Source organism: Bartonella sp. AP72JLCBS (genome assembly GCF_042195705.1).
In the GTDB taxonomy this organism is placed as follows: domain Bacteria; phylum Pseudomonadota; class Alphaproteobacteria; order Rhizobiales; family Rhizobiaceae; genus Bartonella.
Map to the genome: position 1 here is coordinate 1 of NZ_JBHIOU010000004.1, position 57671 is coordinate 57671.

General features: G+C 38.8%; 35 protein-coding genes and 2 pseudogenes (1 of these 37 running past the window's edge). 23 read left to right on the forward strand and 14 right to left on the reverse strand.

Annotated features, from left to right (window positions below):
• Together ACFILO_RS03185 and ACFILO_RS03190 are read left to right on the forward strand one after the other, a co-directional pair.
• The coding region (locus ACFILO_RS03185; protein ID WP_375677813.1) for a hypothetical protein at positions 1-672 on the forward strand (672 nt) is incomplete at its 5' end.
• Positions 673-766: 94 nt separating this feature from the next.
• Positions 767-1546, forward strand: a complete 780-nt coding sequence (locus ACFILO_RS03190; protein WP_375677814.1) for a hypothetical protein — start codon at positions 767-769, stop codon at positions 1544-1546.
• Positions 1547-4205: 2659 nt separating this feature from the next.
• Here the strand turns inward: ACFILO_RS03190 and ACFILO_RS03195 are convergent.
• Positions 4206-4390, reverse strand: a pseudogene (locus ACFILO_RS03195) (integrase); the annotation flags it as partial.
• Between the two features lie 731 nt (positions 4391-5121).
• Here ACFILO_RS03195 and ACFILO_RS03200 point away from each other — a divergent pair.
• Positions 5122-10074: a DEAD/DEAH box helicase gene (locus ACFILO_RS03200; protein ID WP_375677815.1), complete on the forward strand. Its 4953-nt coding sequence runs from the start codon at positions 5122-5124 to the stop codon at positions 10072-10074.
• Between the two features lie 1339 nt (positions 10075-11413).
• On the opposite strand, the gene ACFILO_RS03205 is transcribed toward ACFILO_RS03200, so the two are convergent.
• The 6 genes from ACFILO_RS03205 to ACFILO_RS03230 all read right to left on the reverse strand — a co-directional run bounded on the left by ACFILO_RS03205 (position 11414) and on the right by ACFILO_RS03230 (position 19092).
• Positions 11414-12082: a YdcF family protein gene (locus ACFILO_RS03205; RefSeq protein WP_375677816.1), complete on the reverse strand. Its 669-nt coding sequence runs from the start codon at positions 12080-12082 to the stop codon at positions 11414-11416.
• A 4-nt stretch (positions 12083-12086) separates the two neighbouring features.
• A complete protein-coding gene (locus ACFILO_RS03210) occupies positions 12087-13040 on the reverse strand; it encodes a cell division protein FtsX (protein ID WP_375613168.1) in 954 nt (317 codons plus the stop codon).
• A complete protein-coding gene (gene ftsE, locus ACFILO_RS03215; protein ID WP_273723097.1) occupies positions 13033-13692 on the reverse strand; it encodes a cell division ATP-binding protein FtsE in 660 nt (219 codons plus the stop codon). The genes ACFILO_RS03210 and ftsE overlap by 8 nt, the downstream gene beginning before the upstream one ends.
• Positions 13693-14225: 533 nt before the next feature.
• On the reverse strand, positions 14226-16169 hold the full coding sequence (gene acs / locus ACFILO_RS03220; RefSeq protein WP_375677817.1) for an acetate--CoA ligase: 1944 nt from the start codon (positions 16167-16169) through the stop codon (positions 14226-14228).
• 850 nt (positions 16170-17019) lie between these two features.
• On the reverse strand, positions 17020-17202 hold the full coding sequence (locus ACFILO_RS03225) for a hypothetical protein (protein ID WP_375652464.1): 183 nt from the start codon (positions 17200-17202) through the stop codon (positions 17020-17022).
• Between the two features lie 1200 nt (positions 17203-18402).
• Positions 18403-19092 (reverse strand): YggS family pyridoxal phosphate-dependent enzyme, encoded by a 690-nt coding sequence (locus ACFILO_RS03230; RefSeq protein ID WP_375677818.1) that lies wholly within the window; start codon positions 19090-19092, stop codon positions 18403-18405.
• Between the two features lie 165 nt (positions 19093-19257).
• On the opposite strand from ACFILO_RS03230, the gene leuS reads away from it, so the two are divergent.
• On the forward strand, positions 19258-21900 hold the full coding sequence (gene leuS / locus ACFILO_RS03235; RefSeq protein WP_375677857.1) for a leucine--tRNA ligase: 2643 nt from the start codon (positions 19258-19260) through the stop codon (positions 21898-21900).
• Positions 21887-22495 (forward strand): LPS assembly lipoprotein LptE, encoded by a 609-nt coding sequence (gene lptE / locus ACFILO_RS03240; RefSeq protein WP_375677819.1) that lies wholly within the window; start codon positions 21887-21889, stop codon positions 22493-22495. Before leuS ends, lptE begins: the two co-directional genes overlap by 14 nt.
• Here the strand turns inward: lptE and fsa are convergent.
• The gene (gene fsa, locus ACFILO_RS03245; RefSeq protein ID WP_375613172.1) at positions 22492-23145 is read right to left on the reverse strand and encodes a fructose-6-phosphate aldolase; all 654 of its coding nucleotides are present in this window, start codon (positions 23143-23145) and stop codon (positions 22492-22494) included. The genes lptE and fsa overlap by 4 nt on opposite strands.
• A gap of 1149 nt (positions 23146-24294) precedes the next feature.
• On the opposite strand from fsa, the gene ACFILO_RS03250 reads away from it, so the two are divergent.
• The 8 genes from ACFILO_RS03250 to ACFILO_RS03285 all read left to right on the forward strand — a co-directional run bounded on the left by ACFILO_RS03250 (position 24295) and on the right by ACFILO_RS03285 (position 35428).
• A complete protein-coding gene (locus ACFILO_RS03250; protein ID WP_375677820.1) occupies positions 24295-26490 on the forward strand; it encodes a primosomal protein N' in 2196 nt (731 codons plus the stop codon).
• Between the two features lie 1028 nt (positions 26491-27518).
• Positions 27519-28100 carry an ATP synthase F1 subunit delta gene (atpH, locus tag ACFILO_RS03255; RefSeq protein WP_375613174.1) on the forward strand — a complete coding sequence of 194 codons (582 nt, stop codon included), beginning with the start codon at positions 27519-27521 and terminating at the stop codon, positions 28098-28100.
• The gene (gene atpA / locus ACFILO_RS03260) at positions 28100-29635 is read left to right on the forward strand and encodes a F0F1 ATP synthase subunit alpha (RefSeq protein WP_273790513.1); all 1536 of its coding nucleotides are present in this window, start codon (positions 28100-28102) and stop codon (positions 29633-29635) included. Before atpH ends, atpA begins: the two co-directional genes overlap by 1 nt.
• 20 nt (positions 29636-29655) lie before the next feature.
• The gene (locus ACFILO_RS03265) at positions 29656-30567 is read left to right on the forward strand and encodes a F0F1 ATP synthase subunit gamma (RefSeq protein ID WP_375677821.1); all 912 of its coding nucleotides are present in this window, start codon (positions 29656-29658) and stop codon (positions 30565-30567) included.
• 19 nt (positions 30568-30586) lie between these two features.
• Entirely contained in the window at positions 30587-32212 is a 1626-nt protein-coding gene (atpD, locus tag ACFILO_RS03270; RefSeq protein ID WP_375632070.1) for a F0F1 ATP synthase subunit beta, read from the forward strand.
• Between the two features lie 108 nt (positions 32213-32320).
• Positions 32321-32737, forward strand: a complete 417-nt coding sequence (gene atpC, locus ACFILO_RS03275; RefSeq protein ID WP_375611725.1) for an ATP synthase F1 subunit epsilon — start codon at positions 32321-32323, stop codon at positions 32735-32737.
• Positions 32738-32759: 22 nt separating this feature from the next.
• Positions 32760-34388: an MFS transporter gene (locus ACFILO_RS03280; RefSeq protein ID WP_375632069.1), complete on the forward strand. Its 1629-nt coding sequence runs from the start codon at positions 32760-32762 to the stop codon at positions 34386-34388.
• A 32-nt stretch (positions 34389-34420) separates the two neighbouring features.
• The gene (locus tag ACFILO_RS03285) at positions 34421-35428 is read left to right on the forward strand and encodes an HlyD family secretion protein (protein WP_375611727.1); all 1008 of its coding nucleotides are present in this window, start codon (positions 34421-34423) and stop codon (positions 35426-35428) included.
• A gap of 469 nt (positions 35429-35897) precedes the next feature.
• Here ACFILO_RS03285 and ACFILO_RS03290 read toward each other — a convergent pair whose 3' ends face one another.
• Entirely contained in the window at positions 35898-36182 is a 285-nt protein-coding gene (locus ACFILO_RS03290; protein WP_375611728.1) for a hypothetical protein, read from the reverse strand.
• A gap of 851 nt (positions 36183-37033) precedes the next feature.
• Here ACFILO_RS03290 and ispG point away from each other — a divergent pair.
• The 3 genes from ispG (at position 37034) to ACFILO_RS03305 (ending at position 41023) form a co-directional block, all read left to right on the forward strand.
• Positions 37034-38275, forward strand: a complete 1242-nt coding sequence (ispG, locus tag ACFILO_RS03295) for a flavodoxin-dependent (E)-4-hydroxy-3-methylbut-2-enyl-diphosphate synthase (protein ID WP_375632068.1) — start codon at positions 37034-37036, stop codon at positions 38273-38275.
• 499 nt (positions 38276-38774) lie between these two features.
• On the forward strand, positions 38775-39926 hold the full coding sequence (locus ACFILO_RS03300; protein ID WP_375677822.1) for an MFS transporter: 1152 nt from the start codon (positions 38775-38777) through the stop codon (positions 39924-39926).
• 773 nt (positions 39927-40699) lie between these two features.
• A complete protein-coding gene (locus tag ACFILO_RS03305; RefSeq protein WP_375677823.1) occupies positions 40700-41023 on the forward strand; it encodes a hypothetical protein in 324 nt (107 codons plus the stop codon).
• Positions 41024-42756: 1733 nt separating this feature from the next.
• Here the strand turns inward: ACFILO_RS03305 and ACFILO_RS03310 are convergent.
• Entirely contained in the window at positions 42757-43659 is a 903-nt protein-coding gene (locus tag ACFILO_RS03310; RefSeq protein ID WP_375632065.1) for a polyprenyl synthetase family protein, read from the reverse strand.
• 424 nt (positions 43660-44083) lie between these two features.
• Between ACFILO_RS03310 and rpmF the strand changes: the two genes are divergently transcribed.
• Both rpmF and ACFILO_RS03320 read left to right on the forward strand, forming a co-directional pair.
• Entirely contained in the window at positions 44084-44263 is a 180-nt protein-coding gene (rpmF, locus tag ACFILO_RS03315; protein ID WP_005774555.1) for a 50S ribosomal protein L32, read from the forward strand.
• A 1757-nt stretch (positions 44264-46020) separates the two neighbouring features.
• A pseudogene (locus ACFILO_RS03320) lies at positions 46021-46740 on the forward strand (tyrosine-type recombinase/integrase); the annotation flags it as partial.
• 906 nt (positions 46741-47646) lie between these two features.
• Here ACFILO_RS03320 and ACFILO_RS03325 read toward each other — a convergent pair.
• The 3 genes from ACFILO_RS03325 to ACFILO_RS03335 all read right to left on the reverse strand — a co-directional run bounded on the left by ACFILO_RS03325 (position 47647) and on the right by ACFILO_RS03335 (position 50478).
• Entirely contained in the window at positions 47647-48231 is a 585-nt protein-coding gene (locus ACFILO_RS03325) for a CarD family transcriptional regulator (RefSeq protein WP_273790499.1), read from the reverse strand.
• A 303-nt stretch (positions 48232-48534) separates the two neighbouring features.
• Positions 48535-48876, reverse strand: a complete 342-nt coding sequence (fdxA, locus tag ACFILO_RS03330) for a ferredoxin FdxA (protein ID WP_015856977.1) — start codon at positions 48874-48876, stop codon at positions 48535-48537.
• Between the two features lie 21 nt (positions 48877-48897).
• Positions 48898-50478, reverse strand: a complete 1581-nt coding sequence (locus ACFILO_RS03335) for a hypothetical protein (RefSeq protein ID WP_375677824.1) — start codon at positions 50476-50478, stop codon at positions 48898-48900.
• Between the two features lie 576 nt (positions 50479-51054).
• Here ACFILO_RS03335 and ACFILO_RS03340 point away from each other — a divergent pair.
• On the forward strand, positions 51055-51966 hold the full coding sequence (locus ACFILO_RS03340) for an RNA polymerase factor sigma-32 (RefSeq protein WP_015856975.1): 912 nt from the start codon (positions 51055-51057) through the stop codon (positions 51964-51966).
• 309 nt (positions 51967-52275) lie between these two features.
• Here ACFILO_RS03340 and ACFILO_RS03345 read toward each other — a convergent pair whose 3' ends face one another.
• The gene (locus ACFILO_RS03345) at positions 52276-53853 is read right to left on the reverse strand and encodes a M48 family metalloprotease (RefSeq protein WP_375677825.1); all 1578 of its coding nucleotides are present in this window, start codon (positions 53851-53853) and stop codon (positions 52276-52278) included.
• 147 nt (positions 53854-54000) lie between these two features.
• Between ACFILO_RS03345 and ACFILO_RS03350 the strand changes: the two genes are divergently transcribed.
• The 4 genes from ACFILO_RS03350 to rimJ form a co-directional block, all read left to right on the forward strand.
• Positions 54001-54636: a thiamine diphosphokinase gene (locus ACFILO_RS03350; RefSeq protein WP_375677826.1), complete on the forward strand. Its 636-nt coding sequence runs from the start codon at positions 54001-54003 to the stop codon at positions 54634-54636.
• A gap of 100 nt (positions 54637-54736) precedes the next feature.
• A complete protein-coding gene (locus tag ACFILO_RS03355) occupies positions 54737-55123 on the forward strand; it encodes a hypothetical protein (RefSeq protein ID WP_375613186.1) in 387 nt (128 codons plus the stop codon).
• On the forward strand, positions 55123-56985 hold the full coding sequence (locus ACFILO_RS03360) for an ABC-F family ATP-binding cassette domain-containing protein (RefSeq protein WP_375677858.1): 1863 nt from the start codon (positions 55123-55125) through the stop codon (positions 56983-56985). The genes ACFILO_RS03355 and ACFILO_RS03360 overlap by 1 nt, the downstream gene beginning before the upstream one ends.
• Positions 56986-57557: 572 nt before the next feature.
• Positions 57558-57671: the start of a ribosomal protein S5-alanine N-acetyltransferase gene (rimJ, locus tag ACFILO_RS03370; protein ID WP_375677827.1), read on the forward strand. 450 nt of this gene lie beyond the right edge of the window; only the first 114 of its 564 coding nucleotides appear in the window; the start codon lies at positions 57558-57560; the stop codon falls past the right edge of the window.

Consider the following 57671-nt stretch of genomic DNA (forward strand, 5'->3'; position numbering starts at 1 on the left):
CTCACAAATGAAACGCGTGTAATTAATAATCATACCCTTTATCGCATTAAAGCATTAAAAGACTTTGCTGATGTTAAAGCAGGTACTTTAGGGGGCTTTATTGAAAAGGAAGATAACCTTTCTCATGATGGCAATTGCTGGGTTTATGATAATGCTTGTGTTGTAAAATCTGGTCGTGTTTATGAAAATGCAAGGGTATATGGCAATGCTGCCATTGGTGGTTTTGTTTATAGCAATGCGCATGTATATGATAAAACCCGCGTGTATTTTGGAGCTCATGTTTATGATAATGCGCATCTTTCTGATAAGGTGTGGGTTTATCAATATGCAAGGGTTTATGGGAATGCAAAATTAACAGGAAGTGCACGCATTTATAGCAAAGCTGAGGTTTATGATCATGCTGTTGTAAGTAGCTCTTCAAAAATTTATGGCAAGGTTTATGGCAATGCTAGCGTGGATGGGTATGTTAAGGTCTATGGTTCTGTTTATGGGAATGCAAAAGTGACTGGTTATCACACCATTAGAGGTTTGGTACATGGCAATGCAAGGTTAAAAAGAGATGGTTATTCATATGTCAAACAAAACTTTTATTATGCATATGGAATTCCTGAAGATTGTGAAATTTATGAAAACGATACCGTTGTAAAGATTATTGAAAATAACGCTGCGTAAAGACGCGCGGGCGCGGCGGGGGCGCCCCTCTTTCAAATTTTCCCATTCCAAATTTTATCAAATGTTTATCACATTAAATTGTGAGGGTATCTCTATGTGCAAAAAATACGAATTAACCAGTGAAATCAAAAAAATCAAACATGCTCTTACTCGAAATATTATAAATCTTTATCGCATTAAAGCTTTAAAAGATTTTGATGATGTACAGGCGGGGTCTTTAGGCGGCTTTATTGAAAAGGAAGTTAACCTATCCCATGATGGTAATTGCTGGGTCTATGATGAGGCTTGTGTCTATGGTCATGCAAGAGTGTATGATGATGCAAAAATACGGCATTATTCGCAAGTCTGTGGTCAAGTTTATGGCAATGCTGAGGTCTATGGAAAAGCTTTTATCTCTCAATATGCTAAAGTTTATGACCATGCTTTTGTCTATGGCAATGCTCATGTTTATGGCAATATTTATGGTAATGCTCATGTGAATGGTAGTGCCCGCATTCTTGCTGATGCTCATATTTATGATCATGCGCATGTTTCTTATGATGCTACGGTTTTTAGTTATGCACGCGTTTATGGTCATGCCAAGGTTTCTGGCTTGGCTTGTATTTATAGCCATGCAAAAATTTATAATTATGCTGTTATTAATGGTCGTGCAAAGATTTATGGCAAGGTTTATGGGAATGCTTGTGTGAGTGGCTCTTGTGAGATTTATGGCTCTGTTTATGGCAATGCTAAAATCTCATATTGTGCAACGATCTGGGGGCGTGCTTATGGCAATGCAAAAATCAATAAAAAAAGCAAAGTAAGGTTGGTTCCAAAAAATTGTGAGGTGTATGAAAGGGATAATGTTGTCAATATAACTGATAAAACAGAATAAAAAGAGACATGGGGGTGCCTTCTTGATGGCTATAAACGCATTATAAGATAATTGCTTAATATACATATCATAAAAGAGAGCATTCATAAAAGAAAGCCGTGTCAAGTGATATGACGCGGCTTTCAAATAACGATTATAATGATAGAAAAATAATCATCCACAATGGAGTAATGAATGCATATATACAAAACGTATTATATTGCAAGCGCTCTATTGAGATATGAAAACTTATCAAAAGGAATGTAAATGATGCGTATGATCTTTAATCACTCTTTTGAATGGGAGAGCCTATAAATGCTTTTTGTCGCCATTAAATATATCAATCATAATGTCTTTATCTTAAAGAGATTTATTTAAAACAAAGCCCATGATCAAAATGCTTCTTTTAAAACGTTTCAATATACTAAGCTCAAAATCGAGCTGAGTGAATTCAAATAACGCATTCTATAAAATCAAAACGCTTGTTAGCTTTAACAAAACTCGTTTTTTACATTTACGAGTATTGGTTTTCAAAACAATCTCTCATAAGACAAATAAATAACCGCTTTTATCAAACGAAAGGCTTTAAAAACTGTTATTAAACATCAGTTTCAAACGTTTCTTATAAAAATCTCATTTTATTTTCAAACGTTTAAATGTTCATTTAGAGAGGTTCTCATAAGCATCTTTTTATTTTGTACTCAAACATAACTTCTTTGCAAATTAATTGCTCTATATTTGGCTAGCAAACTTTAAACATTATAGCTCTTATCTAAAAATTTAGAAAAATCCCATGCCTTGTGATGTTATAACAATTTTGAATTTTACCTGCTTATCTTTGTCTTAATAGCTGCCCCCAAATTTGGAAAGAGCTCATTTGGTTTCGTATTTTTAAACTATAACTTTTAAAACGTTTTTAGTACCAAATCTAAAGTAGATAGTTATTCTACTGCCATGGCATTATTTGCCTCCATTTTTTTATGGAAGCGAATAGTTCCGTTCTTCAAAACTAGCCTGCAATCTATTCATTAAAAGGCTTTTGATTTCATAAGATATAAAAGACCTCTTTACCGTTTTTTAAACTTTTAGACAGCGTTTTAAAAGCGATCTTGTCCTTAATCCTTTTATGCAATCTTTAAAATGTTCGCTGTTATGATGATGCTGTTATGACAGCTCTCTATTTTACGCTTCTAATTTTGAGAACTGTAATTTTATGTTTTTATCATGTGATTAACAATCCAATCTTTAAAACAAGATGGGATCTTTAAACGTATGCGATTTGTGCTGTGATAAAAACGTATCATAAAATTTATGAACTGTTATGAATGATAACTGCTTTTCATTTCATATGAACGTTTACATGCGTTATAATATTTACATTATGATTTGCTTTTTATGGTCTATTCATACATGGCAATCTTATATAAAAAATGGTCAAATGAATCATGCATAAAAAGATGGATTCTTGAGTGGATTCATATAAAATAATTGCACACAAACTATTGACTTTATTGTATTTTTTGATATGATACCGAATTCACTTGGATGAAGCATTTATGAAGCGAAACATGAATGGAAAAAGTTTAGCATTATTTGCTGCTCTATTTTAGAAAACGCTTTGTTCATTAAGTGGAGTGTACCACTAGAGGTGAACGTTTTATAGGGCACCCCATCATGTGAGATATGGTAGGCATATAAGCCTTCTTGAGGCATTAAATGTTTTGAGAATGCATGATGAATATTTTAAATCTTTCTTGTCGAGTCTTATGGAAGTAAATCCTATTAAGGAGAAATTAAATAGAACCCGTTAGAATGAGATTGCTTGCAGACTGAATTTTGTTAAAAATTCTCGTCTTCTGAGATGTGAAGAGGAGGACAAATGAAATATACTGCGCGACGATTCTTAAGATTTAACCTAAAAAGAGGCGGGGGAAGTGAATAGTATATCTGCTAACAAACAAAAGAACAAAAAAGAAGGTTGATGCCAAAAACAGCTTAAACCTCCGTTCTTCCAAAAAAATGAACTGGTATCGAGATAGTTGAGCAGTTTAAGAGGTTTCGTTTAGTCTTTTTAAGATTTTCGGAAAAGAGGTTATGAGGATTTCTCACTTTTAGTTTTGCAGAAGGTGGTGCAAATTATAGGTGTTTAGGTTTATGCAAATAAATTATGATCGTGCTCAAGTTTTAAAATGTGACCTAAGACACAGCCATTTTCTGTTCCTTTATGCGAGTAACTTAGCTTTCTTTAGAATATTTTGTTTAAGGCATCGCTTTTTTCTGCCTTATCTCATGATTTTGGAGCTGAAGGATAAACAAGCCATTTGAGTTTCTAGGGTAAGGATGCCGTCAGATACTCGGTAGGGGGCGTGATCTTAAGAACTAATATCATGAGATGCGGGTTTGATTTCATGAGTTTGGTGAGGAAGACAAAAAGTTTGAGAGGCGGATAGCTTTTTATTTTGAATGATGTATGAATGAAAGGGGCTTTCATTTATTGAAAAAGAATAAGCTCATATTCAGCAGATGTGAGATGAAGTAAGAGAACATCGTAATACCAAGCTGCAATTATGCTGCTAAAGAACATAATGGCCGCTAGTGATGAGCAATGGTATGTCTAGTTGGTATGGTATTCTTCCTCCTGCTACAAGTTCGATACGGAGCGCCATTGTGTTGCACATTAACACTCTTGTTTTAAAGAAACATTTCTCAAGGTATCCAAGCCTATTTTGCGACGCTGTTCATGGTAAATCTATTGAGCACCTCCATCTTTACGCTTATGAAGTAATAAGCCGGCACCATCATTATATTTGCCAGCTCGTGGGTGTTGCTGATAGACCTTGCATTAAGACGGTTCATAAGAGCCATTTTTAGTCATTTCTTGTACAGTTTTTCTCCACACACTCATCCCGCTTGTGATGTGCAAGCGGGTGGTTTTGATTGATTCAAGATAAACAGATTTGAAATGAGAAAATCTTACGTTATTCAGAGTTCTAATTTAATATGAATGACGCTATATTATCATTATAAATCAATATATTGTACATATAAAAAAGAATTCTAAAACCACCCGCTATAAAGTATAAGAAGCGAATAATTAATCTACGAAAGAACAAAAGACAAAAAAATATTCAAAAATCAATATTTTGAATATCACAACTAATATTTTGCGTATTTATAGTGAAATTATATGCATGATCGTTCGTAAAATGCGCTGTTTTGTGTGTGGAGTTTCTTCCTTGGTATCTTGTGTGTTCGCAGGTGTCCTATCCATTTCCTCCTCTCATTCTTAAGCTAAATCCTAAAATTATTGCGCACTTTATTGTGTATTCTTAACAAAAGGCAAAAAATATTTTCAAAATCATCACGCCTTACCGTTTATTTCCATAGGGATATAGACATCAATAAATGCATCATATGATTTGGGGGATACTCAAAAAGATCAAAAGATTCTCTCTTGTTGATTTAATTAAGCATAGAAGAAATATCTTAAAATCAAGCAATTTTAAGCTTTTTTTAAGTTTTTTGGGTAGAACAAGAGGCATTAATGAATAGGTCTAGATTCGATAATTGAAGATGTTTTTAATAGAGAGAAAAGCATGACGCTGCAATCGCTTTTACAGAGCTATCGTGATGAAGCGCGTACCGAACGAGATAAAGGTACATATTTTGAGCGTTTTGCTCTTGCTTATCTGACACATGATCCTCTTCAGTCTGGGTGTTATGAGAAGGTTCAAACCTTTAAAGATTGGGCTCATGAAAATGCTTGGAATGGTCATGATACTGGTATCGATCTTGTGGCAAAGATTCGTGATGGAGGGGGTTTTGCGGCAATACAATGTAAATTTTATGATGCAGCCTATCGAATTAAAAAAGCAGATATTGATAGTTTTATTTCGGCATCAGGGAAAGCTCCATTCAAGCGGCGTGTTATTATAGATAGTACTGAAAGTACTTGGAGTGATAACGCTGAAACAATGATACGGGGGCAGGATATTCCTGTTATACGGATTAATCTTTCCGATATACAACAAAGTCCGATCCGTTGGGAAACTTTTGCAGCCCAGGGCAAAGTTGTTTTGGAGGATAAAAAGAAGTTGCGTCCACATCAATTGGAAGCATTGCGTGATGTGCGTGCTGGGCTTGCTCAAGCAGATCGGGGGAAGCTTATTATGGCTTGTGGTACTGGTAAGACATTTACCAGTCTTAAAATTGCTGAGGATTTGGCGGGTGAAGGCAAGTTTGTTTTGTTTCTTGTTCCTTCCTTGGCACTGATGTCACAGACGGTGCGTGAATGGACAACGGATGCAGGAATCGGATTGACATCTTTTGCTGTTTGTTCCGATACACAAGTGGGAAAGCGTCGTAAAAATAGTGATGATGTTGCTGAAATTGATGTGTTTGATCTTGCTTTTCCGGCGACAACCGATGCTGCTAAACTTGCAGAACAGGTGGCGAAGAGTGTTGCAGATAAGATGACCGTGGTGTTTGCAACCTATCAATCTATTCAGGTGATTGCTGATGCTCAGAAAAACTATGGTTTGCCAACATTTGATCTTATCATTTGTGATGAAGCGCACCGTACAACAGGGGCAACGCTGGTGGGCGAGGATGAATCCAATTTTGTTAAGGTGCATTCTAATGATGTTATTTGCGCCAAGAAACGCCTTTATATGACAGCGACACCACGTATTTTTGGTGATAACGCAAAAAGTCGCGCGAATGAAGTTAATGCTGTTCTTGCTTCTATGGATGATGAAAAGCTTTTTGGTAAAACACTTTTTTATCGGGGTTTTTCATGGGCAGTACAAAATGATCTTTTAACAGATTATAAGGTTATTGTCTTAGCAATGGACGAAAAATTGGTCAGTTCCGCTGTTCAGAAGCGCCTTAGTGATAGCGATTCTGAGCTTATTCTTGATGATGCAACAAAGATTATTGGCTGTTATAAGGCTTTGACAAAACAAAATATGAAGGCTGATGTTGGTACGGATTTATATCCTATGCATCGTGCTTTAGCGTTTTGTAAAACTATTAAAAGTTCTGAACTTGTGCGTGATGAGTTTTCTGCGGTTGTTAGAGAATATCTTGATTATACAAAAGAGGATACAGAAAATGAGCATTTTCTGAAGTGTGAAATTGAGCATGTTGATGGCACTTTCAATGCGAAGGATCGTGGTGCATTACTTGACTGGTTGAAAGCTGATAGTGGGGATGATGTTTGTCGTATTTTGACCAATGCTCGGTGTTTGTCTGAGGGGGTGGATGTTCCGGCTCTTGATGCGATCATGTTTTTAAATCCACGCAAAAGCCAGATTGATGTTGTGCAAGCGGTTGGGCGGGTGATGCGTCGCTCTGAAGGTAAAAAGATGGGATATGTCATTTTGCCAATTGGTATTCCTCCTGATACTCCAGTGGAACAGGCTTTGAACAACAATGATAAATATCGGGTTATCTGGCAAATTTTAAATGCTTTGCGTGCGCATGATGATCGTTTTGATGCGACGATTAATAAGGCATCCCTCGGGCAAGATATCAGCAATGTGATTGAGATTATTGGTGTCACGCAGAGCACTGAGTTACAGGCTGTTACGGCTGTTGTAGACAATCTTCCGGTTCGCTCACAGCCTGCACGAGCGGGAATTGGAAGTCTGGAGCATGATTGCTTTCTTACAGAGCAGGTAAACGAGGAGTTTTCTTTCTTCGTAGATGAACTTTCTCGTGCGATTTTGGCAAAGATCGTTAAGAAATGTGGGACACGTGATTATTGGGAGGATTGGGCGAGCAATATTGCTGAAATTGCTAAGAATCATATCACGCGCTTAACAGGCATTCTGGCAGAGCCAAATACTGAGGCGCGTCAAGCCTTTGACAGGTTTGTGGCAGAACTGCGTGATGACTTAAATGATGCTGTTACAGAAGCTGATGCGATTGAGATGTTGGCACAGCATATTATCACGCGTCCTGTCTTTCAGGTGTTGTTTGAAGGCTATCAGTTCACACGTGAGAATCCTGTCTCGCGTGCTATGCAGCGTATGCTTGATGTGCTTGATGAGGCAAATCTTGATAAGGAATCCAAAGATCTGGAAAAATTTTACGCAAGTGTAAAATTACGAGCCAGTGGCATTACGGATCCAAAAGCAAAACAGAGGTTGATTGTAGAGCTTTATGATAAGTTTTTTCGTTATGCTTTTCCACGCACTGTAGAAAAACTAGGCATTGTTTATACCCCCGTCGAGGTTGTGGATTTTATTTTGCACTCTGTCAATGATGTCTTAGAGCAAGAATTTGGGCAAACGCTTGGCTCACCGGGTGTGCACATCATGGATCCTTTTACTGGAACGGGTACTTTTATCACGCGGCTTTTACAATCGGGTCTGATAAAGCCAGAAGAAGTGAAACACAAATTTTGTCGTGAAATTCATGCCAATGAAATCGTGCTTTTAGCCTATTATATTGCAGCCATTAATATTGAGACGACCTATCATGGTCTGATGGGGGGCGATTATGTTCCGTTTGAGGGAATTTGTTTAACCGATACATTCCAGCTTTATGAGCAAGAAAAAGACCTGATCAGTGATTTGCTGGTGGATAACAGTACACGTCGGGCGCACCAGAAGGAACTGGATATTCGTGTTATTGTTGGCAACCCCCCTTATTCTTCTGGACAAAAAAGTGAAAACGACAATGCGCAGAATATTGGCTATCCTAAATTGGATCGTCGCATTCGTGAAACCTATGCCGCTCAATCTAAAGCAAGCAATGTTAATGGACTTTATGACAGTTATATTCGTGCCATTCGTTGGGCAAGTGACCGTATAAAAGACTGTGGTGTTATTGGTTTTGTGACAAATGCAGGTTTTATCAGTAGTTACTCTACGGATGGTTTACGAAAATGTTTAATCGAGGAATTTAGCAACCTTTATATTTTCCATTTGCGGGGGAATCAACGAACTTCTGGAGAACTCTCTCGAAAGGAGGGGGGAAAGATTTTTGGTTCTGGGTCTCGCGCACCTATTGCGATTTCCATTTTGGTTAAAAATCCGGATGCACAACAGCATGGGAAAATATATTTTCGTGATATTGGAGATTATCTCACAGCAAAAGAAAAGCTCCGTGAACTTCAGAGGTTGGGGAGTATTGGTGGTATCACACGTGAACACAGCTGGCAGATGATTACACCTGATGAGCATGGCGATTGGCTGAATCAGCGCAATAATGATTTTGAAAAATTTCTAGCCTTAGGTGACAAGAAAGGCAGTGATAAAAGGCTCTTTGAAAATTTTTCTGGCGGTATACAAACTAGTCGTGATGCTTGGACATATAACTCAAGTCGTGAAGCTTTAGCAAAGAATATGAGCAATATGATTGCTTTTTATAACAGTGAAGTAGAGCGTTTTAATGCTGCGTATCTACATTCTGATCGCAAAGCACGTGCAAATGCTGTGAACGATTTTGTCAATACAGATTCTAGAAAGATTAGTTGGAGTAGTAGCCTTAAAGAAGAATTAATAAGGGGGAAAGCTTTTAAATTTAAAGATACGTATATTACCCAGAGCCTTTATCGTCCTTTTACACAACAGTGGCTCTATTACAATCGTGTTTTTAACCATAGAGTTTTACAAATGCCACGTATTTTTCCTCTGGAACAAGCGGCTGAAAATAAGGTGATACAAGTTACGGGAATTGGAGCAAGCAGTGGCTTTTCTGTTCTGATGACTAAGAATTTATCTAATCTTCATGCAATGGATACTGGTCAATGTTTTCCACGGTATGTTTATGAAGATGCTGTGTCCTTGAAAAATAAGGAGGGGGATCAGGTTCATTTGTTTGCAAATTTTGCAGAGGAAAGTAAAGAAACTGGTTTAGAGCGGCGTGATGCTCTTACGGATGAAGGGTTGGCTTATTTTAAGGCAGCTTATCCTGGTGAAATGATAACAAAGGATGATTTGTTTTATTATGTTTACGGGATTTTGCATTCTGAAGATTATCGTGCTCGTTATGCGCATAATTTATCTAAACAATTGCCGCGTATTCCAACAGTTAAAAAGGTAGAGGATTTTTGGGCTTTTGTTACAGCGGGGCGCAAGCTTGGTGATTTGCATATGAATTATGAAGAGATTGAACCCTATCCCGTTACCTATAAACAGGGAGATCCAAGAACTTGGGTGATTTCTGATGAGAAGAGTTTCTATCGTGTTGAAGCGATGAAATTTGCTGGTAAGCGTGGTGCTATTGATAAAAGCACAGTGATTTATAATGCGAATATCACGATGCAGAATATTCCTCTTGAAGCTTATGAGTATGTGATCAATGGCAGGCCTGCTCTTGAATGGGTTATGGAGCGGCAGGTTGTCAAAACGGATAAAGCGAGTGGGATTGTGAATGATGCCAATCGCTATGCTGTTGAAACGGTGGGTAATCCAGCTTATCCATTGGAATTGTTTCAGCGGGTTATTACTGTAAGCTTGGAAACAATGAAAATTGTGCGCAACCTGCCAAAATTGGAAGTGAGAGAAACTGAAAAGGTTAAATTATCCATTGTGCGGTAAAATAGCGCTGTGTCGTAACAAACTGGCACTATCACACACCTTGTCAGCTCGTGGGTATTGCGACAGCCCTTGGCACTTGAGACACGTCCATAAGAGGCATGTCTTTCTTGTACAGTTTTACGCTGCGCAGGCTCTCTTCCTTTGTGATGTGCAAGAAAATGGTTTTGATTGATTCAATAGAGAACAGATTTGAAATGAGAGAATCTGATGATATTGAGAGCTCTCATTCAAGTTGAAGCGTAATAAATTTCATTATAAATCAATATATTGTATGTGATAAAGCACCTTAGGCAGTGAGGTCGCTAAAATTATGACGCATGAGCTTTAGCGGTAGTGATGAATATTCTCAGGCAGGGTTTTCTTGTCGAGCTTTATGTGAGTAAACCATATAAATGGGGAAGCTGAGTGGAACCTGTCCAGAGAAAGTGGATTGTTTACAAATCGTTGCTAATAAGAATCGTCGCCTTTTGAGATGTTGAGAGGAAATGACAATTCTCATGAAATCTGTCTTTTGAGGTGTTCTGATATTGAAGTGAGCAGGTGGAACGCGTTAGACAAGAAGCTGAGTTATTATTGTTTACAGATCAATAGAGTTTAAAAGTTTTCGTTCTTTTTGGGAGAGGAAACCAGACAAAAGGTGATCTTAGAGAGCGAAATGATTTCAAAAAAGATTGCGATAAAAAACGTAGGGTATTTGTCGCGGTGTGCGTTTTGAGCTTATTTCTATCTGTGATCTAAAATGCTCTTATGAAGATGCTTTTTAGAATAAGAGATTGTTACTAATATATTGACTTATAATGATAGTTTAACATTCTCTCTGTTGAATGAGAAATCTAAGTATTATAAATTTTCTCATTTTAAATCTATTAAAATTACTTCTTTGCATGTCATACGAGGTTGGTATGTTCGTGTTTAAGAAAGGCGTAATGCATGCCTCTTACCAATCATCCCAAGAGGTTTAAGAGCTATCGTAATACTTGGGAGGTGGCAAAATATAGGGTGAGGCGGTTTGCATTTTTTATGAAGGGTAAAGAGGGTGGTGTCAATAGATCTCCTATAATAAGTCGGGAGATCTTATAGTTGTCTGGGGACTCTATTTACAAGAGCTTATAATATTGGGATGGCATGTACAGATCCGCGCTGTGAGATATGTTTGGGATGTAAGAGATGTTTTGGGTGAACGTGCAAATACAGTGACACGTGCATTGGGATGTTCTGCGTTGTATGAGGGTAAGCTCTGTCGAGTTTTTATAGAGGCAACTCGTGTGGAAGGGTATGAAAGAAAGGTATGAAGAGGTCAGAAGATGGCAAGGTTTTTAAAAAGTCAGAAGGATAAAGATTAGAATGCGGTTCTGATATAGACTTGGAGCGTTTTAATATATTGGAATATAAGAATGCGGATTTGATTGATCTGTTGTATTGCACTTTCAGCATTGTTCTTTTTAACAGGATAGGCAATGAAATGGATATCAGGCATTAAATATTTAAGTTCTCGCATTGAGCGCCACACATGGTAATCATGGGTGACGATATAAAGGGTTTTATAGTGGTGTTTTTTGATCCAATCGGCGCTTTCTTTAGCATTTCCTCTGGTGTTAATCGCTTGATGTCCGATGTCAATACAACAGGAGATAAGCCGTGGGGTAATATGCATGTTGTGCATGAGACTTTTCAGATTGGTTGTGGTGTTTACGCCACTGATGAGGAGACGTGAACCAAACCCCCTTTGTAAGAGATTAAGTCCTGTCTCTATTCGGTTTTCTCCGCCTGTAAGCACGATAATGGCATCCGCTTTGGGGAGAGGTGTTGGGGGAGAAAGTCGTTCAGTTTTTTCAGAAAAAATAATAAAACCGCCCCAGAAAATTAAAACAATGATTGAAAGAGTAAGGGTTGTCGGTGGAAAATAGCGAAATAAAAAGCAGGGAGACCAATTATTATAGTGGGTCCGTTTTGGAAGAGGACGTTCTAAATTGTTTTGCGTCAATGAGTTGAAAGTATTGTAAGTCATAAAATTAAAATAAACCGTTTTCACATTGATCAATTTTTTTCAGTTGCGCTAAAATAGTCATGCGGTTTGTAAGGGTGGTAAGAAAAGAAACGAAAATAATAAGAAAAATGATTTTTCCGTAGGGGATGGAACTTATGGAAAGATGTCCAAACAAAGCTGTTACTTGGCTAGCTTCTACTCTTCCCAAGTTATAATTCGTCCAGAGACAAAAGGCTGAAAATAGAAATATGCTTGTGAGACCACCATATAAAGCACCACGCAGCGCAGTTTTAAAAAAATGCCAGTCAAATTGGCGAGCAATGAAAAGAGTTTCAGTACCAAGGAAATATAAGACATTGATAATATGTGTATTTTCTGCCAATGCATTGCGGGTGGCAAAAATGATGGTGAGGATAAGAGAGCCTAAAACCAATGCTAAAATTGAAAAACCAATGAAAACAGTGGTGTGTGCCATGGTCGCAAAACGATGAACCCAAACACGGTGATCATCAAATTGACCTCCTGGAATTTGGGTTTTAATGGCGTGATTAATGGCTGCAAAATTGATTTTTTCATCCCCATTCAGGGTCACAATGATGAGGCGGGGAAGGGGTAGTTCATTGACATTGAAGCCTGTTCCAAGCCATGGCTCCAGTAACTTTTCTGTAGCTTTTTGGTCAACAATTTTTGCATCTTGTACACCAGAAAATGTTTTAACCAATTGTACGGCATCACGGAGTGCTTTGTTGATATCAACATTGTCAATGGGGCGTATTTGTATTGTTGCTTCATAGCTAATCTGATTACTCCAATTTTGGGCGGCACGTTGGACCAAATCAACACCGATTAAGGTGAGGCTTGAAAGAAATGTCATAATAGCAATCACGGCAACTAATGCTTTTCCAGAAATATTACCACTGGGAATAATCGCTGTTGTATTTTTTTTATTGCTTGTAAAAATGGGGAAAGATTTATTCATGAATCGTCATCCGTCCGTTATGGAGAAGCATACGCCGTGCTGCAACTTGTTCCATTAAGGCAATATCATGGGTGGCAATGATAACAGCCGTTCCAAAACGGTTTAATTCAATAAACAAACGGAGGAGGCGTTTTGCCAAGGGCGGATCGACATTTCCGGTGGGTTCATCGGCAAGTAGAATTTCAGGTTGATCAATGAGTGCGCGTGCAATGGCTACCCTTTGTTTTTCCCCACCGGAAAGAACCGGTGGTAAAACATGAATATGATCTCCAAGACCTACCCAACAGAGAAGATCTTCCACTTCACTGCGATAGGTTGCTTCTTCTTGTCCTTTAATGCGTAAAGGTAAGGAGACATTTTCATAAGTGGTCATGTGGTCGAGTAAACGAAAATCTTGAAAAACCACCCCGATACGTTGTCGCAGCGCAGGGAGCTCTTGTCGTTTGAGTAATGCTGTGTCTGTTCCAAAGAGATCAATATGACCGCGGGTGGGTTTGAGTGCCAAAAACATAAGACGCATCAGCGACGTTTTCCCTGCTCCAGAGGCACCTGTGAGAAATTGAAATGATCCAGGAGGAATATGAAAGCTAATATCACGAAGGACCTCAGGGCCCATTCCATAGCGTAGGCCGACATTTTCAAAATGAATCACTTTTTATTATTACTCCTGATTTTATATTGCATCATTTATTCTAAAAACTCTTACTTTCATTGCTTTAGATTTTTGTTGTAAGCTTGTTTATTTTAGATTTCATGGTTTTCAATATTTTTTATACACCCTCGTTATAGATAAATATTTTTGCTCAAGAATATTATCACTTATACTTTCTTTTTTTAGCCTTATTTATGATTTTAGCAGGAATTTCAAAGGGATTCTAGCATAAACATCAGAACTATTTTTCCTTCTTACTCAGAAGCTTTTTTTGCACTGAGTGGACATTGGGTGATTTTAAAAAGCTATGTTGCTCTTTTTATCTTACTTTCTTATTCTTGTTCGTATCCCAATCCTGAGGTTTTGGCTTAAATTATTTCTTACCTCTCATGAAGAAAAGCGTTTGTTGTTAGAATGATTGAGCTTTTCATGAATTGTTTTGTTTTTTATTATCCTCGGTGGTTTTCGTAATAATGCTGAGATAATTTTAGCAAAAAACAAAAACCACCGTATGTTGTATTTCGTCGTGTTTTTTAGTTTTGTCGGTTGGCAATCAGATCTTCAACAACTTGTGGTTCGGCAAGAGTTGAAATATCTCCGAGAGTATCAAAATCGTTTTCAGCGATTTTTCGTAAAATACGTCTCATAATTTTCCCTGATCGCGTTTTGGGAAGCTGCGGAGCAAACTGAATTTTATCCAATATGGCAATAGAGCCTATTTCTTGTCTCACATGCTTGATAAGGTCTTTTTGCAATTCTTCACTTGGCGCTGTTCCTTCCATGAGAGTCACAAAACTATAAATTCCTTGTCCTTTAATGGGATGCGGGTAACCCACAATAGCTGCTTCTGATACAGCGGGATGAGAAACAAGAGCTGATTCAATTTCAGCGGTTCCTAACCTGTGCCCCGAGACATTGAGAATGTCATCAACCCGTCCTGTGATCCAATAATAACCGTCGCTATCGCGCCTACAGCTATCGCCTGAAAAATATTTTCCTTTATAGGAGGAAAAATAAGTTTGAATAAAGCGTTCATGATCTTTATAAAGTGTGCGCATTTGTCCGGGCCATGAATCACTGATACAAAGATTGCCTTCTGCTTCACCTTCTAAAACATTACCTTGGGCATCAACAATTTGGGGTTGAACACCAAAGAAAGGACGTGTGGCCGATCCTGCTTTGAGGGGGGTTGCACCGGGCAAGGGTGTGATCATATGCCCTCCTGTTTCCGTTTGCCACCATGTATCGAGAATCGGACAACGGTCATTTCCAACTGTATGATAAAACCATTCCCATGCTTCTGGGTTAATAGGTTCGCCTACTGTGCCTAAAAGACGCAACGATGTTCTGTCTGAGTGTTCAACAAACGAATTTCCTGCTCCCATTAAGGCGCGGATAGCTGTTGGTGCGGTGTAGAGTGTATTGACTTGATGCTTGTCGACAATTTCCCAGAATCTGCCTTTGTCAGGAAAGGTTGGTGTGCCTTCAAACATTAAAGTGGTCGCACCATTACATAAAGGTCCATAAACCAAGTAAGAATGGCCGGTTATCCAACCAATATCAGCCGTACACCAGTAAACTTCATCGGGGTGGTAATCAAAAACATATTGGTGAGTCATCGAGGCAAAAACAAGATAGCCTGCTGTGGTATGCAAAACACCTTTAGGTTTGCCGGTGGAGCCTGAAGTATAAAGAATAAAAAGCGGATCTTCAGCATTCATGGGTTCTGCTGGACAAGCTGTTTTGGCATGAGCTATCTCTTCGTGGTACCAAAAATCACGCCCCTCTACCCATTGAATGGGTCCACAAGTCCGCCGTATAACCATGACTTGGTCCACATGCACGTTTTGGCGTGCTGCTATCTCAATAGCATGATCAACATTGTCTTTTAAGTTGATCCGTTTGCCGCCACGCAAGCCGTGATCAGCGGTAATCATAAAGGTTGATTCACAGTCAACAAGGCGTCCTGCTATTGCTTCAGCAGAAAAGCCTGCAAAAATAACCGAATGAATGGCTCCAATGCGAGCACAAGCAAGCATAGCATAGGCTGCTTCGGGAATCATAGGAAGATAAATGGTTACTTTATCGCCTTTCTTAATGCCACGACTTTTCAAAAGATTAGCAAAACGACAAACATGTTCATAAAGCTCGTTATAGGTTATTTTTTTATCATGATAAGGATTATCTCCTTCCCAAATGAGCGCGATTTTGTCTCCATGGGTTTTCAGGTGGCGATCAATGCAATTATAGGTAACATTTGTTATCCCATCTTCGTACCATTGAATGGAGACATCTCCGTTAAAAGAAGTGTTTTTTACTTTTGTAAAAGGTTTAAACCATTCAATGCGTTGACCATGTTTTGCCCAGAAGCTTTCTGGATCATCGATGCTTTCTCGATACCACTGTTGATAAGTTTCCTCGTCGAGCAAAGTATTTTTTTTGATCTCTTCTGATACTGGATAGATTTTTTCAGTCATGCTTCCCTCTTTTTATTGTTTTGAAAATCTGCCGCTGTATTTTTGTATGGTTATATTTGTAGCAGAGTTTTCCCAAAAGCTTTTCATTGTGAGGTTAGACTAAATGACAAAGATTAGAATAGTCAATTTTTAAATCTGATGTGATGATATTAAAGAAGGTATTCTATGTTTTTAGGATACTCAAATATAGCAAAACCTATTGCGGTATAGAGCTTTTTATAAACACACTAAGACATTTTAAAAATGTCTATTATAAAATATTTCTCAAAATTTGATATAAACCAACATCGTTAAATAAAAGACTCATAAGAAAGAATATACAGTTTATTAATAATGATTTTTTTAGAAAATCTTCCCAACTATAATAAATAAACTTATAATAAAAAAGATATATTAAACCAAAAAAAATGTTACTATAAGCGATTCAATAATTTTATGAGTAAAATCTGTCATTATAAATCATAACCACTCATTAATAGTATCGTCGCTACTTTATTCAGCGTGCTCGGAACTCATCCAATAAAGATTAATATAACCCAAAATATCTACATAAACTATCAGAAATAAAAAATAGAATTCCCACAAATAATCCTGTTATTATAGATAGTTTCCAACTCCAACCACCGAATGTTTTAACAAAAGTAGCATATATAGGGATAAATACAACAAGTATTAAGAACAATCTTGCAACTTTATAAAGAATATCCATTATAGAAAAATCCTGATTATAATATTTTATATAGTAGATATCTCTGAAAAATATTTTATCCATAGATATTTGGTATATTCTTTCGAATATATTTACAAAAATACTAATTTCAGAGATATCTTTGTCGCTATTCTCTATAAATTAGAACCAACACTCCCAAACTTTTTCTCCAAAAGCCCAAAGACCACCTGCTAAGAATCCACCTGCGGCACCTAAGAGTCCACCTGAAAGCGCCCCCGCTGGTCCTCCAGACATACCGCCAAATGCCCCGCCTATTCCTCCATCAAAAGCTCCATGCAACCCCCCTGCACCTATGTGATACATAAAATCATTAGTACTACATGCATTTCCATAAATGATAGGTGTTGAATCATTTATCGTATAAGTTAAACCTGAAGCAAAATTTCTTATTTTAATCCTCCTTGAATTATCTATATTAAAAGTAGTATCATAATGATACATTTCAAATGGCTATTATGTATTTTTAGAAAAATGTCAAAGATAAACTTCAAAAATGGCAATAAAAATACTGTATAAATAATATATATTATGTATATATGGAATTATTATTCTTAAAAATATAATAATATTACTTTCAATATTTTAAAATATAAGAAATTACACCATATTTTTCTTAATTAAAGTTTAAAATCAGAAAAATTGCGCATATGAAAAGTTGAAGTTTTTCTCTTTGTTTACGAGATCGACAAAGGAATAATGATAAAGAAATATTGTTATTGAAATCGGTTTCATTGCCATTGTTTTTCTTGCATGTATTATGCGCATATGCACGGGATTCGTTCTTTTATTTTTCAAGCAGATATTGACCGTATGTTATGCTTTGTAGAGCATGGAAAGCCTCTGTGCTATCGTTGACCTTATAGATTGCTATTCATGTTGTTTAGTGCGGTTCTTGGTGCTCTATTGGGTATTTGAGATGTTTATTTTGCTCAAGTGACTTACATGAAAGAGTTTTGTTACTGTATTATGTAACCATAAGCCTCTTTTTGTCTGCTTTATGCCATTGGCATGCGGGGAAATTGTTTACGCGTGTTGGAGAAGTTAAGAGAATGCGTGATTTTCAATGAAAATCATTGCGATAATCGTATTCAATATTCTTTTGCTATTAGTGATTTTGCGACAGTTTTTTCATTCATGCTCAACGCCATTTTTACCATTTTGCCTTTATATAAGGATTTATTTTTTATGTTGCTTTTGCTGGAGAGGCGGTCAGAGGGGAGTAAAGTAGAAGCAATGTGCGAGAATATGAGAGCAAAATTGTAATGCTATTTTGAAGCTATTGTATGTGTTGTGGATGTGCCGGTGAGAAATTTGAGAAGACCAGCTTTTTTACTTATTTTGCTAACAGGATGAAAGAGGGACTGGAATCTTTTTTGCTAGAATTGCTCCTTTATTGAGATTGAAGGAAATATTTTTCTCATTTCTGCTGTTTTTGGCTTGTTCGTAGAATCCTCAATGGGAATTTATTGAAGGGGGAATAGATTTATATGAGGGGAAATTGCTTTACACAGGGCGTTTTCCAAATAAAGCGGAGCCAATGCGAAGGATATTAGAGCCAAACTGTAGAGCGGTTTTGAAGTCACTGGACATGCCCATGGAAAGCTTTGGAAGACCTGCTTGTTTTGCTAATTTTGCTAAGAGCGCGAAATAGGGGCCGGGGTTTTCGTCGACAGGGGGGATGCCCATAAGTCCGATGATATCGAGTCCATAGTTGTTTTTGCATTGAGAAACAAAAGATGTAGCTTCTTGTGGTGCGATACCACTTTTTTGCGGTTCTAAGCCAATGTTAACCTGAACATAGCAAGGAAGATGCCTTTTTTGTTTTTGCATTTCTTCCATCAAAATTTTGGCTATTTTTTCACGATCAACCGTTTGAATGACATCAAAAATTTTGACAGCTTCAGCGGCTTTATTTGATTGTAGGGGACCGATGAGATGGAGTTTAATATTTTCAAATTGTTGACGTAAAGCAGGCCATTTTTGTGCTGCTTCTTGTACGCGGTTTTCTGCAAACAAAAATTGGCCTGCTTGTAAAATGGGGCGTATATCAACAGCAGAAACAGTTTTTGAAACAGCGATAAGTTCAATTTCTTCTACAGGGCGTTGTAACTCTTGGCATGTTTCAGCAATGTCTTTTTGAAGGTTTTGCCATGCTTCAACGGAAGGGGCATCGAGGGGCGTTTGTGTATTCATGTTTTTGTGCTTTACCTTTTTTGTTCAAGAGTTGGTCGTTTTTTTTAAAGTTTTATAAAATACTTAGGGAAATATTTCACGAAAATGTTGACGATGAGGTTAATCCATGGTCAAGCATAATAAAACAAGTTTTTGGTTCTGTTTTATTAAAAGAGTATAATGGGAATGATAATTGGACATTATAATATAGGCGAACGCTATAATCCACGTGCGAGAGAAAAAAAATGGCAAGAAATTTGGGATGAAAAGAAAATTTTTCAGACTCTTCAAGAAGATGCTCGTGAAAAATATTATGTTTTAGAAATGTTTCCTTATCCTTCTGGCCGTATTCACATGGGGCATGTGCGCAATTATGCCATGGGGGATGTGGTTGCACGCTATAAACGCGCCAAGGGGTTTAATGTGCTTCATCCCATGGGGTGGGATGCTTTTGGTATGCCAGCTGAAAATGCCGCTCTGCAAAGTAAAGTGCATCCTAAAACTTGGACCTATCAAAATATTGCGGTCATGCGCGGGCAATTAAAACAATTAGGACTCTCACTCGATTGGGCGCGTGAATTTGCAACTTGTGATGTGGAATATTACCACCGCCAACAAATGTTGTTCCTTGATTTCTATCAAAAGGGGTTGGTAGCACGTAAAGTGGCTAAGGTGAATTGGGACCCTGTTGATCATACTGTTTTGGCCAATGAACAGGTTGTTGATGGGCGGGGATGGCGTTCTGGTGCGTTGGTGGAACAACGTGAGTTGACGCAGTGGTTTTTCAAAATTAGCGACTTTAGTGAAGATCTCTTGGCTGGGCTTGAAGAGCTGAACCAATGGCCGGAAAAAGTTCGCACCATGCAAAAAAACTGGATTGGAAAATCACAAGGTTTGCTGATTCGTTGGGCTTTAAAGTCGGCGGGTGATGCTGATGATGTTTGTGAGAAATTTGATGAGGTTGTTTGTTATTCAACGCGTCCTGATACACTGTTTGGCGCTTCCTTTTTGGCTCTGTCTGTTGATCATCCTATTGCACAAGCTTTGGCAAAAAAAGACAAAGCGTTGAGTGCTTTTATTGAAAATTGTCGGTGTGGTGGAACGACAACGGCAGCACTTGAAACAGCTGAAAAACAAGGGTTTCTCACGCCCCTTTTGGCTGTTCATCCTTTCGATTCAACAGTACATATTCCCGTTTATATCGCGAATTTTGTGCTTATGGACTATGGAACAGGGGTTGTTTTTGGTTGTCCAGCTCATGATCAGAGAGATTTCGATTTTGCGCGTAAATATGATCTTCCAATAAAACCGGTGGTTTTACCAAAAGGAGAGCAAGCAGAAGATTTTGTCACACCTGAAACACCTTATACGGGTGATGGGGTGATGATCAATTCTAGTTTTTTGGATGGTTTGACACCCCGACAAGCTTTTGAAGAAGCTGCTAAAAAGCTTGAAAAGCAAATGCTCAATGGGCAACCGCAAGGGAAGAAAACAGTGCAATTTCGTTTGCGTGATTGGGGGATTTCACGTCAACGTTATTGGGGGTGTCCCATTCCGATGATCCATTGTACAACTTGTGGGGTTGTTCCTGTTCCACGTGCCAATTTACCGGTTGTGTTGCCTGATGATGTTACTTTTGATCAACCAGGAAATCCTCTTGCACGACATGAAAGGTGGCAGAATGTTACTTGTCCTTCCTGTGGTCAACCTGCCAAACGCGAAACCGATACTATGGACACATTTGTTGACTCTTCTTGGTATTATGCACGCTTTACGGCTCCTTTTGCGCAGGAACCTGTTGACAAACAAGCAACAGCTGAATGGTTGCCTGTGCAACAATATATTGGTGGAATTGAGCATGCCATTTTGCATCTTCTTTATGCACGCTTTTTTATGCGTGCTATGAAATTGGTCGGTCATGTGACGGTAGATGAGCCTTTTAAGGGGCTTTTTACCCAAGGTATGGTGGTGCATGAAACCTATCGAGATGATAAAGGGTGGGTTTCTCCAGCAGAAATTTCGATTGTTGAAAAAGATGGAAAGCGGTGTGCTTATAAATTAACCGATCAAAGTGAAGTGACGATTGGTTTGATTGAGAAAATGTCAAAATCAAAAAAGAATGTCGTTGATCCTGATGATATTATTGCATCTTATGGCGCTGATACTGTGCGTTGGTTTGTGTTGTCAGATTCTCCTCCCGAGCGGGATGTCATTTGGACAGAATCTGGTGTTGAAGGTGCACATCGCTTTGTACAGCGTGTTTGGCGCCATGTGGCTGTGAGTGCTTCTATTTTAAAGGATGTGGCGCCTTGTGCAGGGCATCAGGGAGCGGCTTTGGAACTCTCAAAGGTCGCACATCGCACGCTTTGCGCTGTAGAAGATGATTTAGAAAAATTCGCTTTTAATCGGGCTATTGCACGCCTTTATGAATTCTTGAATATTATGGCACCGTTGTTAAATAGGATAGAAAGTGTTGACGATGAAATGAAAGCTTCTTTACGTCAAGCCATGGATTTTTTTCTTGCTATGATTGCACCAATGATGCCCCATTTAGCAGAAGAATGTCATGCTGCTTTAGGGGGAAAAAATTTAATATCTGCGCTTGCTTGGCCTATTTATGATCCTACGTTAACCGTTGCGGAATGCTATACTTTGCCAGTACAAATTAATGGTAAAAAACGCGGTGAGGTGAGCGTTGCAGCAACTGCTGATGAGGTGATGATTAAAGAAGCGGTTTTGGCGTTAGATTTTGTAAAGGCGCAGCTGGTTGAAAAGCCTGTGAAAAAAATCATTGTTGTTCCAAAAAGGATTGTGAATGTCGTTTTTTAGAAGTTCTATTCTTGTCATTTTAGCTGGTGTATTCACACTGTTGTGTGGATGCAAAGTTGAACCGCTTTACCGTCAAGAGTTGCAGAGTGCAATGACAATGGATTCTGCTTCTTATGGGAATTCTGCTTCTGGATACCCTTCTGGACAAGCTTCTTTGGGATTAGCGCAAAAGCTTGCTTCTATTGTTGTGGAAGAACCTTCGGATCGTTTTGGTCAAATGGTGCGCAACCATCTGCTTTTTCTTTTGTATGGAAATGGTGCTAAACCTTCTCTACCTGCTTATCAATTGGCATTACAGATATCCGTCTTTACAAGAGAATCTATGCAGATAGAGGTTGATTTCGAGAAAAAGAGAAAGGGACGACCTTCTGTTGGAACTGTTATGAGCAGAGCTTCTTACACTTTGCAGGATATGAAAAATACTCTTATTGCAAAAGGAACAGCAATGATGAATGCATCTTTTGAGCGACTTCGTCAAGAATATGCAACGCTGCAAGCAGAAGAAGATGCAAAAAAACGTGTTGCGGAAGAGTTGGCTGAACAGATCTTTTTGTTACTTTCAAAAGATCTTTCCAATAAAAATTCTAGATATTAAGCAATATTTTGTCCTGTTTTTTTCCAGTCGTCGAGGAATATTTGCAACCCTTTGTCGGTGAGAGGGTGTTTGACCAGTGCTTTTAAGATTGCTGGTGGAACTGTTGCAATGTCAGCACCGCTTAGTGCTGCTTCTTTGACATGATTAACGGTGCGGATTGAAGCGGCTAGGATTTGTGTTTCAAAGTTATAGTTATCATAAATTGTGCGAATTTCATGAAGCAGTTCACTTCCATCATTTCCACAATCATCAAGTCTACCAATAAAAGGTGAAACGAATGTTGCACCTGCTTTGGCGGCTAATAAGGCTTGATTGGCAGAAAAACAAAGTGTGAGATTTGTTTTTAGTCCTGCTGCTGTGAGGGCTTTACAGGCTTTTAATCCATCGAGTGTTAAAGGAAGCTTGATACAAATATTGTCGGCAATCTTTGCTAAAACAGCTGCTTCTTTCATGATGCTTTCAAATTCCGTTGCTGCAACTTCAGCAGAAACAGGTCCGCTAACGAGAGCACAAATTTCTTTTGTAACATCAAGAATATTGCGTCCTGATTTTAGGATAAGAGAGGGATTGGTGGTAACACCATCAACAAGGCTTAAATTCTGTAACTCTTGAATTTCTTCAATATTGGCGCTATCCACAAAAAATTTCATCTCTAACCTCTTCTTTTTAGCTTTATCCTATTTTTTGTTATGCGCTATTGTTGACTGCAAAAGCAAGAGAAAGAATTAATATCTGTGTAAAGAACAAGAATGCTATGGTGTTAATCATGTACCCGTTTTCGGTAAAGAAATATGATTTATCGTTTCCACACCCATTTCATAGTGTTACTCGTGATAAGGTATAGAATTCATTGCGTACCAACATTTTTGCGTATTGGCATCTTTGCGTAGCGGTGTTTTTATATTTATGGAAATAAGCTAGCATTATCAAACACTTTGCTCATTTCCTATTTGCGATTGCTCTTGATATTTGAGAGTGCATCATAAGATACCTTCCTTTTTTAGGGGGTATGTTTAACTTTGTTTTTGATGAAAGCGGATGGATTTATTTTGTCGTAAAACACTGTTGAAGAACGCCTGTAAAATTTTACGCATGAAGGGTTTTTTTATGGTCAATTACATTGATTTATTCTGTGTTCTCCATTCTTCAACAATACGCTTTTGTGCTGCTTGTATTGTTGCTTGATTCTCAATCAAGCTGAAAGATGTATACACGTGTTTTCACGTTTTGGCACAAAGCCAAGGTGAATATTGTAACGGCTCCATTTGCAATATTATTCTCCCTATAATTAAAATCATGGGATACTCTTTCATCAATAAGGATTTACAAATGTTCCTCGATGGGGTTGAAATGAGAAAAATTCATCGTATTGAGGGTTTTATTACAATAGGTAAAATGATGATTATATCTTTATAAATCAGTTTGTTGAAGATAAATTGAGATATGAGGCGGTAAAAAATAAACGTGTGTGTTGGGAAGAGGTCACACTATGGGATCGCTTTGTTGAAGGATGCACTTAACCGATAGCATGTTGAATGCTTAATAGTGATGCGCTTTATTTACACAGAAGAATGGCGCTGGTTTTTTTGCTATAGAGTTTTTTGTTATAGACGATGAGATTGGTTCTTTTACTGGCACTTTGGTGATGAAATGAGTATTAAAAAGAATTTTTGTTAGAAAAGTGTTGTAATCGGGGGGATTGAATCCTGCAATGAATTTTATAAGAGTGTTTAAAGATTAAGGTTTAGGCCTGTTGGTGCTCAATAGGTCGTAGATTGGTTTAAAAGATGAATTCAAACATGATAGAGGAAAAGATTGTATCCGTATTGGTTCCTCTTCCTGTTGCTCACGCTTATAGTTATAAAGTTCCATCTTCTATGGAGGTGAACGTTGGTTCCTTTGTTCGGGTTCCGTTGATGGGGCGTGAGCTTTGCGGTTTTGTTGTAGATGTTGGAGAGAAGATAGCCGATGGGCAAAAGTCTGCTTCGGTGGCGCGTGAAAAATTACGCTTTCTTCTTCATGTTTTTGATTGTCCCCCATTAAAAGCAGAAATGATCACATTTTTGCGTTTTGTTAGTCGCTATACAATGGCGCCTTTTGGTCTTGTAGCACGATTGGTTTTGTCGGTACCGGCTGCTTTAGAGCCGGAAGCGCAGATGCTGGGTTTGCGATATTGTGGTGGAAATGTAGAACGTCTCACACCAGCGCGATCACGGATTTTGGAATTGGTGCGTAATGAGAAGATATGGACACGTTCTGGTCTGGCACATGCGGCTGGAACTTCGGTTTCTGTTGTTGAAGGTTTAAAAGCGTTAGGGGTTTTTGAAGATGTTATAGTTCCTGCTCCTGATCTTGTGGCAATGCCTGATCCTGATTTTTGTCCCCCTCAGTTGCAGGGAGCGCAAAGTGAAGCAGCAACATTATTGCGGGAAGGTGTTTTATCTTCTCAGTTTCAAGTTTTTTTGCTTGATGGTGTTACGGGATCAGGAAAGACAGAAGTTTATTTTGAAGCGGTCGCTCAAGCCTTCAAAGGGGGCAAGCAGGTTTTAATTTTATTGCCGGAAATTGCTTTAACACAGCAGTTTTTAGATCGTTTTTATGCACGCTTTGGAACTGCGGCAGCGGAATGGCATTCTGATTTGACGCCACGTCGTAGAGAACGCGTCTGGCGACAAGTTGCAGAAGGGCGGGTGCGTGTCGTTGCGGGGGCTCGTTCGGCACTTTTTCTTCCCTTTCATGAGCTTGGCTTGATTGTTGTCGATGAAGAGCACGATAGCGCTTATAAACAAGAAGAGCGCATTTTTTATCATGCGCGTGATATGGCTGTTGCACGGGGCTCTTTTGAGCATTTTCCTGTTATTTTATCTTCAGCCACACCGTCGATTGAAAGCCAAGCCAATGTTTTAAAAGGGCGTTATCAAAAGGTGCATTTACCTTCCCGTTTTAAAGAAGCTGCACTTCCACAGTTGCGCGTGGTTGATATGCGCCAAGGAGGGGTGCAAAAGGGGCGCTTTATTTCCTTTGCTCTTGAAAGGGCTTTAAAACAAACGCTTGATAAGGGCGAACAAGCTCTTCTTTTTCTTAATCGTCGTGGTTATGCACCTTTAACTTTATGCCGAATTTGCGGACATCGTTTTCATTGTACCGATTGTTCAAGTTGGTTGGTCGAACATCGTGCGCAAGGGCAACTGAAATGTCATCATTGTGGATATCATGAACCACTTCCTCAAGCCTGTCCTGAATGCGGGACATTAGATCATCTCGTGGCTTGTGGACCGGGTGTGGAAAGAATTGCCGAAGAAACACAAATGCTTTTTCCTCAAGCGCGATCATTGATCCTTTCAACAGATCTCAAAGGAGGGATTGGGAAGTTGCGAAGCGAATTACAAGCCATTGCAAATGGCGATGTGGACATTATTATTGGAACACAGTTGGTCGCTAAAGGACATCATTTTCCCAAGCTCTCTCTGGTTGGTGTTATTGATGCTGATCTTGGTCTTGCCAATGGCGATTTACGCGCAAGTGAACGTACCTATCAGCTGCTTTCTCAAGTTACCGGAAGAGCAGGGCGTGTGGGATTGAAAAGTTTAGGATTATTGCAAACTTATCAACCAGATCATCCGGTTATCAAAGCCTTACTTGCATGCCAGCCAGAAGATTTTTACACACGTGAGATTGCAGCGCGTCAGCATTATCATTTGCCTCCCTATGGGCGGCTTGCCTCTTTGATCGTGTCTGCACAACAGCGCCAAGCAGCAGAACATTATGCGCGCGCATTGCGTCAGGCAGCGCCACGGGAAAAAAATATCTCGGTTATGGGACCAGCAGAAGCGCCTTTGGCTTTGGTTCGGGGGCGTTATCGTTTTCGGCTTTTGCTGCAAGGACAGCGTTCTTTTGATATACAAGGGTTTATACGTGCAATGCTTAGCGGTACACCCAAAATGCCCAGTTCCGTTCGGGTTCAAATTGATATTGATCCGCAAAGTTTTTTCTAAAACCAGTATCGCATAAAGTGAAGGTCTCTTTGCTTAAGGTGCTTTACTTGAATTCTTATATTATTCAGAATAAGCATCCAGGCAGCAAAATATGATACATGTCCATTGCATTAAGTAGAGCCACGGGAAAAAATATCTTTGTTATAGAACCAGCAGAAGCGCTTCTCTTCTTCGAGGGCACTATCATTTCGGCTTTTACTCCTTTTTTGTACGAGGGACAGTATCTTTTTGATAGGCGGATTCTTTTTATAAGGGCTGAAAATGCTTAGCTGTACACCAAAAGTATCCAATTCTATTCGAGTTCAAATTGATAGCGATCTATGCTTTTTCTAAAATCAGTGCAATATAGTGATATATAAAGTGAAGCTATGTGGGCTTAATGAAGGTCATGTTTTTGATAAAAAAATTTGAAAAGAGAGAATTTGTCGATATTTGAAGCTTATCCGGTATGAAAAATGATATATTGTCATTATAAATCAATGTTTTGTATATTTAAAGAGTGTGCTTACAAGAAAATATTACTTGGTGAAATTTTTTAAAAGGAGTGGGTATTTGAAGAAAAAAGATCAATGTTTTCTTTAATTTTTAGGAGGATATTCATTGTTTTTTCTTTCTTATCAGTTTGAAATAATAGACTTTTTCAATCGCAGCTGCATCTCATTAAAGGTCTTGTGGTGATAAAGGGAGTGTTTTTTGGAGAAGAAGTGTTTTATTATGGTGGCAAGGGCATTTGAAGAAAAATCAAAGAGAGTGAAAAAATCGCTCAGAGAATGTCAAAAAGAGGCATAAAAAAACTGTGATGCCATCCTGTATATCTAAAAAAAATGCTTTTCAAAAATATTTTGAATATTTTATTAAAATTTTTAAAAAGCAGCGATTTGTGGTGTTGCGAGTCGGCTATGTCTATGCTAGAAACCAAGTGATTTTTGTTCTAGGTTTTAAGAAAAAGATTCTTAAGATTGAGAATGTCTGTTTCATTTCATCTGATAACTATCAGAGAGTCGCTCAAGGGAAAGAGGCGGTATTTCGTGTCGGATTCATTTTCTCTCATACCGCTGCCGTTGGTAGATCAACGCTATGCGCAAGCGCTTTTTGATTGCGTTCAAGAAGCCGGAAACGTTGAAAAGGTTGAAAAGGCAGTAGAGGATCTTTTGCTTGTTTTGGAGCATAAGGATTTAAAACGCTTTGTGCTTAGTCCATTCTTTTCAGTTAAAGAGCAAATTAAGGTAATGCAATCTGTTTGTGCAAACATCAAATTTGCTGATAAAAACGCAGGGCAGGTCATTGGTAATTTTTTACGTGTTATTGCAACAAATCGTAGGCTTAGTGCCGTATTTGGTATTTTACGTGCTTTTCAGCATTGTGTTGCACGCGCTCGTAGGCAGGTTACTGCGCAAATTGTTTCTGCGTGCCCTTTAAGTTCTCAACAAAGACAAGAGTTGTGTGAGGCTTTGGAAGGTGTTGTTGGAGGAAAAGTCTTGCTGCACATCATTGTGGATCCAACAATTCTTGGTGGATTAATCGTTCGTGTGGGGTCGTCTCAAATTGATACGTCTCTTCTCACAAAATTGTCTTCACTTAAGCTTGCATTGAAAAAAGAGGTCAGCTGATGGATATTAGACCATCTGAAATTTCAAAAATTCTAAAAGAGCAAATCAAAAACTTTGACCAAAAGGCTGAGGTTTCAGAAATTGGTTGGGTTCTCTCTGTAGGGGATGGTATTGCTCGCGTTTATGGTTTGGATAATGTCCAAGCAGGGGAAATGGTCGCCTTTCCAAACGGTGTGCGTGGTATGGCACTCAATTTGGAAGTTGATAATGTTGGTGTGGTCATTTTTGGCTCAGATCGTGATATTCGTGAAGGTGATTGTGTAAAGCGGCTAGGCGCTATCGTCGATGTTCCTGTGGGTCCCGCTTTGTTGGGGCGTGTGGTTGATGCGTTGGGAAACCCTATCGATGGGAAGGGTCCCATTAAAGCAACAGAGCGTCGTCGTGTCGATGTTAAGGCTCCTGGAATTATTCCGCGTCAGTCTGTCCATGAACCGATGTCGACCGGATTGAAAGCGATTGACGCACTCATCCCTATTGGACGGGGGCAGCGTGAATTGGTGATTGGTGATCGCCAAACAGGAAAAACAGCAATTTTGCTCGATACATTTTTAAACCAAAAACCTTTTCATGAAAAAGGGGCTGGACGAGAGCAAGACAAAGTTTATTGTATTTATGTGGCTATCGGTCAAAAACGTTCGACGGTGGCACAGTTCGTTAAAGTTTTAGAAGAACGTGGAGCGCTGGAATATTCTATTATTGTTGCAGCGACTGCTTCTGATCCAGCACCACTGCAATTTATTGCACCTCTTGCTGGGTGTGCTATGGGTGAGTATTTCCGTGATAATGGGCAACATGCTTTGATTGGTTATGATGACTTGTCAAAACAGGCGGTGGCGTATCGTCAAATGTCTCTTTTATTGCGTCGTCCTCCAGGTCGTGAAGCTTATCCGGGAGATGTTTTCTATCTGCATTCGCGTCTTTTAGAGCGGGCTGCGAAGTTGAATGCGGAAAATGGATCTGGGTCGTTGACAGCTTTGCCAGTTATTGAAACGCAAGCAAATGATGTTTCTGCCTATATTCCTACAAATGTGATTTCGATTACTGATGGGCAAATTTTTCTAGAGACTAATTTGTTTTATCAAGGAATTCGTCCTGCTGTAAATGTTGGTCTTTCTGTATCGCGTGTTGGTTCTGCTGCACAAATTAAGGCAATGAAGCAAGTTGCTGGCTCGATTAAAGGTGAATTGGCGCAATATCGTGAAATGGCAGCTTTTGCGCAGTTTGGCTCTGATTTGGATGCGTCAACCCAGCGTCTGTTAAATCGGGGTGCGCGTTTGACAGAGCTGTTGAAGCAGCCGCAATTTTCTCCACTCAAAACAGAAGAACAGGTGGTGGTTATTTTCGCGGGTGTGAATGGCTATCTTGATGCTTTGGCGGTTTCTGATGTTGCGCGGTTTGAGCAGGGACTTTTAGTGCTGTTGCGTAGTGATTATCAAGATCTCTTAAAGGCAATTGCTGAGCAAAAGCAAATAACAGATGAGCTGAAAGATAAGTTGATAACTGTTCTTGATACTTATGCGAAAAATTTCTCGTGATGAATTGATGGAATGCTTGAATGGCTTCACTAAAAGATCTTAGAGACCGTATCGCTTCGGTTAAAGCAACACAAAAGATTACCAAAGCTATGCAAATGGTTGCAGCGGCAAGGTTGCATCGTGCTCAAGAGGCAGCGCAGTCTGCACGTCCTTATGCGAAGAGAATGGCTGATATTTTGACCAGTGTTGCTGCTGATGTAGATGGTGTTGATGCGCCTACTCTTATGCGTGGTACGGGGCGCGATGATGTACATCTTTTGGTGGTGTGTACTGCTGAGCGCGGTTTGTGTGGTGCTTTTAACGTGCAAATTGCTCGTCGTGCACGTGAACAGATTAAGGCATTGTTGGCGGCTGATAAAATAGTAAAAATTATCACTGTGGGTAAAAAAGGCGCGGATATTTTATCGCGTGATTACAAAGGCTTGATAATTGATCATATCGATTTGCATGCTGTAAAGCGAATTGGTTTTGCAGAGGCAGTGATGATTAGTCAACGGATTGTTGATTTATTCAATGAAGGCGCTTTCGATGTTTGTACGCTGTTTTATTCTGAATTTGTTTCCGTAATTAATCAGCGTCCAACAGCTTTGGATTTGATTCCAATGGTTGCTCCAAAAGCAACTGTTGGGGCAATAGATGTTGTGGAGCAAACCGATCATAACAAAGGTTCACAATCGATTGTTTATGAATATGAACCTGATGCTGCGTCTCTTTTAGAGACCCTTGTACCACGTAATCTTTCGGTGCAAATCTTTCGGGCTTTGCTAGAAAATGTTGCTGGTGAAATGGGCGCCAAGATGACAGCTATGGATAATGCATCGCGCAATGCGGGTGAAATGATTAGTAAATTGACGGTGGCTTATAATCGTCAACGTCAAGCACAGATTACGACAGAATTGATCGAAATTATTGCGGGCGCTGAAGCGCTTTAAATGGAGAAGGTAAGGATTGATGGTAAAAGCAGTAACCTCAAGCAAAGGAACAGAAAAAGGTGAAAAAAAGAAACCAGCTGCTCGTTCCAGCGTGAAAAAAGCCGCTTCGAAATCTCAAGTGGATGTAAAGGCTTCCTCTGTACCTGCGCGTGATGCAGCTAAAGATACACCTGTAAAAAAAGATACATCCGCAAAAAAAGAAGAGCATGCAAAAGGCGCTATTGGTGAAATCAAGCAGATTATTGGTGCTGTCGTTGATGTGCAATTTGAAGGTGAATTGCCAAAAATTCTCAACGCTTTGGAAACAGAGAATTTAGGCAATCGCTTGGTATTAGAAGTTGCGCAGCATTTGGGTGAAAATACCGTACGTACGATTGCTATGGATACGACTGATGGTTTGATGCGGGGCCAAAAGGTTGTGGATACAGGCACACAAATTAGCGTTCCTGTAGGAGAAGCAACGTTGGGACGTATTATGAATGTGATTGGGGAACCGGTGGATAATGTGGGACCAATCGCTTCAACCAAAACACGTTCTATTCACCAAGAGGCACCTGAATATGTTGAACAATCGACTGTTTCGGAAATTCTTGTCACCGGTATTAAAGTCGTGGATTTGTTAGCCCCTTATTCTAAAGGAGGTAAAATTGGCTTGTTTGGTGGTGCTGGTGTTGGAAAAACCGTTCTCATTATGGAGCTTATAAACAATATTGCAAAGGCACATGGTGGCTATTCTGTATTTGCTGGTGTGGGAGAACGTACACGTGAAGGAAATGATCTTTATTATGAAATGATCGAAAGCCGCGTGAATGTGAATCCAAAAGAGAATAATGGTTCAACGGAAGGGTCAAAGTGTGCCCTTGTTTACGGGCAAATGAATGAACCACCAGGAGCGCGTGCGCGTGTGGCTCTTTCAGGATTGACAATTGCAGAAAGTTTCCGTGATGAAGGACAAGATGTTCTCTTCTTTGTGGATAATATTTTCCGTTTCACGCAAGCAGGAGCTGAGGTATCTGCTCTTTTAGGGCGTATTCCTTCTGCTGTTGGGTATCAGCCGACTTTGGCAACAGATATGGGGGCGTTGCAAGAACGTATTACCAGTACAAAAACAGGCTCTATTACTTCCGTTCAGGCAATTTATGTTCCGGCAGATGACTTGACGGATCCGGCGCCGGCAGCGTCTTTTGCTCATTTGGATGCAACAACTGTTCTTTCGCGCTCTATTGCGGAAAAGGGGATTTATCCAGCGGTTGATCCGCTTGACTCTTTCTCGCGTATGTTGGATCCATTGATTGTGGGGGAAGAGCATTACACGGTTGCTTGTCAAGTGCAAACCATTTTACAACGTTATAGAGCGCTTCAGGATATTATTGCTATTCTTGGAATGGATGAACTTTCTGAAGATGACAAATTGCTGGTGGGGCGGGCGCGTAAAATTGAACGTTTCCTTTCGCAACCTTTCCATGTTGCGGAAGCCTTTACTGGTTCACCGGGGAAACTCGTTCCTTTGGAAGAGACAATCAAAGGCTTTAAGGGGCTTTGTGCTGGCGATTATGATGATTTGCCAGAAGCTGCTTTTTATATGGTTGGTTCGATTGATGAAGCACTTGAAAAAGGAAAGCGTCTCATGGCAGAGGCTTCTTAGTAAGAAGCTTCTTATTCAAGAAAAAACTGTCATGGGTATTTTTCGTTAAAAAGGACGAGTCGTTGGAGAAAACGGAGAGTCCTTATATCGGGTATTGTGGAGACTTTTGTGGAAAACAATAGAGAAGAGCATTTTTTATTTGAGCTTGTATCGCCTGAAAAAATTGTGTTTTCAGAGCAGGTCGTGTCTGTTGTTCTTCCTTCAGCCTCAGGTTATTTGACAGTTATGGCGCATCATGCGCCATTGGTGGCAAGTATTGTGTTGGGCAGTGTTCGTGTTCGCACCTCTGTGGGTGAAAAATTATTTGTTGTATGCGGGGGCGTTGCAAATATTACCTTTTCAGGCTGCTCTTTATTGGTAGAGCACGTTGTGGCTGTAGAGAATCTTTCTTTTGATGTATTAGAACAGCAGATTTTGCAGATTCAAGCGACGTTAGAAGGAGGGACAAGTGATGAGGACAATCATAAAATAGAGGCTTTTTTCCAGCAGTTGTCAGCTGATGGTGCTGTGTTGATAGAAGCGTAGCAGAGTTACAGGAAAAGATGACATGAGCGGAAAAAAGAGTACGGTTGTGTCTGCTAAAAGGAGTGCAAAACCTTTTCCTCATCCTGGTCGTGTCTTTGCAGGACCTTTGCCAAAGTGCTTTGTTTATATTTTTGCTTCTCTTATTTTGCAATGGGCTTATGGTTTAGGGGCTAATATTGTTCAGTCTAACATTGTCCATCTTACGGGTGATTTTCATGCAACTTTGGCCGAGACGACATGGCTGGTAGCGGCTTATATGGCGCCAAATGTGAGTGTAGCGATTATGTTGATCAAAATCCGCTATCAATTTGGGCTGCGCGCTTTTGCTGAATTATCAATTCTTGGCTTTGTTTTGGTTTGCGTGTTGCAGCTCTTTGTTACGGATTTGCGTTCTGCATTGATTATTCGCTTTTTTGCTGGGATTGCTGCTGCTCCTTTGGCTTCGCTTGCGCTGCTTTATATGATGGAAGCTTTTGCTCCAGCAAAGAAGTTTACTGTTGGTCTTAGTTTGAATTATATGAATGCGGCTTTAGCGGCACCTTTATCACGTTTGATTTCTCCTGATTTGCTGGAAAATGGTGGTTTTTCCAGTCTTTCCGCTCTGGAAATGGGGTTGGTTCTTATCAGCTTGGTCTGTATCTATACTTTGCCTCTTACTCCTGTTGTGCGTAGTAAGGTTATTCAAAAATTAGATTGGATAAGCTATGGTTTGATTGCTCTTGGTCTTGGATTAAATGCTGTGATCATGTCTGTTGGCATATTGTATTGGTGGTATGAAGCACCATGGATTGGTTGGGGGCTCGCACTTGCTATTTTATCGTTGGCTATTGCTATTATTATTGAGCTTAATAGAGAAAAACCGTTGATTGATCTCCGTTGGATTTTCAGTAAAGAAATGGTCCAATCTGTTTTTATTTTATTTATTTTTCATGTTTTTTTATTGGAGCGGTCAAATTTGCCCGTAGGGTTTTTTAATCTTTTTGGTTTGCTCAATCGTGAGATGGCGCCCATGTATCTTGCGGTGACATTAGGGATTCTGTTAGGGGGGGCTGTTTGTGTCTTTTTTTTACGGGCGGGGCGTGAGGATTATTTTTATTTGTTGTCTTTGGGTTGTTTGGCGTTAGGAGCTTATTTAGATAGTCATGTAAACCATTTAACGCGCCCACAAGATATGATGTTGAGCCAAGGGTTGGTGAGTTTTAGTTATGCACTTTTTTTGCCTCCTGCTCTTTTCAAAGGGTTTGTGATCGCTGGTGAGCGAGGACCGCGTTACGTTTTAAGTTTTATTGCTGTTTTTTTGCTAACGCAAGTGACAGGGGGATTGATGGGGTCGGCTTTTTTTGGCAGCCTTCAGTTTTATTTTGCCCATAAGAACTTTGAGTCCTTAACACAAAATATTATTATTACTGATCCGCTTATTTCTGGTGAGATGAATACTTTATTTTCGCCTTCTTATGGTGTTTCTGTTCCCAATGGCTTGAGAAGTGAGCAGGGTACTTCTATGTTGATAGAGAAATTTAAGTTAACAGCAAATATTTTTGCTTATGATGACGTTTTTCGGCTTTATTTTTATATTTCAATGGTTGTATTCGTTATTTTTCTTGCCACAATGATTGTTAAGTCATGCTCTTTGCGTGCATTAGAAAAGTAGAGTAATGTCATAAAAAGAGGGGTGCAAAAAAAATGATAAAAAAATTACGGTCAAAAGCTACGATTGTTGCATTCCTATCGGGCATTACGGGTGTTTTGCTGATTTTGTGGGCTTGGAGGCTTCCTCCTTTTGTGAGTAACATTCAAATAACGGATAATGCTTCTATTAAGGGCAATGTTACTCTGGTTAGTTCACAGATCTCTGGGGTAATCGCACGGATTTATGTGCAAGATTATCAACGCGTTGAAAAGGGAATGCTGCTTTTTGAGCTCGATGATTCTCTTTTTCGGCAGCAGCTTGCACGGGCACAGGCTGTTCTCGATTCAAAAAATGCAAAACTGGCAAGTATTGAATTACAAGCACAGCTTTTGCAGGGCGAAATTAATACAGCAGAGGTGGAATTGGCGCGTTCACGAGCATTTTCCAATGTTGTTCCAGATAGTAAAAAGTTAGGTTTTGGTGATGCGGCAAGTTCTGTTTCTCGTCCTCTTTCACAACTCTTGACAGCTCTCGAAACAAAACGCCAATTGCAAAAACAATTGGATCTTGAACGGCAAAGTTTACAGTCAGAAATTGCGGGAGCGAAGGTGAGTGTTGAGTTGGCAAAACTTAATCTCGATCACACAAAGATTTTATCTCCTCGAACAGGCTATATTGGATTAGTTGGAGCGCGGGTAGGGCAATATGTTATGCCAGGGACACAATTGGTCTCTGTTATTTCTGATGATATTTGGATTATTGCTAATTATAAGGAAACGCAACTTTCTCAGATGCGTGTGGGACAACCGGTTGTTTTTTCTGTTGATGCATTGAACAACAAAAAGTTAACAGGGCGTGTGGTTCGTTTTGCACCTGCTACAGGCTCAGAATTTTCATTGTTAAAAACGGATACGACAATTGGTAATTTTATCAAAATTGCGCAACGTATTTCAGTACGGATTGCTTTAGATCCTGGGCAGGAAGGGATTGAAAAACTCATTCCTGGCATGTCCGTAGTTACCTATGTAGATACTTCGCAGCGAGTCGATTCTGGAGGATGAAATTTTGGGTTTTTTCAGTTTAATTTTTGCGTCATTTACTTATAGCAAGTGGTTGTTTACATTGGAAGATTTCGTTTGGTTTGCTATACTACATGTTTTAAAGCTCTTAGGCTTCTTATACTTTTATGTCATGATGTAAAATAATGTTCCTTAGAATATTAAAGCGCATGCATCTTTACTCACTTCCATTTCTTTTGAACTAACTCAGTAGGGGGGGTGGAGTATTGGAAGCTTTGCTTGTGGTTTTGCACAACACTGTCCTTTGAGGTGTGGTGTCACCGTATGTTTGGAAGATGGGGGTAGGGGGAAGCCAGATAAAAAATTGGATTATAGACTGGGTCGGATGGGAAACTTATCCTTTTAGGTGAGGGCGTAAAGTTAGGAGAAAGACGTAAAGTTTATATTTTGTAAACCATAAAAATGCCCGTTTTGAGGCGGGCATTAAAAGGGAAGGTTATTGGTTGTGTTATTAATTTTTACGGATCAGTAAGAAGCTTACTAAAACGACTCCTGCTGCTAATGCGAGGGTTTTTTTAGGATTTTCTTTCGCTTTTTTCTTTAATTCTGTAGCATGTTCGTTGAGGTGATAAAGTGCGTGACGGCCTTTTTGTTTCCATGTGTTAAACAGCTCAGAAATGTTTTCAAAGCTATCATTTTGAAAACTCCAATGATTTACGGGGACCAGCTCTCTTTTTAATTGTGCTATACGTTTTTTAATTTTAGCATTTTTTCTATGGGGTGAAAATAGACACATTTATTGACTCCTTCATGTGTTAAATTGTTGCGTGACAGTTGGAATTGTGTTTGGGGTTTTGCTATAACGGCTTGAAAATTGAAAGGTTGCATTGATAATGCCGCGCGTGGGTGAGATGAGAGTTAAGAGTTTGGGTTTAATGAGGCATTTCTTAATGTGCTTGAGTTCATTTCGTGATGGTGTTTGTTAAGGATGTAAGGTAAAAATTTTTACAAAATGGTGTAAGATTCATTCATAAAGATGGTGGGCGATGTCTTCATTTTTTTGTTTGTTTAAAGTGTTGGGATAGCTTTTGGCACTTGAAATAGTTTATAAGGAGTTTTTATCTATCTATTCTCTTGTGGCTGTAGGGAGTGGTATTGATTGATTCAATTAAGAAGATTTAAAATGAGGAAATCTTACGATATTTGGGGTTGCTATTCAAATTTGTAAAAAATAGATTATTATAAATCAATATGTTGGATTAATTTGGCGATGTCTTTCATGCATTTTTAAAAATTGCGCTTTGTTAGGCGTTATCTGTTGTGTTGTAAACACTGTTTTGTGGTGACGTTGATGTAAGGTATCGGCAGGCAACTTAAAAATACAGTATTGTCTCTGTTTTGTTTCAGTTTCTTTTTGAAGCAACCAAGTGTAGAAGTATAAACTTGAACAGAAGTAGTAGAACTTATCCGGTGCGTCTATAGAATGAATCCACCTATGAAATTGTATTGCATCAGTGTTAGTAGGTAGAACCTTTTGAGAGCAATCTGTTAAGATTGGTGGGCGGTGTAATTTTCGTCCTTTGAAGCGCGGAGGAAGTCAATGTAAATAATGATTGATAGCGCAGGTTTTAAAAATTTGAGGACTTGATGAGTACGACCTATTTTTTATCTAAACCACTTGAGCGTCGTCGATCTGTTGGTGTTGCTGTTGGTGATGTGATTATTGGGGGGCAGAGCCCGATAGTTGTACAGTCAATGACTAATACAGATACCGCTGATGTTGATGCAACTGTTTCTCAAGTAGCTGCTCTTTGGCAAGCTGGTTCACAATTGGTTCGAATTACTGTTGATCGCGATGAAGCGGCGGCGGCTGTACCAAAAATACGGGAGCGATTGGAGAGGTTAGGATTTTTTGTACCATTGGTTGGGGATTTTCATTATATTGGTCATAAGCTTTTATCTGAGCATCCTGCGTGTGCTGAGGCGCTTGCAAAATATCGCATCAATCCTGGAAATGTTGGTTTTGGCGCAAAAAAAGATCGTCAATTTGCAGAAATTATAGAGATTGCTTGTCGGTATCATAAACCTATTCGCATTGGCGTGAATTGGGGCTCTCTTGATAATGCGTTGTTAACACGGCTTATGGATGAAAATGCACAGCAAGAAAAACCCTTATCTGTGGCTGAAGTGATGCGGGAAACTGTTGTGCAGTCGGCTTTGCTTTCGGCTACTTTAGCAGAAGAGTTAGGGTTGGGGCGTGATAAAATTATTCTTTCTGCTAAAGTGAGTGATGTCCAAGATCTTATTGCTGTCTATACCACCTTGGCGGCGCGTTGTGATTATGCTCTTCATTTGGGATTAACGGAAGCTGGGATGGGAACAAAGGGCATTGTTGCTTCTTCGGTGGCTTTGGGTATTTTATTACAGCAAGGGATTGGCGATACGATACGAATTTCCTTAACACCAAAACCTGGTGGTGATCGGACACGAGAAGTAAAGGTGGGGCAAGAACTTTTGCAAGTGATGGGGTTTCGCCAATTTTTGCCTGTTGTTGCGGCTTGTCCTGGTTGTGGGCGCACAACTTCTACGGTCTTTCAACAATTGGCGCAAAAAATTGAAGCAGATTTATACAAAAATATGCCTGTTTGGCGTGAAAAATACCCTGGCGTTGAAAGTTTGAAGGTGGCTGTGATGGGATGTATCGTCAATGGACCGGGGGAGTCAAAACATGCGGATATTGGAATCTCTTTGCCTGGAGTGGGGGAAAGTCCAGCGGCACCTGTTTTTATTGAGGGACAAAAGGTAAAAACTTTGCGGGGTGATCACATTGCTGAAGAATTTGAAGCGCTTTTGAGTGATTATATTCATACACGCTTTGGGCAAGGTTGAGGTAAAAATCGCATAAGGTTGAAGTAAAAAGGGTGTGTCGTTTTTTTAAACAAGCTGTCTTCAATGTGAAGAGGGTGCTGTTGTATGCTGCTTTAGCTATGGTCAATACTGTTGTTGGTTGCTTATTATTTTAGGTAAAACCAGATGATATGCCTGTTTTAGAATCAGAAGCTTATGAAGGATATTAATGAGTTTGAGTGTGTTAAGACTATTAAGCAAAACGATATGAATACTTTAAATGGATCCGTAAATGTTGTTGCTGGTTTTTGGCTGCTCTTGAGACAGTAAAATATTTAACGGATTCTTCAAATATCAAATTATAGAAAGAACATTGTTTATTGATTTTTCAGGCATTTTCCCAGCATTTTTTGGGGTATCAAATTGATAGGATTGGAAATCCTTATAGCGATTATAGTCCTATTTGTCGTAAAATGTAAGCTTTTATATTGATATAAAATGATGTATACGGGTGCCTTTTTGGGCGTTATTGGGGGAATGCATGACAAGTATATTAGCGTTTGGCTTTTTATTTAACGGTATAAGGATTTTAACTGGCGCCTTTATTGTCTTTTATATGCTTGAAAAAGGCTTAACGCTTATTGATATTGGTGTCATTAAGTCGTTTCAGGCTTTTATTATGATGGTTACCGATATTCCTCTGGGATATTTTGCTGATCGAAAAAGTTATAAAATATCGATCGTTTTGGCAGCGGCTTTTGCTGCCACATGGCTCTTTCTCATGGGATTTTCTACAAGCTTTTATGGTTTTCTTTTGGCAGAAACTTTTAATGCCTTATCGCTGACATTAATTGCTGGAGCCTATAATGCTTTACTTGTTCAATATGCAAAAGAAAAATTGACATCCACTAAAAAAGTGCTTGGTTCCAGCTCTCAATATAATTACATCGGCATGTTTATATTCAGTTTAATCGGGGCATATTTTGCTGATTATTCTAGCCAATATATATGGTATATCGCGGCGTTTTTAATGTTGATGACGACACTATTTGGTTTGTTTTTTCTTGATGACTTGAAGGGGGAGAAAAAACCAAATAAAGCGAATTCTCTCATTTGTGAAGCTAAGGAGATGTTGTCTATTTTTATTAGAGTTCCTTATATCTCTTTATGCTTTTATTTTTCACTGATCTTTTTCAATATATTCTCGCAGTATTGGCAGTGGATATTTAAAGATCATCATATTAATGTCACTTATTTTGATCTTGGTGTGACATTTTCATTGATATTGCTTTCTCAGCTTTTGGCTAGTTTTCTCTTTACAAAACTAAGTGAAAGAGTGAATTTTATTTTATTGCTGTTTCTTTTGGTTTCACTGATTTTTACAATGGTTTTCTTTGAGCCGAAAAAAGAAATTGCTGTTATTTTAGTCTGTATGATTTTTTACTTAATTAAGTATACATATCTGCGTGTAGAAGTTGTTTTGCACGATAGTATTAGTGATCATTTCAGGGCTACATATGAATCTTTCTTGTCAACTGTTGGGAGATTTAGCTTATTGGTATTTTTTTACATGAGTGCGTATATGGTTGATATATTCGGCTTTTTCTCTCTCGTTTATGTTTTTGGTATCTATTTATTGGTTTATCTGTTGGCAATGTTTTTTTTAGAAGGAGCCCTAAAGAAATCTCAGTGAAAATAGTAACGTATTTCACGTGTGTTTCATGGGGTTTATAGTGGATCAAGGCTTTTATTTATTAAGGCGCATCATTGTTTTTGCATGTTGAATGGGAAAGCAGAATGTTATCCGTTATTCTTATTTCAAATCTATGTATGTTGAAGCAATCAAAGTCATCTGCTTGTACGTTATAAGTGGGCGTGGCATCACAATCATTAAAAAAGAAATAAAAATGCTTCTCATGAATATTGCACCAAGAGTTGCTGACAAGATTGGACGCTGATAAAGAAAATGATTGTACCGGATTATATGCTTATTAAGGAATGGTGATGGAGCAGTTTTCCCATTTTCATTGGTTACTTGCTGGTAATACTTTATCTCATTAGAGCTCATTAAGCAGTTGGGCAATTTTAGCCTGTTCAAAAAGGCTTTCCTCATGACCGATTTTATTGTTGATATATCTAACGCGTTTTATTCTTGTTTCCTTTAAAATATGAATGATCTTGTTGAGATAACGGCATCTTTCATTCTCATTTTTGAGTATTTTCTCTTTGGTTGTGGTCTCTGTATTGGTATTGTTGGGATGTACTCGCGTGGATAGTCTAGAGCAGTACAATAAACTTTACGAAGAATAGATAAATGGAAAATACGAGGCTTTTGAACATTTTCAAAAACAAGAGCAAGCAAGAAACTTCGTATATAGCCGTGGTTATCAGAATATAGCGCCCAAATTTGATATTATATGGCATCATCACAGACTTATTGTTTTATGTGGACGCTTTGTTAATTTATTGCGTGGTGATTATAATGAATGGATATCAGCAGATATGTTACTCAATGTCATAAGCAGTTTGCGTAATGACTATAACTGGAGAGAAAGCGATTTTATTTGGGCATATAATATGTCTATGAATGCTACCGACCCCATGATTGATTACGCGAAAAAATTTCTTAATTCTTCCAGCGGAAATGGCATCAGCCCAACAACACAAATTATTGACCTTGTGTCTAGTATGAGAGCTGGTCATGGTGACAACACTAAACAAATAGCGCGTTTTTGCATAGAGCTAAACACGATATATGACATGATGAAACCAAGAAGAATTTACAAATGACATTGAATGGATAATGAGAAAAATTCTCTCGAAGGATATTAAATGGCTATAATACTCTTGATAATCGCGGCATTTTCTTGGCCATGTTGCATGTTTTTTTATTATGGCTTCAAAAGGTGGACATATTTTCCAGCTTTTACAACAGGAATAGGTTCACTTACAATGATGCTTTTCATCTTAATAAGAAAATTGCACTTAAAGGAGGAAATTTGCACTTGGATTGAAAAAACTACTTATCACAAATTAGATTGCGCTATTATATATAATAATAAGGACTTTTTTTATCTTTCTGTTGCAATGATCATTCTCTGTTTAAGCTTATCAATTCTCTTTTTATGTGATGAATTGAATAAACGAGATAAAGAGCGTGATGAATTAAAGTTGTACAGTGATCAAGATTATTATTAAATTGAAGTTATTACACAATTTTGTAAATAAAAATGTTTCTGCTTTTGAAGGAGCATGCCGACACAATCATTCACTTTTCTCGCCCCTAATGTTGCGGATAGCCCTTGGCTTTTAAGACGGTTCATAAGAGGCATTTTTTTAGTTTTTTCTTTGATGTTTTGCCCCACACGGCTTTTCCCGCTTGTGACGTGCAAGCAAATGATTTTGATTGATTTAACATACACAGATTTGAAATGAGAAAATCTTATGATATTCAGGGTTCTTATTCAAGTTGAAAAACCACAAATTATGATTATAAATCAATGTGTTGTATTATTCTTGCTAAGAAAAGAGAGATCGGTAATAATACTGCTTTGGTCTTTCGTTCTATTGAAATTAGTGGTTTTATTTATCCTGTTATGCCGTAACATACTGTCATTTGAGGGGTGGTGAAGGTAGCCTGTTTGATACATTAAGTATTTTAAGAAGTGCATGGTGAATATTCTTAAGTCTGTTTATCGAGTCTTTAGTTTAAGTGAATCGCATGCGTGGAAAGCGAGAGAAACCTACTCGGTAGGAAACTAGACTGTTTACAGAGTAGATTAGGTTAAAAGACTTTGTTCTTTGAGGGTGGCATAAAAATCAAAATAGCCATTATGTTCATTTTTTTCTGATATTTTAAATACGAGCTTCAAAAAAATGATGCTTAAACTAAACAACGAGCACTTTTGTAAAAGTGTTTTTAGAGAGCAAGCAATACACGAGTGAATTTACAGAATGTAAGCATATTTGATCTTCTACAACAAGATAGCGTGGAAAGGCATAAAAATTACGACTCTCTACTGAGGGCATTGTACTCCTAGGGTTGGCAATAAACAACAGATGACTTTGATAAGGCTACAAAGCCAATCGGCATTTTTATTGTTTTTTGCGGATTTATAAAATGCCTGGTTTTATACTTATTCTGTTTATTTTTTGCCTTATCGTTAGAAGATTAAAGATATAAAGGAGAAAACGAGTTTTCCTCTTTCCGGTTGTTTTTTATTCGGCTTTAAAGCACCCACCACCCACTGTAATATCTTTTAAAACATGGTGATTACGCATTTTCACATTTTGTTTCTTTCAGTCTTTAATGGAAGGCATTTTTCATGCAAAATAGGATACCCAGAATGCATTTGTGTTATAAATTCACGCGGCTTGTTTTAATGAAATTCCTCTCAAGATTTGTCGCACCCATTTCATGATAAGGAGTATAATGGAGATTAATGGTAATGTTTCTTTGAAAAGTCTATTATGCATTTAATAAATATGACGGTGTACACTATGTACAATAGGGTAGATGAAGTTTAATTTTGGCGTATTGCACTAAAGTGTGCTGCTTGTTGGAGGGGGAGTGCTTTAGCGCCAAAAGGATGTAAGAATGCTTCTGCTTTACTGATGAGTGTATCACGCTTTTTTTGGGTTTCTTTAATGCCGTAAAGATGAACAAAAGTGGCTTTTTGTGCCGTTTCATCTTTCCCAGCCGTTTTTCCTAGGGTTTGCGTGTTGGCGGTGACATCAAGAAGGTCATCGGTTAATTGAAAGGCTAAACCAAGATAGGTCCCAAAATCAGTAAGTTTTTCAGTTAATTCTTTAGATGCATTGCCAATGATGGCACCTGCTTGGCAAGCAAAGCTTATCAGGGCTGCTGTTTTCATGTGTTGTAGAGTGATGATGTCAGTACTTTCTTGCGGTCTTTTTTCAGCTTCAAGGTCCAGCATTTGTCCACCTAACATACCGCCAAGTCCTGCCGATTGTGCAAGAGACGTGATCAGCTTGATTCTAATATCTGTAGATAGATTACTAGCTTTATGGGCAATGATTTCAAAGGCAAATGTTAAGAGGGCATTGCCTGCTAGAATTGCTGTTGCTTCATCAAATGCTACATGGACAGTGGGTTTTCCACGCCGGAGTATATCGTTATCCATAGCGGGAAGATCATCATGAATGAGCGAATAACAATGGATACATTCTAAGGCACACGCAACATCAAGAGAATGTTCTACAGGGACATCAAAAAGTGCAGCACTTTGAATTACAAGAAAAGGACGCAAGCGTTTTCCACCGTTCAGCACACCATAGCGCATGGCTTTGATTAAATTTTTAGGGCGTGAAATTTCACCAGTTTGGATTTGATCACTTAACAGGGTATCAAGCCGCTTTTCAACGGTATTTCCATGTTTTGCAAGAAGGGTGGTAAATTCGTGCATTCTTGCTTCCTTTGTTTTTACAAAAATGAAATTATGAAGTTTAAAGAGAAAGGTTGTTGCTTTTTCTTGTTTTCATAAATTGGCGTCGTTTTTTATTAAAAATCAACTTCTCTTTTTATCTGTATCTCTACTGTATGCGCAAATCCCTTTTTAAACCAAATAAAAATTGAATGAAGGGCTTATAAAAAAGCTTTCATTGGTGTATAAAATTCTTAAATTTTGCAATGTTTTTGATATTCATTTGATTATTGTGACACCATTTTTGATAACAGGAAGGTCATTTTTGGTAAGAGGAGGATCATTTTGACATTGCCTCTTCTTTTTTATCAGTGTATAATATACTCAAATTTTATGGTATTTTAAATGAAGCATTGTCATTTTTGACATTGCTTTTTCTGTTTTAATGGATTTGGAGTGTCTTTTTATGGCTGTACCTAAACGAAAAACCTCTCCAGCGAAGAGGGGCATGCGCCGTTCGGCTGATGCTCTGAAGGCGCCGACTTATATCGAAGATAAAAATTCTGGTGAATTACGTCGTCCTCATCACATTGATTTGAAAACGGGAATGTATCGCGGACGTTCCGTTTTAGTGGTTAAAGACTGAGCGTTTTCTTTTTTTTCCAGTGGTGAACTTCTTTTATTTCATCGATCAATGCACGCTTGGGGCGTGCATTTTCGCTTTAAGATGAATGTTGAGGTTCCCTTGTATCGTCTTCTATCGATGTGGAACAGGGAATATATCGTGGGCGTTCTGTTTTAGTGGTTAAAACTTTAGCGTTTTCTTTCTTTTCCAGAGGTCAACTTCTTTTATTTCATCGATCAATGCACGCTTGGGGCGTGCATTTTCGCTTTAAGGTGAATGTTGAGGTTCTCTTGCATCGTCTTCTATCGATGTGGAACAGGGGATGTATCGTGGACGTTCTGTTTTAGTGGTTAAAACTTTAGCGTTTTCTTTCTTTTCCAGTGGTAAACTTCTTTTATTTCATCGATCAATGCACGCTTGGGGCGTGCATTTTCGCTTTAAGATGAATGTTGAGGTTCCCTTGTATCGTCTTCTATCGATGTGGAACAGGGAATGTATCGTGGACGTTCTGTTTTAGTGGTTAAAACTTTAGCGTTTTATCTCTTTCAGTGGTAAGTTTCTCTTGATTCATTAGTGAATGCATTGGGTAAGATGCGTTTTTCGCTTTTTCTTGGGAACATATGTGGGATAAAGTTTTGCCGTAGAGAAATGATTCTATTGTGGGAGATGATTTTCTTGTTTTCTTGAGAGGCTATAAAGGGCTACTTGTATCAGTGTCTTTTATGATGACTTCGTTAAGAGCTTGGGTATTGATATAAGTTAGCTCAGTAATAGAATCATTTTGTATCGCACTTAATCTTTATTGATTATAGAGAGAATCCTATTAGACCGTAAAATATCATCGTTTAAGGCAGTTGATCTATGTAAGGCTTTAAGCATATCGGTGTTTTTTATGAGAATATTTAAGGCAATGGTTGTCTATAGGCTTATATTGTGACATGTGATTCTCCTTAAAAAAATAGAGATCGACATCACATTGATTTATAAAGATCATTTGTTGTTTTGCGCCTTGAATGGAAGCTCTATCGTAGGATTTTCTCATTTCAAATTTTTCCCCATGTTGAATCAATGACAATCACTTGCTTTTCGGTCACAAGTGGGGCTGGCATGTGGGTGAAAACTCTATAAAAAAGGAAAAATGTTTATAATGAATATTTTCCAATGTAAGGATTGTTGTAACATTGGGTTAAGTGTATGCTGATGCCAGCGTGCTTTCTTATGAGCAGAAAAGAGAAAACCGTTACAAGACAGAAGGTGTATACATTCAATAACCTTTAGTGCTTTTTATGATAAAGGTATATGAGACTTTTCTATGAATATCACGCTGTATTTTCATGTTTTTGAACTAAGAATTGTCTATATATTTTTCTTATTTTTGTGAATATAAGGGATTTGTTGCGAACAGCTTGTAAAAATAAGTAAACTTAAAACCAGATATGTTATGTGTGGGGGTGAGCAAAGTATTTTATCAAAGCCGGTACGATTCTCCAGTTCATAGCTGGTTTATGAATGATTTTATAGTGTTGCTTACCTAAGTTTATGATTTTTTTGTTATCTGTTCATCACTAGACAACATATTGATTTATATATATAATTCACTTATTTCAAATCTCTCTATCTAGAATCAATCAAAACCACTCGTTTGCACGTCACAAGTGGGATGAGTGTGTGGATAAAATTTGTATAAGAAAGGACTAGAAATGGTTCTTATGAATCGTCTTAAGAGCCAAGGGCTGTCGTAACACCCACGAGCTGGAAAATATAATGATGGTACCGGCTTGCTTCTTCACAAACGTAAGAGATGGGGGTGGTCAATGGATTTACCGTTATACTTTTCACGGGGGCCGCGAAATGGGCTTGGGAGCGTTGCGAGATGTTTCTTTAAAACAAGCCCGTGAATTGGCAATTGGGTGGGGTGCTGTTTTACGTGAGGGGCGTGACTCCATTAAAGAACGCGATAAACAAAAGCGTGAGGCAATGCGTAATCTTCATTATTTAAAAAACATTGCTTTAGATGCATTTGAAAGTCGTAAAGCTGAATTAAAAAGAGATGGTAAAGCTTGTGATTGGTTTTCACCCTTACGCCTTTATATTCTCCCTAAATTAGGCTGTCTACCCGTTTCAGAGATTACGCAAACAGAGATACGCAATACCCTTGCCTCTATTTGGCATGCAAAAGCTGCAACAGCAGATAAAGCACTGAAGCGTCTTAATCGTTGTCTTAAGCATGCGGTTGCTTTGGGTTTGGATGTTGATTTACAAGCAAAAAAAAGCACGCGCACTCTTAAGGTAAGCAACGCTATAAAACTATTAATAGACTAGCCATGGATTGGAAAGATGTTCCTGCCTTTTATCAGTTACTCTGTAAAACACAAAACATAACACGACTGGCTTTGCGTTTGCTTATCCTGACAGGCGTTCATACTAATCCTTTGCGTCATATTCGTGAAGATCAGATTGAAGATGATATCTGGACAATTCCTGCTGAGAATATCCAATCTTTAGCGGTTTGTTTGAAACAGAGATTGAGACTTTTAAGAGTTCTATGAATCATTCTAGATTTTATGTGTCCGATTGGAGTAAGAATATTGCGTATATCTCGTAATCTCTGAAATGAGAAACCTCATTTGGGAAAAATATGAAATTGAAAGGGGCAATGCTAACGTTCATTTTTATTGTTATTTTTTAAGTTAATTTTACAGCTTTCAAAAGTATTTGGAATGCCTTTTACAGAATGGAGATGATGGTTTTAGTTCATGCTTTTTTTATCGCGTTTTTTAATGGGGGGAATGCTTCTCATGCAAAATAGAGTGCCCAAGACAAAATATGCTTATGTTGTACTGTCACGCTTTTTTTAAAAGGAATATTTTTCAATATTTATGGCATCCATTTTATGACGGTGTTTTTGAATGTTCCAATGGTTTTGTAGAAGGGGGTAAATGGTAAAGTTTCGGTGTAGTGTATAAACGGCACTATGATCTTTACGCTTAATAAAAAAGCAAGCCCTGCCCTTACACATCTTGCCAGATTCCAATGTTGGTATATCCTTTGGTGCTTGAGACAGTGTCTCGCTCTTTTTGTACAGTTTTTACCCACAGATCAGCTCCGCTTGTGATTGACAAGCAAGTGATTTGATTAATTCAACATGAGAGCAATTTGAAATGAGTAATCTTACCATATTCAAGATTCTAATTTAATATGAATAATGCTAGATTATGATGATTAATCAGTTTGTTATCTATGAAGAAAGAAAATAAGGAGGAGGAATTTGTCGAAAAGTTAGATTGTTTATAGATTGGCGCTGGTTAAGAAACTTTGTCCTTAAGGGCAGAGAGGATGTTAAAAAATAAAACCAGCTTTTCGCTGGTTTTATCGAAATATCATCATTATGATGAAAGAGTGTATTATGCAGCGTAGACAGCTTTACTGTTTTCATCTGTTTCTTCTCTCTCAGTTTTAAACTCGCGTTCCGGCTTGTTGGAGAGATGCATCTCTATGAGATTGATAGCTTCTGTTTCAGAAAGACTATTGATAACCGCAATTTCACGGGCCATTCTTTCAAGAGCAGCTGTATAAAGTTGGCGCTCAGAGTAAGATTGTTCAGGCTGTAGATTAGAGCGGAAAAGATCACGGACCACTTCGGCGATACAAATAAGATCTCCTGAGTTGATTTTAGCATCATATTCTTGTGCACGACGTGACCACATGGTCCGTTTAACGCGTGCTTTTCCGCGTAAAACTTTTAAGGCACGTTCGACAGAATCACTAGCAGATAATTTACGCATTCCAACGGAAAGGGCTTTTGCAATGGGGACTTTGACATCCATCTTATCTTTCGCGAAATGAATGACAAAAAGTTTTAATTTATGTCCTGCAACTTCTTGATCTTCAATCGCTATAATTTGTCCTACTCCATGCGTAGGGTAGACGATATATTCAGAGGTTGCAAATTCTTTGGTCTTGGAAGACGTTCCATGTTGGGATGCCATATTTTAGTTTACTCCCTTATGATCAACAAATGTATCGGAAAACAGGTTATAAACCTGAGGGTTGAGTTTTCTTTAACCAAGTATATTGTACCAATTAAGTGAGCATAAAAGCCGAGTACTTTTAAATCAAAAAAAAATACACCGCTTTACTATAACAAGCAAAGAAAAATACTTAGAAAGATGATCATGTTAAAATAACACTAACATCAAAATTTAAAAGAATCAATCATTTCGCTTAAGGATTTTTTATTTTTACAAGAGAAGTCTTTCAATCGTTGAAGGAGGAGAGTGTACACTTTATCATTACTCTTCGCCACTTCCTGGATTTTCTGAAAAATACTTTTCTAATTTATTTGGAACACCATCCATTTCTTTTGCTTGAGGAAGAGGATCTTTTTTGGTGGTTAGATTAGGCCATTTGTTTGCATAATGAAGATTGAGTTCTAACCACTTTTCTAATCCTGGTTCTGTATCAGGTAAAATCGCTTCTGCTGGGCATTCTGGCACGCAAACACCACAATCGATGCATTCATCGGGGTGAATAACAAGCATATTTTCCCCTTCATAAAAACAATCAACTGGGCAGACTTCAACGCAATCCGTATATTTGCAGTGAATGCAGTTGTCGGTTACTACGTGGGTCAAGATCAAACTCCATTTGTTACTTTAATTCTCTTTAGAGGAAAGTGTGTGCGTGTTTTTATGATTGGTGAGTTGATCGCGTAGTACAGCTAGTTTCGCAAAAGGTGAATCAGGATTAAGGCGCTTTTCTTTTTGAAAGGGCTTATGATTTGCATGTTTTCCTTGGGATTTGTGGAACTTATGAGAGCGTTTTGCTTGTGATGGTGCTTCTTGAGGGGAATTTTCATTTTTGTATTCCGCTTTTTTTACAGCGTTCTTCGATTTATTTTGCCACTTATTTCCTAATTTATCACGTTTTTTTTGTGCATGGTGGGGGAATTGATGCTTATAATGCCATAACAAAATAACTTTATCTTCTTCTGTAGAGCGCGGGGATTTGGCAAAATTCCCAACAGGTTCAGCTGCTGGTAAACGATTGGTTTTATGGAGATGTTTTTCAATACCAGAGGATGAAGTGTTTGGGAATGAGGTATTTTTTTCTTCTCGTGTTGTTTCTAAATCGCTTACTGTTTGCCATTGACTTCCAACGCATTCTGCTGCAGGAACATCTTGCATTGCCCTATTGACAGGGGAAGAGGCTTGGTGTGCAAAGAGATTTTGTTCAAAAACAGTATTGCTTATGCTGTACGATTGATAACCAAGTCCTTTGAGGATTTCTTCCATATCGTTTCCATTGGCCCCAAGAATGGACATCATGGCTGGTGTAACAAAAAAACTTTTGCCATCATAGGCTCCATCGGGTTTAGGATCACTTCCTTGTTTCCAATGAAGTGCGGGACGGATGAGATTGGCAAGACGTTCTAAAATATCAATCCGTACAGCACGTTGTCCTAAGATTCGGTAGCCGGCTAATTGATAAAATTGGCGGTTATAGGTAGGGTCAACAATTAAAGAGGTTCGACCAGCAGATAATGCTGAAAAAACTTCACCCAAACCAGTTTGATCTTGTCCCGCATTTTGAAGATTCCACAGGAGAGTAATGGCTTGAACCGGAGCAGGTTTAAGCATTCCGGCAACATAGATATGAAAAGCGCCAAAACGCACGCCTAGACGCCGAAGAACGGCACGTGATTCTTGCGCAAGGTTTTTGACAATGTCTAAGACTTCGCGGCGTGGTAAAATCCCTAAAGAGTTAAAAAGTTGTAAAGCAAGACTGTTTGTTGAATCCGTTAAATTATCAGCATTGCGCAAATCAAACAGGGGTTTTAAAGTCGTTTCAAAATGAAAGGTGACAAAGCGTTCTAATCGTTTCACAACGTTATTGCGGGATTCTCCCGTGAGTTGTTCATCTGCTAAAACAATCAGTTTTGGTTTAAAAAAATCTTCTGTTGCTACAAGTTGTCCTACGGGTTGACCAATCCAGCGCACAATTCCATCAGAACTGAGGGTAAAATCTCCATTTGCAGAAGCACAAAAACGTGTCGCGCGTTTGGAAAAAGCAAGAATCAAATTCTCATTCTCTGTTGAAATTTTCTTCTCAGCTATTTGATCGGTACTGTTTTTGTTGGCATAAAAACGAAAACCTTCAAATTTACCCCTTCCGTGTTTTTCAATGAGAATATCATCTTGAAGAATCTCATTCTGTTGAACAATCTTGCTATCCATGATCATTTTCTTTCTCAGTGTGACACTGGTCAAAAGCTTTTTGCGACAATTTCATAATGGTGCTCTTTCTTTAACACGTTTGTTGCGTTTGCTTCAATCACTCTTGTCATTTTTTGCTGTTTCTTTGCGCCTTTAAAACTTGAATGATTCTTTTTTCATTCAGTTTTCATTCAGTTTGGATGCTTTATATTTGCAAATTACACTTATTAGTTGTATTGTAAAGCTAAAAGCATAAATAAATTCTTCAATTTAAAAGGAAACGGAACCGGTTATCAAAAAACGGCATTTCTTTTGCATGATCACTTTATTTTTTTGCTGTTTTGTCATGAAAAGTGAAGAGAAAGTTTTTTCAAATATTTCATAGGCTAAAAGGCATATTGTAAAGGCATTTTGCAGGTGAAATTGTGTCTTATGTCAAGAAGTTTTACCATGACAGTAAAAAAAACAATTGCGATTATAAAATTACACGTTAAAGTAGTGGTCACAGAAGTTAACAACTTTTGCGTTCTTTTTAAGCGAAGAACAATGATGTCGTTGCCAAATCAATTTTGATAATTTTAATCGCAAGGGGTTATTATGGGTAATCTTTCAAATGCTGTTTATAAAAGCAGCAAAAATTATAGCGATGCAGACAAAAGCTTAGGACGTAATATGATGCGTTCTGCTATGCAAGCACCTTATCTTGAACGACAAAAAGAGCATGATTTGGCTCTGCGGTGGAAAGACAAACGTGATGATGATGCCATGCATCAAATTGCAGCGGCTCATATGCGTTTAGTGATTGCTATTGCTAATCGCTTTAAACGTTTCAAAATGCCATTGGGGGATTTGGTACAAGAAGGGTATGTGGGACTATTGGAAGCAGCTGCACGTTTTGAACCTGATCGGGAAGTGCGTTTTTCAACATATGCAACGTGGTGGATACGCGCTTCTATTCAAGATTATATTTTGCGAAATTGGTCAATCGTTCGAGGGGGAACGAGTTCTTCGCAAAAAGCACTTTTCTTTAATCTTCGGCGTTTGCGTGCAAAACTGATACAAGATGATAGTGCTTTGTCAAAACAGGATATTTTTCGCACAATCGCTGAAAAACTCGGTGTTTCCGTGCGCGATGTTGAAACGATGGATTTTCGTTTTTCCAGTTCTGATAATTCCTTGAGTGTTTCTGTTTCTGAGAACAGTGATAATCCCATTGCTAAGATGGATGTTTTGGTGGATGATAGTCCTCTTCCTGATGCTTTAATTGAGCAAGTCATTGATGGTCAACGGCGTACACAATGGCTTTACGATGCGTTGCAAATTCTCAACGAACGGGAGTTGGAAATTATTCGCTTTCGCCGCTTAAATGAAGAGGGGGCGACTCTCGAAGTTTTAGGTGAAAAGTTAGGAATCTCGAAAGAGCGCGTGCGTCAAATTGAAGCTAGGGCTTTGCAAAAATTGCGTTCTGCTCTCCTTACGGTTCATTCAGAAGACGCTTACGATATATAAGCAGTGAAAGGCTTTGGGGGGGGAGGAAAGAGAATGTATTAAGTGGGGGCATATGAGAATATGATAAAGTCAGTTTTAGGGGGTGTTCATATTTGTTTAGGAATATGCCTCCTTGGGGGCGCTACTGATAAACAGAGGAAGATAGGGGGCTGTTAGTTGGAGGAAATATATATATATCAAACGGAGACCTATAAAGACATGATGAAGTTGGATTTTAAAGTGTTCCTCTTTATTTTCGAATATGCTTTAAGAGGGAGGGCGTGATACAGGCAGAAAAGAATCAAAACTGTAACGGATGAGAAGAAAGGCTTATTCTGTAATAATTTTCACTTTTGTACCTGCGGGTAAAGTTTGCGTTGGTGAGAGGGCGTTGAGGATGCGAAAGAGTTTTTCTTTATATGGTGTGTATTGCATTTTATCTGCAAGATTGGCAACGGTTTCTCCTTGTTTAACACGGACAACACGGATTTTTAAGGGCTGCAATTTTTTTAACTGTGAAGATGAAAGAGAATGAAAGCTTTGTAGCGTTTTTTGGGCAACCTCTGCAAAATTTCGAGAATTATATGGAGCGGCCGTCAAAAAACGAAAGATGTGGTTGTTGAATGGAATGACAACCACATCAAATTGCCATTGATCATTGGTAGCATAGGCCCGCGCTCCAAGTAAACTTTGGCTTTGGGATTCTTGGCGCATAAATTCTTGATTGAGGAGCCCTTGAATTGTGATGGGGCGGATAGATGATTGATCTAGACCGATAATCCAGCCGCTTTTCAAATAATCACTCGCAGATATTTCAGCAGGATGTGGAATAGCATCAAAACGAATCGCAATTTTATCTGGTCCACTGGCCCAAACAGTGTGTGCTGAATGTTCTATTGTAAAATTGTTTGGAACAGAAAAAGCTATGCGCAATTGTGGGTGAATAAATTGGTTGCCTCGTACAAAACCTGTATAAAAGCCTCCTCCAAAAATTATGCCATCAATGCTTTTGAGAAAAGAATCATGATCGGATATTTTACTATTCCCTTTACTGATTTTACGCGCTTTTTCTATCGCAAGCCGAATGCGTTGAGGGGTAGTTGGGTGGGAGGCTAAAAAATCTAGAGAGGCATTTTGGGTGCCAGAGATATTACGAAAAGCACTATAGGCTTCCATTGTTTGAAGAAAGCGTGGTGAAGCAAAAGGATCATATCCTGATTGTTGGAGCATTTCGAGCGCAAGGGAGTCAGCTTCCAGCTCTTGATTGCGGGAAAATTGCGCGAGTTGTTGCTTGTTTTGCATAGGGTTATGAAGTTTTTTGCCAATAGAAGAAAGAAGACGTGAAGACATGTGATTGGTCATCTTTAATTGGGCTTCTTTTTGCAGGCGTAAAATGCCATGATTGGCTCTGATATGTGCTATCTCATGGGCTAAAATGGCTGCAACTTCTGAAGAATTATTGGCTAATGCCAGCATACCACGAGTGATGTAGATCGAGCCGTTGGGGAGCGCAAAAGCATTGATAGTTTCTGAGTTTAAAATTGTTACAGAATAGTTTTGATGAGAACTATGGGATGCAACTGCTAGTTTACGGACAATCTTTGCTAAAAGGTGTTCAAGTTTTGCATCATGATAAGCGCCACCATACATTTGCAAAATACGTGGGTGTTGCAGAGCGCTTAATGTGACATAGATATTGTGGTTGTTGGTACGTTTGATCGTTTTAGAAGAAGTGGAAGAAAGCCTATCATTTTGAGAAAGTGGTGTATGACAAGCCGAAAGGAGAAACGTTAGACTTATGAAAGTTGCTTTATACAGGCAAGAGCGAAAAAGAAAATTGCGGTGAAAAATGGGGTGCGTTGGACCATGGTGCACATTATTTCTGCGGAGTAATTTGGCAAATTGCATTTGTATCTTTGTATCGTATGTTTCTTTAAGAAAGGCATTAGGGATAAGGATTCGTTTGGCTATATCATGCTTTTTGTTTATAAAAAATGACTCTCACTTATAAAAAGATGCACTGTAAAGAAAATTTTGTGAAAGGCAAAGTATGGCATGACAACATTTACGATATTATTAAATGGGGATGTTCATATCACTGATCGTTTGCTTAATCAAATTCAAAACAGTCGGGTGATTGCTGCGGATGGTGGTATGCGTCATGCGGCAACGCTTAATGTAACGCCTGAGTTGTGGTTAGGAGATTTTGATTCATCAGATGAGAATTTAATCCGCCAATATAATCATGTTCCGCGTGAAGTTTTTCCCTCTGATAAAGATATGACAGATAGTGCTCTGGCATGTGAAAGAGCGCTGCAAAATGGCGCTAAAAAGCTTATTTTGTGCGGTGCTTTGGGAGGGGAGCGAAGTGATCATAGCCTTTCTCATATGACGCAAGCGTTGATGATGGCTGAAAGGGGTATTTCAGTGTTGTTGACAAGCGGTTTGGAAGAAGGTTGGCCGGTTTTGTCAAAACCTTGTTCGTATGATTTGCCTAAGGGATGTTTGTTTAGTATTATCGGTTTTTCTGATTTAAAAAGTTTAACTCTTAAAGGGGTAAAATGGCCAATTTGTGACAAAAATGTGTCATTTGGCTCTTCTTTAACACTTTCTAACCGTATTTGTGGAACCTTTTCTTGCCATTTAGGTTCTGGAAAAGCTATATTGTTAGCGTCTGTACCTATTCCATAAAGCTCTTCCAATATATTTTGAATAAGGCAGGGGGGGGCCTAGTGATGAAGTGCCGACATAAACGATATATGTATTGATCTTGAGAAGGAAAGGTTTTGATATGTTAAAATCAATTTTTAAAGTGGCCGTTGTTTCAGCCATTGGTTTCAGTTCAGTCGCTTGTACTACAAACGATGAACGCGTTGCACGTTACGGCGTAGGAGGAGCAGCAATCGGTGCTTTGGCTGGAACTGCTATTGCTGGAAGTACGCCTGGAGCAGCACTTACCGGTGCAGCATTTGGTGCTTTGGCTGGAACAGTAACAGGTGCAGCTGCAAATCAAAGAAAACAACAAAGACAGGCATCACAATTGTGCACGTATCGTGGTCGTAGAGGGCATGTTTACCAAGCACCTTGTGGACAGAGAGTCCCTGTACGGCAATTGTGTGCTTACCGTGATGCAAGAGGGGTGATGTATAAAGCACCTTGTCCGCGCCGCGTTCGTTAATGGCGGTGCCGCTTTTGCGGCTTGACCGCATTTTCTTAAATTTTGGAAAAACGCCTTTGCTCAATCAAGCTTCTTTATCGGTTGAGCAGGGGGCGCGTATTGCGTTGGTTGGCCGTAATGGTTGTGGAAAATCGACCTTATTAAAAATTGCCGCAGGAATATTAGAACCTCATGGTGGCGAAATTTTTCGCCACCCGCGAGTAACGCTCCGTTATGTCTCACAAAATCCGGATTGTTCAGGATTTGAAGATATTAATGCTTATATGGAAGCGGGGCTGGACGATACATCTGATGTTCAGTGGATTAATACGCTTCGCACAAATTTAGGGTTTTCTGGGACGGAAAAATTGGAAACGCTTTCGGGAGGCGAAAAGCGGCGTGTTTCATTGTTACGGGCCATTGCTGCAAAACCCGATATTTTGTTCTTAGATGAACCAACCAATCATCTTGATTTACCAACTATTGAATGGCTGGAAGCTGTTTTGGCTTCTTTGCGTTCAGCGATTGTGGTGATTTCCCATGATCGACGATTTTTAGAAAATGTTACACGGTCAACGGTATGGCTTGATCGTGGCACAACCAAAAGACTGGAAAAGCGTTTTTCTGAGTTTGAAAATTGGCGTGATAAAGCACTGGAAGAAGAAGCCATCGAACAGCATAAATTGGGGCGCCAAATTGCTCGTGAAGAGCAATGGTTGCGTTATGGCGTGAGCGCACGGCGTAAGCGTAATGTACGGCGCTTAGGCGAATTAAAAGACTTAAGACAGCGTCATCAAACCTATAAAGGGCAGCCAGGAAATGCACTTTTGACAGCAGCAAAAAGTCATGATTCTGGGCAATTGGTGCTTGAAGCAAAGAAAATTTCAAAATCCTATGGTGATCGCATTATCGTGAAAGATTTCTCTTTGCGCATTCAGCGGGGTGATCGAATCGGTTTGGTAGGACCCAATGGAATCGGAAAGACAACGCTCCTTTCTGCATTAATTGGGCAAGAAGCCGTGGATAGTGGAACGGTGAGGCATGGCTATAACCTCTCTATGGCATTGCTTGATCAGCAACGTATTTTAAATGAAGAAGAAACTTTAGCGCATTATTTAACGGGGGGAAGAGGTGATACTCTTGTGATCAATGGGTTGGAGCGGCATGTGGTTTCTTATATGAAAGACTTTTTATTTTTACCGGAACAAGCTCGCACTCCCCTTAAAGAATTTTCAGGGGGAGAAAGAGCACGCCTCATGCTTGCACGACTTCTTTCTCGTCCTGCAAACTTTTTGATTCTTGATGAACCGACCAATGATTTGGATATGGAAACTTTGGATTTGTTGCAAGAATTTATTGCTGATTTTGCGGGGACAGTATTGTTGGTCAGCCATGACAGAGACTTTTTAGATCGTACTGTAACGCATATGTTGGCACCTCAAGGTGATGGTCATTGGGTTTTGTATGCGGGCGGCTATAGTGATATGATGGCGCAAAACCAGCATGCTCTTCGCTTACAACGCAAAAGAACAGAATTATCGCAGCGTAAAGCACCTTCAAAATCTCATGCGGGAGAGCTTTCAAAACAGGATACATCAATAGATCATAGCTTGATAGGGCGAGAGAAAAAAACACGAAGTAAATTGTCTTATAAGCAGGTTTATGCATTGGAAAAATTGCCTGAAGAAATTGCTGTTTTACAGGACGAAATCAAAAAAATTGAGCAAGAACTCTCTGATCCAGCCCTTTATCGCAGTGATAAAGAGCGTTTTGAACGTTTATCAACAGCGTTGGAAAAAAAGAGAAATACTTGCACACAAAAAGAAGAAGAGTGGTTAGAACTTGAAATTTTACGCGAAGAAATGGAAGCGTGTTCACGGTAATGTTTTAGATATTAATATCTAAGCATTTTAATTTGTATTGCATCATCGCTTTTCTTTGATTTGTTACAAGAGTTTTTGGCTGATTTAGCGGGAATAGTGTTGTTGACGAGTTATGACAGAGACTTTTTAGATCGCACTGTAACATATAGCACCTTAAGGCGATGGTCATTGGGATTTGTATATGGGGGGACAGTGATATGATAGCGCAAAACAAGCATGCTCTGAGCTTACAAGGCAAAGAAACAAAACTACCTTTGCCGTGAGTTTTTTCAAAATTTCGTATATGGAAGTACGCGAATTCCCTTGCATACCTTGCCAGTCCCCAATGTTGCTTGCAGCTCCTTTGGAATTTGAGAGCATTCGTAAGAAACATGCCCTTGTCTTTACCTTATATCCTAAATACACCAACCCCACTTATGACGGAAAAGCAAAAGATGCTCATTGATTCTAACGTAAGAAGTGTTGTGATGAGAAAAGCTGTCTGTATTCGATGTTATGATTTGAGTTTAAAAATGATGATTTGTTAAGATAAATCAACGTGTTATTGTGACATTGTCTAGGAGGAGAAAATGATGGCAATTAAAACAAAGCGAACAATTTCCACATTGATCGGTTTAGAAGATGCAGCTGAACTGTCTTCTTATTTCCTCCGTAATGCGAATCATCTGCGTCCTTTTGAACCTGTT

What these genes read in the sequence shown, in the direction of transcription:
- ACFILO_RS03190 (WP_375677814.1), top strand. Translation starts at nt 767, where the DNA reads ATGTGCAAAAAATACGAATTAACCAGTGAAATCAAAAAAATCAAACAT.
- ACFILO_RS03200 (WP_375677815.1), top strand. Translation starts at nt 5,122, where the DNA reads ATGACGCTGCAATCGCTTTTACAGAGCTATCGTGATGAAGCGCGTACC.
- ACFILO_RS03205 (WP_375677816.1), bottom strand. Translation starts at nt 12,082, where the DNA reads ATGACTTACAATACTTTCAACTCATTGACGCAAAACAATTTAGAACGT.
- ACFILO_RS03210 (WP_375613168.1), bottom strand. Translation starts at nt 13,040, where the DNA reads ATGAATAAATCTTTCCCCATTTTTACAAGCAATAAAAAAAATACAACA.
- acs (WP_375677817.1), bottom strand. Translation starts at nt 16,169, where the DNA reads ATGACTGAAAAAATCTATCCAGTATCAGAAGAGATCAAAAAAAATACT.
- ACFILO_RS03225 (WP_375652464.1), bottom strand. Translation starts at nt 17,202, where the DNA reads ATGTATCACATAGGTGCAGGGGGGTTGCATGGAGCTTTTGATGGAGGA.
- ACFILO_RS03230 (WP_375677818.1), bottom strand. Translation starts at nt 19,092, where the DNA reads ATGAATACACAAACGCCCCTCGATGCCCCTTCCGTTGAAGCATGGCAA.
- leuS (WP_375677857.1), top strand. Translation starts at nt 19,258, where the DNA reads ATGATAATTGGACATTATAATATAGGCGAACGCTATAATCCACGTGCG.
- lptE (WP_375677819.1), top strand. Translation starts at nt 21,887, where the DNA reads ATGTCGTTTTTTAGAAGTTCTATTCTTGTCATTTTAGCTGGTGTATTC.
- fsa (WP_375613172.1), bottom strand. Translation starts at nt 23,145, where the DNA reads ATGAAATTTTTTGTGGATAGCGCCAATATTGAAGAAATTCAAGAGTTA.
- ACFILO_RS03250 (WP_375677820.1), top strand. Translation starts at nt 24,295, where the DNA reads ATGATAGAGGAAAAGATTGTATCCGTATTGGTTCCTCTTCCTGTTGCT.
- atpA (WP_273790513.1), top strand. Translation starts at nt 28,100, where the DNA reads ATGGATATTAGACCATCTGAAATTTCAAAAATTCTAAAAGAGCAAATC.
- ACFILO_RS03265 (WP_375677821.1), top strand. Translation starts at nt 29,656, where the DNA reads ATGGCTTCACTAAAAGATCTTAGAGACCGTATCGCTTCGGTTAAAGCA.
- atpD (WP_375632070.1), top strand. Translation starts at nt 30,587, where the DNA reads ATGGTAAAAGCAGTAACCTCAAGCAAAGGAACAGAAAAAGGTGAAAAA.
- ACFILO_RS03280 (WP_375632069.1), top strand. Translation starts at nt 32,760, where the DNA reads ATGAGCGGAAAAAAGAGTACGGTTGTGTCTGCTAAAAGGAGTGCAAAA.
- ACFILO_RS03285 (WP_375611727.1), top strand. Translation starts at nt 34,421, where the DNA reads ATGATAAAAAAATTACGGTCAAAAGCTACGATTGTTGCATTCCTATCG.
- ACFILO_RS03290 (WP_375611728.1), bottom strand. Translation starts at nt 36,182, where the DNA reads ATGTGTCTATTTTCACCCCATAGAAAAAATGCTAAAATTAAAAAACGT.
- ispG (WP_375632068.1), top strand. Translation starts at nt 37,034, where the DNA reads ATGAGTACGACCTATTTTTTATCTAAACCACTTGAGCGTCGTCGATCT.
- ACFILO_RS03300 (WP_375677822.1), top strand. Translation starts at nt 38,775, where the DNA reads ATGACAAGTATATTAGCGTTTGGCTTTTTATTTAACGGTATAAGGATT.
- ACFILO_RS03310 (WP_375632065.1), bottom strand. Translation starts at nt 43,659, where the DNA reads ATGCACGAATTTACCACCCTTCTTGCAAAACATGGAAATACCGTTGAA.
- rpmF (WP_005774555.1), top strand. Translation starts at nt 44,084, where the DNA reads ATGGCTGTACCTAAACGAAAAACCTCTCCAGCGAAGAGGGGCATGCGC.
- ACFILO_RS03325 (WP_273790499.1), bottom strand. Translation starts at nt 48,231, where the DNA reads ATGGCATCCCAACATGGAACGTCTTCCAAGACCAAAGAATTTGCAACC.
- ACFILO_RS03335 (WP_375677824.1), bottom strand. Translation starts at nt 50,478, where the DNA reads ATGGATAGCAAGATTGTTCAACAGAATGAGATTCTTCAAGATGATATT.
- ACFILO_RS03340 (WP_015856975.1), top strand. Translation starts at nt 51,055, where the DNA reads ATGGGTAATCTTTCAAATGCTGTTTATAAAAGCAGCAAAAATTATAGC.
- ACFILO_RS03345 (WP_375677825.1), bottom strand. Translation starts at nt 53,853, where the DNA reads ATGCAATTTGCCAAATTACTCCGCAGAAATAATGTGCACCATGGTCCA.
- ACFILO_RS03350 (WP_375677826.1), top strand. Translation starts at nt 54,001, where the DNA reads ATGACAACATTTACGATATTATTAAATGGGGATGTTCATATCACTGAT.
- ACFILO_RS03355 (WP_375613186.1), top strand. Translation starts at nt 54,737, where the DNA reads ATGTTAAAATCAATTTTTAAAGTGGCCGTTGTTTCAGCCATTGGTTTC.
- ACFILO_RS03360 (WP_375677858.1), top strand. Translation starts at nt 55,123, where the DNA reads ATGGCGGTGCCGCTTTTGCGGCTTGACCGCATTTTCTTAAATTTTGGA.